This is a genomic window from Paenibacillus typhae (assembly GCF_900099765.1).
GTDB lineage: Bacteria > Bacillota > Bacilli > Paenibacillales > Paenibacillaceae > Paenibacillus_AQ > Paenibacillus_AQ typhae.
The window spans coordinates 115343-173013 of the sequence record NZ_FNDX01000007.1 but is presented as its reverse complement, the minus strand read 5'-3'; the positions used below and the strand labels follow the sequence as shown (position 1 = coordinate 173013).

General features: G+C 51.8%; 40 protein-coding genes (2 of these 40 running past the window's edge). 26 read left to right on the top strand and 14 right to left on the bottom strand.

The window, feature by feature from the left end; genetic code table 11:
- The 11 genes from BLR64_RS08935 to BLR64_RS08885 form a co-directional block, all read left to right on the top strand.
- Nucleotides 1-1183, top strand: the 3' portion of a protein-coding gene (locus tag BLR64_RS08935) for a S1C family serine protease (protein ID WP_090713784.1). It extends 455 nt beyond the left edge of the window; the window shows 1183 of its 1638 coding nt (coding positions 456-1638); its start codon lies beyond the left edge, outside the window; it ends in the stop codon at nucleotides 1181-1183.
- 122 nt (nucleotides 1184-1305) lie between these two features.
- Nucleotides 1306-1992 (top strand): response regulator transcription factor, encoded by a 687-nt coding sequence (locus BLR64_RS08930; protein WP_090713783.1) that lies wholly within the window; start codon nucleotides 1306-1308, stop codon nucleotides 1990-1992.
- A gap of 1 nt (nucleotide 1993) precedes the next feature.
- Complete coding sequence (locus BLR64_RS08925) at nucleotides 1994-3445, top strand: sensor histidine kinase (RefSeq protein WP_090713782.1); 1452 nt, start codon at nucleotides 1994-1996, stop codon at nucleotides 3443-3445.
- Between the two features lie 59 nt (nucleotides 3446-3504).
- Nucleotides 3505-4461 carry a 4-hydroxy-3-methylbut-2-enyl diphosphate reductase gene (locus BLR64_RS08920; RefSeq protein ID WP_068728952.1) on the top strand — a complete coding sequence of 319 codons (957 nt, stop codon included), beginning with the start codon at nucleotides 3505-3507 and terminating at the stop codon, nucleotides 4459-4461.
- A gap of 316 nt (nucleotides 4462-4777) precedes the next feature.
- Entirely contained in the window at nucleotides 4778-5824 is a 1047-nt protein-coding gene (aroF, locus tag BLR64_RS08915; protein ID WP_039871525.1) for a 3-deoxy-7-phosphoheptulonate synthase, read from the top strand.
- 278 nt (nucleotides 5825-6102) lie between these two features.
- Entirely contained in the window at nucleotides 6103-7527 is a 1425-nt protein-coding gene (gene glnA / locus BLR64_RS08910) for a type I glutamate--ammonia ligase (protein ID WP_090713781.1), read from the top strand.
- Between the two features lie 477 nt (nucleotides 7528-8004).
- Entirely contained in the window at nucleotides 8005-10743 is a 2739-nt protein-coding gene (locus BLR64_RS08905) for a GH36-type glycosyl hydrolase domain-containing protein (RefSeq protein WP_244157646.1), read from the top strand.
- 105 nt (nucleotides 10744-10848) lie between these two features.
- Nucleotides 10849-11733 (top strand): hypothetical protein, encoded by an 885-nt coding sequence (locus tag BLR64_RS08900; RefSeq protein ID WP_090713779.1) that lies wholly within the window; start codon nucleotides 10849-10851, stop codon nucleotides 11731-11733.
- 105 nt (nucleotides 11734-11838) lie between these two features.
- Nucleotides 11839-12930 (top strand): 3-phosphoserine/phosphohydroxythreonine transaminase, encoded by a 1092-nt coding sequence (gene serC / locus BLR64_RS08895; RefSeq protein ID WP_090713839.1) that lies wholly within the window; start codon nucleotides 11839-11841, stop codon nucleotides 12928-12930.
- 140 nt (nucleotides 12931-13070) lie between these two features.
- Complete coding sequence (gene trmL, locus BLR64_RS08890; RefSeq protein WP_090713778.1) at nucleotides 13071-13535, top strand: tRNA (uridine(34)/cytosine(34)/5-carboxymethylaminomethyluridine(34)-2'-O)-methyltransferase TrmL; 465 nt, start codon at nucleotides 13071-13073, stop codon at nucleotides 13533-13535.
- Between the two features lie 125 nt (nucleotides 13536-13660).
- The gene (locus BLR64_RS08885; RefSeq protein WP_090713777.1) at nucleotides 13661-13915 is read left to right on the top strand and encodes an AbrB/MazE/SpoVT family DNA-binding domain-containing protein; all 255 of its coding nucleotides are present in this window, start codon (nucleotides 13661-13663) and stop codon (nucleotides 13913-13915) included.
- Nucleotides 13916-14316: 401 nt separating this feature from the next.
- Here BLR64_RS08885 and BLR64_RS08880 read toward each other — a convergent pair whose 3' ends face one another.
- Both BLR64_RS08880 and BLR64_RS08875 read right to left on the bottom strand, forming a co-directional pair.
- Nucleotides 14317-15384 (bottom strand): phosphodiester glycosidase family protein, encoded by a 1068-nt coding sequence (locus tag BLR64_RS08880; protein WP_090713776.1) that lies wholly within the window; start codon nucleotides 15382-15384, stop codon nucleotides 14317-14319.
- On the bottom strand, nucleotides 15381-15788 hold the full coding sequence (locus BLR64_RS08875; protein WP_090713775.1) for a hypothetical protein: 408 nt from the start codon (nucleotides 15786-15788) through the stop codon (nucleotides 15381-15383). The genes BLR64_RS08880 and BLR64_RS08875 overlap by 4 nt, the downstream gene beginning before the upstream one ends.
- 288 nt (nucleotides 15789-16076) lie before the next feature.
- On the opposite strand from BLR64_RS08875, the gene BLR64_RS08870 reads away from it, so the two are divergent.
- Both BLR64_RS08870 and BLR64_RS08865 read left to right on the top strand, forming a co-directional pair.
- Nucleotides 16077-16733 (top strand): response regulator transcription factor, encoded by a 657-nt coding sequence (locus tag BLR64_RS08870; protein ID WP_090713774.1) that lies wholly within the window; start codon nucleotides 16077-16079, stop codon nucleotides 16731-16733.
- Nucleotides 16734-16799: 66 nt separating this feature from the next.
- Nucleotides 16800-18020, top strand: a complete 1221-nt coding sequence (locus tag BLR64_RS08865) for an aminotransferase-like domain-containing protein (RefSeq protein ID WP_090713773.1) — start codon at nucleotides 16800-16802, stop codon at nucleotides 18018-18020.
- Nucleotides 18021-19208: 1188 nt separating this feature from the next.
- Here the strand turns inward: BLR64_RS08865 and BLR64_RS08860 are convergent.
- Complete coding sequence (locus tag BLR64_RS08860) at nucleotides 19209-20033, bottom strand: DUF2161 family putative PD-(D/E)XK-type phosphodiesterase (protein ID WP_090713772.1); 825 nt, start codon at nucleotides 20031-20033, stop codon at nucleotides 19209-19211.
- A gap of 265 nt (nucleotides 20034-20298) precedes the next feature.
- Here BLR64_RS08860 and BLR64_RS08855 point away from each other — a divergent pair, with 265 nt between their 5' ends.
- The 3 genes from BLR64_RS08855 to BLR64_RS08840 all read left to right on the top strand — a co-directional run bounded on the left by BLR64_RS08855 (nucleotide 20299) and on the right by BLR64_RS08840 (nucleotide 25086).
- On the top strand, nucleotides 20299-22194 hold the full coding sequence (locus BLR64_RS08855) for a PrkA family serine protein kinase (RefSeq protein WP_090713771.1): 1896 nt from the start codon (nucleotides 20299-20301) through the stop codon (nucleotides 22192-22194).
- A 296-nt stretch (nucleotides 22195-22490) separates the two neighbouring features.
- Nucleotides 22491-23378 (top strand): AraC family transcriptional regulator, encoded by an 888-nt coding sequence (locus tag BLR64_RS08850; RefSeq protein ID WP_090713770.1) that lies wholly within the window; start codon nucleotides 22491-22493, stop codon nucleotides 23376-23378.
- Between the two features lie 748 nt (nucleotides 23379-24126).
- A complete protein-coding gene (locus BLR64_RS08840; protein ID WP_090713768.1) occupies nucleotides 24127-25086 on the top strand; it encodes an alpha/beta fold hydrolase in 960 nt (319 codons plus the stop codon).
- Between the two features lie 103 nt (nucleotides 25087-25189).
- On the opposite strand, the gene BLR64_RS08835 is transcribed toward BLR64_RS08840, so the two are convergent.
- Nucleotides 25190-26587: a SpoVR family protein gene (locus BLR64_RS08835; protein WP_090713767.1), complete on the bottom strand. Its 1398-nt coding sequence runs from the start codon at nucleotides 26585-26587 to the stop codon at nucleotides 25190-25192.
- Nucleotides 26588-27027: 440 nt separating this feature from the next.
- The gene (locus tag BLR64_RS08830) at nucleotides 27028-27324 is read right to left on the bottom strand and encodes a hypothetical protein (RefSeq protein ID WP_090713766.1); all 297 of its coding nucleotides are present in this window, start codon (nucleotides 27322-27324) and stop codon (nucleotides 27028-27030) included.
- A gap of 166 nt (nucleotides 27325-27490) precedes the next feature.
- Here BLR64_RS08830 and BLR64_RS08825 point away from each other — a divergent pair, with 166 nt between their 5' ends.
- The gene (locus BLR64_RS08825) at nucleotides 27491-28084 is read left to right on the top strand and encodes a hypothetical protein (RefSeq protein ID WP_090713765.1); all 594 of its coding nucleotides are present in this window, start codon (nucleotides 27491-27493) and stop codon (nucleotides 28082-28084) included.
- A gap of 58 nt (nucleotides 28085-28142) precedes the next feature.
- Nucleotides 28143-28490 carry a hypothetical protein gene (locus BLR64_RS08820; protein ID WP_090713764.1) on the top strand — a complete coding sequence of 116 codons (348 nt, stop codon included), beginning with the start codon at nucleotides 28143-28145 and terminating at the stop codon, nucleotides 28488-28490.
- A 72-nt stretch (nucleotides 28491-28562) separates the two neighbouring features.
- On the opposite strand, the gene BLR64_RS08815 is transcribed toward BLR64_RS08820, so the two are convergent.
- Together BLR64_RS08815 and BLR64_RS08810 are read right to left on the bottom strand one after the other, a co-directional pair.
- Entirely contained in the window at nucleotides 28563-29573 is a 1011-nt protein-coding gene (locus BLR64_RS08815; protein WP_090713763.1) for a bifunctional glycosyltransferase family 2/GtrA family protein, read from the bottom strand.
- 8 nt (nucleotides 29574-29581) lie between these two features.
- Complete coding sequence (locus BLR64_RS08810) at nucleotides 29582-30559, bottom strand: phosphodiester glycosidase family protein (protein ID WP_090713762.1); 978 nt, start codon at nucleotides 30557-30559, stop codon at nucleotides 29582-29584.
- Between the two features lie 204 nt (nucleotides 30560-30763).
- On the opposite strand from BLR64_RS08810, the gene BLR64_RS08805 reads away from it, so the two are divergent.
- The 6 genes from BLR64_RS08805 (at nucleotide 30764) to BLR64_RS08780 (ending at nucleotide 37117) form a co-directional block, all read left to right on the top strand.
- Nucleotides 30764-31666: a DUF4362 domain-containing protein gene (locus tag BLR64_RS08805; protein ID WP_090713761.1), complete on the top strand. Its 903-nt coding sequence runs from the start codon at nucleotides 30764-30766 to the stop codon at nucleotides 31664-31666.
- 82 nt (nucleotides 31667-31748) lie between these two features.
- The gene (locus tag BLR64_RS08800; RefSeq protein WP_090713760.1) at nucleotides 31749-32483 is read left to right on the top strand and encodes a response regulator transcription factor; all 735 of its coding nucleotides are present in this window, start codon (nucleotides 31749-31751) and stop codon (nucleotides 32481-32483) included.
- Nucleotides 32480-33415: a sensor histidine kinase gene (locus tag BLR64_RS08795; RefSeq protein ID WP_090713759.1), complete on the top strand. Its 936-nt coding sequence runs from the start codon at nucleotides 32480-32482 to the stop codon at nucleotides 33413-33415. Before BLR64_RS08800 ends, BLR64_RS08795 begins: the two co-directional genes overlap by 4 nt.
- Nucleotides 33416-33734: 319 nt before the next feature.
- On the top strand, nucleotides 33735-34652 hold the full coding sequence (locus BLR64_RS08790; RefSeq protein ID WP_090713758.1) for an ABC transporter ATP-binding protein: 918 nt from the start codon (nucleotides 33735-33737) through the stop codon (nucleotides 34650-34652).
- Complete coding sequence (locus tag BLR64_RS08785; protein WP_090713757.1) at nucleotides 34645-35334, top strand: ABC transporter permease; 690 nt, start codon at nucleotides 34645-34647, stop codon at nucleotides 35332-35334. The genes BLR64_RS08790 and BLR64_RS08785 overlap by 8 nt, the downstream gene beginning before the upstream one ends.
- A gap of 178 nt (nucleotides 35335-35512) precedes the next feature.
- A complete protein-coding gene (locus BLR64_RS08780) occupies nucleotides 35513-37117 on the top strand; it encodes a PAS domain-containing protein (protein ID WP_090713756.1) in 1605 nt (534 codons plus the stop codon).
- A 389-nt stretch (nucleotides 37118-37506) separates the two neighbouring features.
- On the opposite strand, the gene BLR64_RS08775 is transcribed toward BLR64_RS08780, so the two are convergent.
- The 6 genes from BLR64_RS08775 to BLR64_RS08750 form a co-directional block, all read right to left on the bottom strand.
- Entirely contained in the window at nucleotides 37507-38352 is an 846-nt protein-coding gene (locus tag BLR64_RS08775) for a DegV family protein (RefSeq protein WP_090713755.1), read from the bottom strand.
- Nucleotides 38353-38541: 189 nt separating this feature from the next.
- Nucleotides 38542-39402 (bottom strand): AraC family transcriptional regulator, encoded by an 861-nt coding sequence (locus tag BLR64_RS08770; RefSeq protein ID WP_208607155.1) that lies wholly within the window; start codon nucleotides 39400-39402, stop codon nucleotides 38542-38544.
- A 118-nt stretch (nucleotides 39403-39520) separates the two neighbouring features.
- A complete protein-coding gene (locus BLR64_RS08765; protein WP_090713753.1) occupies nucleotides 39521-41209 on the bottom strand; it encodes a glycoside hydrolase family 13 protein in 1689 nt (562 codons plus the stop codon).
- 82 nt (nucleotides 41210-41291) lie between these two features.
- On the bottom strand, nucleotides 41292-43610 hold the full coding sequence (locus BLR64_RS08760; RefSeq protein ID WP_090713752.1) for a glycoside hydrolase family 65 protein: 2319 nt from the start codon (nucleotides 43608-43610) through the stop codon (nucleotides 41292-41294).
- Between the two features lie 521 nt (nucleotides 43611-44131).
- Complete coding sequence (pgmB, locus tag BLR64_RS08755) at nucleotides 44132-44794, bottom strand: beta-phosphoglucomutase (protein WP_090713751.1); 663 nt, start codon at nucleotides 44792-44794, stop codon at nucleotides 44132-44134.
- A 365-nt stretch (nucleotides 44795-45159) separates the two neighbouring features.
- A complete protein-coding gene (locus tag BLR64_RS08750) occupies nucleotides 45160-46197 on the bottom strand; it encodes a LacI family DNA-binding transcriptional regulator (RefSeq protein WP_090713750.1) in 1038 nt (345 codons plus the stop codon).
- 680 nt (nucleotides 46198-46877) lie between these two features.
- Between BLR64_RS08750 and BLR64_RS08745 the strand changes: the two genes are divergently transcribed.
- Complete coding sequence (locus tag BLR64_RS08745; protein WP_090713749.1) at nucleotides 46878-54467, top strand: pullulanase; 7590 nt, start codon at nucleotides 46878-46880, stop codon at nucleotides 54465-54467.
- A gap of 522 nt (nucleotides 54468-54989) precedes the next feature.
- On the opposite strand, the gene BLR64_RS08740 is transcribed toward BLR64_RS08745, so the two are convergent.
- The gene (locus tag BLR64_RS08740; RefSeq protein WP_090713748.1) at nucleotides 54990-56735 is read right to left on the bottom strand and encodes an alpha-glycosidase; all 1746 of its coding nucleotides are present in this window, start codon (nucleotides 56733-56735) and stop codon (nucleotides 54990-54992) included.
- Nucleotides 56736-57542: 807 nt separating this feature from the next.
- Here BLR64_RS08740 and BLR64_RS08735 point away from each other — a divergent pair.
- A protein-coding gene (locus BLR64_RS08735; RefSeq protein WP_090713747.1) for a sugar ABC transporter substrate-binding protein crosses the window boundary here: on the top strand, nucleotides 57543-57671 show its start. Its footprint extends 1197 nt past the window's final position; 129 of the gene's 1326 nt are visible here — the first part of the coding sequence; its start codon is at nucleotides 57543-57545; its stop codon lies off the right edge, out of view.

Below are 57671 nucleotides of genomic sequence, written 5' to 3'. Positions count from 1 at the left end.
AACAACAGCATCGGTGGCAAGTACAACGGCTAAATCGGCTGTCGGCAGCGCGAGTGTGACACCATCCACTTCGACTACCTCGCTTCTTACCGGCACAACGGATGTATCCAATGTGGTTGATGCGGTCGGTCCCGCTGTCGTGAAGATTGAAACACTGGTGAAGAGCTCGAGCAGAGGCTCATCATCCAATCCGAATATGAGTGACCCGTTCTCGCAGTTTTTCTTCGGCGACCAGTTCGGGGGCTCCTCCGGATCAGACCGTAATTCGCAGTCGGAGTCAGGCAGCAATTCGGATTCACAGCTCACTCCTTATGGAATCGGAACAGGCTTCATTTATGAATCCTCCGGTTACATTCTGACTAACCAGCACGTTGTTGAAGGTGCAGACGTTATTCAGGTTACGGTTGACGGAACAACCAAGCCATATGAAGCGAAGCTGCTCGGTTCCAGCAAAGACCTGGATCTTGCCGTTCTGAAAATTGAAGGGGCGGACTTCCCTACTGTAGCGCTTGGTGATTCCGACAGCCTCAAGGTCGGCTCCGAGGTTGTAGCGATTGGTAACCCGCAGGGCTTTGATCATACCGTTACAGCCGGTGTACTGAGTGCGAAAGGACGCAGCATCGATATTAACGAAGAAGACGGCAGCGGCACACGTAATTACAAAAACCTGCTGCAGACCGATGCTTCGATCAATCCGGGGAACTCCGGCGGTCCGCTGCTTAATCTGAACGGTGAAGTGATCGGGATGAACGTGGCAGTCAGCACGGATTCACAGGGGATCGGCTTTGCGATCGCAGTGAACACCATTAAAGAGGTTGTAGACAAACTGGAGGCCAACCAGGAAATCCCTAAGGAGCCGGTTCCGTTCATCGGCGCATCGCTGATGACCATTACCGACCAGGTTGCACAGCAGATGGGTACTGACATTACCGAAGGTTCAGTAGTAGCAGAGATTGTATTCAAGTCGCCTGCTTACACTGCAGACCTGCGCCCTTATGATATCATTACAGGGGTGAACGGCACGAAGTATGCTACCAGCCAGGAGCTGATTACTTATATTCAATCCCTTAAGGTCGGGGACAAGGTTACATTGAATGTAGTCCGTGACGGCAAAACGCTGGAGCTTCCGGTTACGATCGGCAATAAAAATGATTTTGATACCACCCAAACCCAGGAGCAGTAATCAAGCCGGACGGTATTGACAGACGGAAGGGGCAACCCTTCCGTTTGTGCTGCTGCTGGACGTGAATCCGTACATTCATGCTACAATAGAGACAAAACGAACTGGACAATGGGGGCTGCCTGATGCGACCGAATATTTTAATTATTGATGATGATGAAAAGATTACTTCCATGCTGCGCCGAGGCCTTGCCTTTGAAGGCTATGATGTAAAGACGGCATCCAACGGAGCGGACGGGCTGCGTGCCATTCTGACCGGTGACCCCGATGTGGTTGTTCTGGATGTGATGATGCCGCAGGTGGACGGCTTCGAGGTCTGCCGGCGCATGCGTGAGGGAGGCAGCACCGTCCCGGTGCTGATGCTTACGGCTAAGGATGAGATAGAGCACCGTGTTAAAGGGCTTGATCTGGGAGCGGACGATTATCTGGTAAAGCCGTTTGCGCTGGAGGAGCTGCTGGCCCGGGTGCGTGCGCTGCTGCGCCGCAAGAGCGAGCAGGGCGGAGCACCCGATCAGACCGTAACTTATGAAGATATTACGCTGGATGTGGATTCACGCGAAGTGACCCGTGCAGGTAAACGCCTGGAGCTGACAGCCAAGGAGTTCGAGCTGCTGCATCTGTTCATGCAGAACCCGAAGCGTGTGCTCTCCCGTGACCTGATTATGGATAAAATATGGGGTTATGACTACAGCGGGGAATCCAATGTGCTTGAGGTATATATCGCCATGCTGCGCCAGAAGACGGAGGAGCATGGCGGCAAACGGTTAATTCAGACGATCCGGGGAGCCGGTTACATTCTAAGAGGTGACTAACATGTCTATTAAATTGCGGCTGACAGCCTGGTATTCAGGAATTTTGGCCGTTATGCTGCTGGCCTTATCAGCCGCAATTTACGGTTTTGTCTATTTTAATACGTATGGGGATCTGAAAGACCGGCTAGTCAAACAAGCGTCTCAGGTAGAACCCAAAGTCGGGCTAACCAATGATGGAACCCTTCAACAAATATTGGGAGGTCCGGCGGGACAGAGCCTGTTCGGCCAATTGTATATTTACGATCTGGACAAAATGATTCCCAGTCCCAATATGACCGAGATTCACCTTGAATTTAAAGTGCCGCCAAAGGACAGCATGGAGAATCAGCAGCAGGAATTCCTGCAGTCCTATTACAATGGTAACCCCTTTCTGATCTTTCAACAGGGAGTGAATGTTGCCACCAATAACGGCAATTTAGCCGGAGTGCTGCAAGTAGCAGTGTATACAGGGGAACAGGTCACCATGCTGAACCGGCTTAAAAACATTCTGCTTGTCGGCTCCTTTGCCACGCTGATTGCCGCGTTTACGTTCGGGCTTTTCCTGGCCCGCAAATCTATGAGCCCGATCGGCATGGTTATTGAGGCGGCCAACGGGATTCAGACCGGAAACGATCTCAGCTCGCGGATTGAATATAACGGACCTCCGGACGAGATCGGCCGGCTGATTGAGACGGTCAACAGCATGCTCGGGCGGATGGAGGGCTTCTACAGGGAGCTTGAGGATTCCTATGCCACCCAGCGCCGATTTGTGTCGGATGCTTCGCACGAGCTGCGGACACCGCTTACAACGATCCGGGGCAACATTGACCTGCTGCAGAAGATCTGGGAAATGGACCCTGACCAGAGCCGGATGAGCGAAGCGGAAATCCGCCAGCTGTCCATAGAGTCCGTGAAGGATATAGCCGATGAGTCGAAACGGATGAGCCGGCTGGTCGGCGACATGCTCTCCCTTGCGCGGGCAGATACCGGCCGGACCTTTGACAAGGAGCCGGTGGCGCTGGAGCCGCTGATGACAGAGGTGGCCCGCAGGGCATCGTTCCTGCCTCGCCAAGCCGACTGGTCCATTGGCGATCTGAGTCAGATGAACGGAAAATATATTGTCGGCAACAAGGATTACCTGCAGCAGATGCTGTTCATTTTCATTGACAATGCCTTTAAGTATACACCTTCCGGTGAGGTTACGATGGATGCTGTGTTCTATCAGAATCAGGTGGGCATCCGGATCAAGGACACCGGGATCGGCATGGACAAGGACCAGGTTCCGCATATCTTCGACCGCTTCTACCGGGCGGATGAATCAAGAGGAATGACCGAAGGAATCGGACTCGGGCTGTCTATCGCCAAATGGATTATCGATGAGCACGGAGGGTCAGTGGAGGTAGTTACCCGCCAGGGCGAGGGGACGACCTTTATTATCTGGCTGCCGCTTCTCTTTGCTCCGCCGCTGGAATAGGGTATAATAGACAGGTCCTATTATAGCCGTCATTGACAGCAGAAAGCTGGTGAACATACATGGAAGTCATCAAAATTTCTCCCCGGGGCTATTGCTATGGTGTCGTAGATGCCATGGTGATGGCACGGCAGGCCGCCCAGAACCTTGATCTGCCCCGGCCGATTTATATACTTGGCATGATTGTACATAACAGTCATGTTACGAATTCTTTTGAGGACGATGGAATTATTACCCTTGACGGGCATAACCGTCTGGATATTCTCGATAAGGTCGACAGCGGTACAGTTATTTTTACCGCACACGGTGTTTCGCCTGAAGTACGCAGGCTGGCCCGTGCCAAAGGGCTGACTACGGTGGATGCTACTTGTCCGGATGTAACGAAGACCCACGATCTCATCAAAGAGAAGGTGGAGGAAGGCTACGAGATTATTTATATCGGCAAAAAAGGCCATCCGGAGCCGGAGGGCGCCGTCGGCATTGCGCCGGAGCATGTGCATCTGATCGAGAAGGAAGAAGAGATTGCCGGCCTGAATGTGCCATCTTCACGAATCGTCATCACGAACCAGACCACGATGAGCCAGTGGGATATCAAGCATATTATGAAAAAACTGCTGGAAACCTACCCCGGCGCAGAAGTGCATAATGAGATCTGTATGGCTACACAGGTGCGCCAGGAGGCTGTGGCTGAACAGGCTGGGCAGTGCGACCTGGTAATCGTCGTCGGTGATCCGCGCAGCAACAATTCCAACCGGCTGGCACAGGTGTCTGAAGAGATTGCCGGTACGCCTGCCCACCGGATTGCAGATGTATCCGAGCTGAATACCGAATGGCTGCAGGGCGTTAACAAGGTAGGGGTTACCTCCGGCGCCTCCACGCCTACACCGATCACCAAGGAAGTTATCAGCTATCTGGAGCAGTATGATCCGGCGAAGCCTGAGACCTGGGAGATCAAGCGTACAGTGAACATGGCAAAGCTGCTGCCGCCGGTCAAGAACAAGACTACGAGCGCTACCTGATGTTATTTTGAACTTATTCGTTAACTGTTTTCACATGCTATTATCAGGCACCTGTTCCTCCGGTTGGAGAGAACGGGTGCTTTTTATGTTGTTAATTACTCCTTGTTTTTTCGTAGAAGTTTCCTTGGCGAATATCACTTATCTAGTAATTACTGGAATAAACGGCGGTTCCATCCGGAAAATAAGTTGACGGATACTGTATTATGCGGTAAAATCACTTTAGCGCTTAAAAGCACACACGCGTCGTAGCGTAATAGTATTTATTAATTATTTAAAATTATAAACAGGATTATCCTAACAAAGGGGAGCTAATAATATGATCGTTATTACGTCTAATCAGACACCGCAGGAGCAGGTAAATGACATTATTGCCGTTATCGAAAAGCAGGGGCTGCAGGTCCATCTGTCGCGCGGTGCAGACCATACGGTAATCGGACTCATCGGTGGTGTTACGCCAAGTCTTGCCGAGCATCTGCGCCAGATGAAGGGCGTGCAGAACGTTGTGAAGATCACCAAATCCTATAAGCTGGCCAGCCGTGACTTCCATCCGGAGGATACCATTATCGATATCCGCGGCGTGAAGATCGGCGGGGAGAATCTTGTGGTAATGGGCGGGCCGTGTGCAGTTGAATCGCCTGAGCAGATTGATGAAATCGCCCGTCTGGTCAAGGCTTCCGGCGGGCAGGTGCTGCGCGGCGGCGCGTTCAAGCCGCGTACCGGTCCATACAGCTTCCAGGGTGTCGGTGTGGAAGGCCTGACGATGATGGCGGAAGCCGGCAAGAAGCATGGCCTGCTGACCATTACCGAGGTTATGACACCGGAATATGTGGATATTTGTGCGGAGCATGCAGATATTCTGCAGGTAGGCACACGCAATATGCAGAATTTCGATCTGCTGCGCAAGCTCGGCACCTGCGGCCGTCCTGTGCTGCTTAAACGCGGCTTCAGCGCAACCTATGACGAACTCCTGAATGCGGCAGAGTACATCCTTGCGGGCGGCAACCGTGATGTTATGCTGTGCGAGCGCGGTATCCGTACATTCGAGACTTATACCCGCAATACCCTTGACCTGTCGGCGATTCCGGTGCTTCAGAGCCTGAGTCATCTGCCGGTTATTTCTGACCCGAGCCACGGCACCGGCCGACGCGAGCTGGTAGAGCCCATGGCTAAAGCCTCTGTTGCCGCCGGAGCTAATGGTCTGATTATTGAAATGCATACAGATCCTGACAATTCCATGACAGGTGACGGGGTTCAGTCCCTGTTCCCGGATCAGTTCGATAAGCTGCTTAGAGATCTGGAGAAGCTTGCACCGCTGGTCGGACGCAAATTCTCCGAATCGCTTGAAGCGGCGCCTATTGCCTGATCACCCGGAAGAACCTTGTCATACGTGGCCTTCTTTCCTGCAGCCAGGCGGGAAAGAGGGCTATTTATTATTTGGCCTGGCATTATGGAATACAATTTTAGGCAAGATACGGCTTATTCACGAAAGCGTCAGAATATCTTACATTGTGATCAAAAATACCTGACATAAGCATTGACGATGTTAGGTATGAGTTTTATAATGACGACAGTAAAAAAATAAAACAAGAACATTTGATACTGAGAGCGGGTTAATGTTCGGAACTTGGGGAGGAATTATTCATGTCGGTTGAAAAAGTGTTGCAGACGATCAAGGAAAACAATATCGAGTGGGTGGATTTTCGCTTTGTAGATTTGGGTGGACGTGCTCATCACATCTCATTGCCAGCATCTGCAGTTGAGGAAGAAACATTTGTAAATGGTGTAGCGTTTGATGGTTCTTCCATCAAAGGATTCCGCGGTATTGAAGAATCGGACATGGTAATGATGCCTGATCCAAGTACTGTATACATTGATCCTTTTACAGCTCACCCGACGCTGAATATCATGTGTGACATCTTCACTCCTGACGGCGAACGTTATGAGCGCGACCCGCGTGGTATCGCAGTAAAAGCCGAAGAATTCCTGCAGTCAAGCGGTGTAGGCACAGCGGCATTCTTCGCACCTGAGTCCGAGTTCTTCATCTTCGACGATGTCCGCTACGAGACTACAATGCACAGCTCTTCCTTCTCCGTAGATTCCGAAGAAGCAGTATGGAACACGAACCGCAAGGAAGAAGGCGGCAACCTGGGCTTCAAGGTAGGCGTTAAAGGCGGATATGTTCCGGTAGCGCCAGTGGATTCCCAACAGGATATCCGCAGTGAAATGTGCCGTCTGCTCGGCGAAGCAGGACTTGAAATCGAACGTCACCACCATGAAGTGGCGACTGCGGGACAAGCGGAAATCAACTTCCGTTTCGATACCCTGAAGAAAACAGCTGACAATCTCCTGACTTACAAATATATCGTGCAGAACACTGCACGCCAGTACGGCAAAGTTGCAACCTTCATGCCAAAACCGCTGTTCGGCGATAATGGTAGCGGTATGCACGTTCACCAGTCCATCTTCAACGGCAGCGAGCCTTTGTTCTACGAAAAAGGTGCTTATGCCAACCTGAGTGAAATGGCTCTGAACTACATCGGCGGTATCCTGTACCATGCACCGGCACTGATCGCGCTGACTAACCCAAGCACCAACTCGTTCAAACGTCTGGTTCCTGGTTACGAAGCACCGGTTAACCTGGTTTACTCCAAAGGTAACCGTTCCGCTGCTGTCCGTATCCCGGTAGCTGCTGTAACACCTAAGGGCTGTCGTATTGAATTCCGTACACCTGACTCCACTGCTAACCCTTACCTGGCATTCTCCGCAATGCTGATGGCTGGTCTGGACGGAATCAAGAAAAAAATCAACCCTGAAGAAATGGGCTACGGTCCGCTGGACAAAAACATCTATGAATTGTCCGATGCTGACAAAGAAAAAATCCGCAGTGTTCCAGGCAGCTTGAATGAAGCTCTTGACGCTCTGGAAGCTGACTACGAGTTCCTTACTGAAGGCGGCGTGTTCACCAAGGACTTTATTGATAACTACATCGCTCTGAAGCGTGGAGAAGCACAAGAGGTTGCCATTCGCGTTCATCCGCATGAATATGCCCTGTACTTCGACGTATAGGATCGGCATTATATAATTTTAGTTTAGCTCAGAAGCCTCCGGGAAGACCCGGAGGCTTCTTTGTGTTCTTTTTTTGGAGGGAAATGCTTTTTTAAATAATAAGTAGCAAAAATTTTCGTAAATATGTTCAAATAAAAAGAATAATTTATTATAAATAGAAAAGAATGCGTTTGCTAAAATGAGATTTAGTATGCTATGAATCTCTTTCTGGACAAAATTTTAATTAACTGAGCATCTTTAATAAATAATTTAGTCGCATTTTCGGAAATGTTTTCGGATTATACCTGGTTGCTACAGTGTGTCTATTGCAGACGAGGATGGGAATAACCCTTGATATTGCAGGATTTAAGTCGGAAAATTAATTATCTCTTAATGATATACAGCAGTTTATCCAAAAATCTCTTTACAACATTTGTTTACGGTGCAATAATAAAACCGAAAACGGTTTCGTAAAAATGATCTGGAAGGATGAATACTTTGGCACACAAAAAAATAGCAGGCTGGCAGTTCACCGGGCAGAATGGGGAGTTCAGCCTGGAGCAGCCTGACCGGAGCAGTTTCTTGTATTTTCCGCTGGTTAACGAAGGGGGCATGATGTCCTCGGTCACTCCGCAGCTTCATGGCCAGGTAACCTCGGGACATAATACCTTTCTGACACCGCCACTCTCTGTGGAGGATCTGCACAATTCGCGGGCTTCCCGCAATTTCTGGGTTTATATCGACGGAAAAGGCGCCTGGTCGGCAGCAGGGAATTCAGCCCGCCAGCATGCAGAGGCTTATTCGGAGACTGCAGACGATTCTCTGCTGGAAGCGGGGCTGCTGTGGCACAAGGTCACACGGGAGAACCGGCAGCTGGGCATCAAGGCGGAAGTGACCAGTCTCGTTCCAGTAGGGAGTGATAAGGTTGAGCTGATGAAGGTAGTGCTGACGAATATGGGAACAGGGGAAATATTGATTACGCCCACTGCGGCCATTCCGCTGTATGCACGTTCGGCAGATGATCTGCGGGATCACCGTCATGTCACTTCACTGCTGAACCGGATTTATACCTTGGACTATGGCGTTGAGGTTCAGCCGGCGTTGTCCTTTGATGAACGCGGACACCGGGTTAATCATACGTCCTATGGTGTTTTTGGTGCGGAAGAGGACGGTGCTCTGCCTGTTGGCTTCTTCCCTGTTCAAGAAGAGTTTATTGGTGAAGGCGGCAGTCTGGACTGGCCCGAAGCGGTAGTATGGAATGCAGAGCCCCAGTCCGGCCGGGACGGAGCTCTACATAGCGAGGGTTATGAAGCGCTGGGAGGCATAAGATTCGCTTCAGTTCCGCTCCTGCCGGGCCAGAGCCGTTCGTATGTAGTAGTAATGGTGATCGGCAATGACCGGATTGATGTAGAAGAACTGATGGGAAAATACGGCTCTGCTGCAGCTTTTGATGCCGAGCTTACGGCTAACAAGCAGTTCTGGGCAGACAAAGTGAACACTGTGTCCTTCCATACAGGGGATGACAGCGCTGACCAGTGGATGAAATGGGTTACCTTGCAGCCGGTGCTGCGCAGGCTGTACGGGAACTCATTTCTGCCCTATCATGATTACGGCCGCGGCGGCCGGGGCTGGCGTGATTTATGGCAGGATTGCCTGGCCCTCCTGATCATGGAACCGGAGGATGTGCGCAGCCTGCTGCTGAATAATTATGCGGGAGTGAGAATAGACGGCAGCAATGCAACCATCATCGGTCAGCACCCCGGAGAGTTCATTGCCGACCGGAATAACATTCCGCGCGTATGGATGGACCATGGGGCGTGGCCGTTCATGACAACCCTGCTGTATTTGAATCAGAGCGGTGATCTGGATTTCCTGCTGCAGGAGCAGACTTATTTCCGGGACTCCTTTATGAGCCGCTGCCGCGAACGTGACAGCTCCTGGGAGCCTGCTGCAGGCAGCAGCCTGCGCACCAGTGCAGGTGAGGTCTATACCGGCACGATTCTGGAGCATATTCTGCTGCAGAATCTGGTTCCGTTCTTCAATGTGGGTGAGCATAATAACATTCTGCTGGAGGGTGCAGACTGGAATGACGGGCTGGATATGGCGGCCCAGCGTGGAGAGAGTGTTACGTTTACCGCCTTCTATGGCGATAATCTTTATGAGCTGTCTGAGCTGCTGCGCACACTGAAAGACCGCACGGGAAGCGGCACGCTGGAGCTGGCGGAAGAAATGCTGCTGCTGCTGGACTCCCTGGGCGAGAGTGTCGATTATGCATCTGTATCCGCCAAGCAGGAACGGCTTAACCGCTATTATGCTGCTGCACCGAACCGTGTGAGCGGCATCCGCGCAGAGCTTAAGCTTGAGCAGGTGGCAGATGACCTGGCCCGCAAGGCAGAGTGGATCTTCAGCCACCTGCGCAGTAATGAATGGGTGGAAAGTGTTCACGGCGGCGGCTGGTTTAACGGCTATTACAATAATGACGGTGAACGGGTTGAAGGAGAGACGGCCGGAGGTGTCCGGATGACCCTTACCGGACAGGTGTTTCCGCTTCTCGGCCGCGCGGCAGCCCCTGAACAGATTCCGCATATGATCGCTTCCGTTGAAAGAAACCTGTTCGATGCCGTAATCGGCTACCGGCTGAATTCGGACTTCGGCGGCATCCAGCAAAACCTGGGCCGTGCCTTCGGATTTGCTTTTGGCCATAAAGAAAACGGGGCGATGTTCAGCCATATGACTGTAATGTACGGGAATGCGCTGTATAAACGCGGTTATGTCCGAGAAGGATACAAGGTGCTTGATTCACTGTACAGCCTTAGTGTGAATTTTGAGCTGAGCAGGATGTACCCGGGAATTCCGGAGTATATCAATGAAAAAGGCAGAGGAATGTATACGTATCTGACCGGCTCGGCCAGCTGGCTGCTGCTGACGATGGTGACAGAAGTATTCGGCGTTAAAGGACTTCTGGGTGATCTGCTGCTTGCACCGAAGCTGGTCAAGGAGCAGTTTGATGCACAGGGCAGGGCGTCGATTAAGACTCTGTTTGCCGGACGTGAGCTGGAGGTCGTCTATACGTCCACAGGAAGCGCTGAGTATGGAGAGTACCAAATACACGGTATTACCCTGAACGGCGCTGTGGTGACGCTTCAGCGCGTCTCAGAGGGTGTGTTGATTCCGCGTGCGGTGCTGCAGGCATTGCCGGAAGGACAGGTTCATGAATTGAAGGTTGAACTCGCCTGATCAATAAATAAATAATGAGAAGTGCCTGCGCTGCCTCTTAAGGTGCTGCAGGCTCTTTTTTGATAGACTCTGAAAAAGCGGTTGTATCGGAAAGGATGGATTAGAATGGCTCACCAGCTTTCAAATGGAATTCTGACTGTGGATATTGCAGAGCCAGGAGATTACAGCGGTACCAGGTTCGACTGGACCGGTTTTATTACCCAGGTCACACTGGAGGACGGAAAGCATACCTTTTGTGTTCCGGAGAGTCTGCATGCAGGAAAAGGCAGCGGGGGGATCGGGCTGTGTAACGAATTCGGCATCTCCCGGGCAATAGGCTACGCGGAAGCTGCCGCCGGGGAGTGGTTTCCGAAGCCTGGTGTCGGGCTGCTGCACAAGACGGATAATGCTGCCTATGATTTTATGGCTGCGTACCCGCTCATCCCCTCAGAGATAAAGACGGAAAGCAGCCGGCATGAAATAGTGTATAAGGTGAAGTCTGAGGAGTGCCGGGGGTACGGTATACTTTTGAGCAAACGGATCTCACTGCACGGGGACCGGCTCATCATTGATTATTCACTGGAAAATACCGGAATAAAGCCGCTGCATACGGAAGAGTATATTCATAACTTCGTTGGAATCAATGATGCTCCTGCCGGGAAAGACTATGAGCTGAAACTGCCTGGAAAAGCCGGTGTGCATGAACCGGAATCCTCGTATACCTCCGGGCTGCTGCATGTGTCGGGTAACGTTGTAAGCTGGACTGCCGTTCCTGACCGTCCGTTCTATTGCCGGCTGAGCGGCTGGGAGAAGGGGGATGCGGATTGGTACTGGGAGCTGGTCCACAAGCCGAGCGGAGCAGGAGTGCGTGAGAGCGGAAGCTTCCGACCGGAGCGGATGGCTCTCTGGGGTGAGCAGCATGTGATTTCTCCCGAGGTTTTTGCGGACATCAGTATTTTACCGCGTCACAGCAGGGATTGGAGCCGCAGCTATCAGTTTTTCACGTTATGAAGCCCGGGGATCTTACGCTACATGTGAATAATTATACTTGCTGGCGTGTTGGAATGCTGCTATCATAGCGATATCCATATTCGTAGGAGAGAAAGGATGGGGGCAATTTTGAGCAAGAGAGCATACAATTTCAATGCAGGACCGGCGGCGCTGCCGCTTGAAGTACTCGAACGCGCACAGGCGGAGTTTGTTGATTTCCGGGAAAGCGGAATGTCCATTATGGAGATGTCGCACCGCGGGGCAATATACGAATCCGTGCATAATGAAGCGCAGGAGCGTCTGCTTTCCCTGCTCGGCAATCCTGAAGGCTACAAAGTGTTATTTGTGCAGGGCGGAGCCAGCACGCAGTTCGCCATGATCCCGATGAACCTCATCTCCAGCGGACAAGTCGGCAGCTATGTAATGACAGGAAGCTGGGCAGACAAGGCACTCAAGGAAGCGAAGCTGGTAGGAGAAGCGCATGTTGCCGCATCCTCCGAGGACAAGAAGTTCCTGGCCATTCCGGAGCTTGGCAGCATCAAGCCGGCTGACAATGCGGCTTACCTGCACATTACCTCCAATGAGACCATTGAAGGGACGCAATATGCGGAATATCCGGATACAGGTTCTCTACCGCTGATTGCCGATATGTCCAGTGACATTCTGAGCCGTTCCTTTGATGTCAGCAAATTCGGGCTGATCTACGCCGGAGCGCAGAAGAATCTTGGACCTTCCGGGGTGACTGTAGTGATTGCCAAGGAAGAGCTGATTGCCAAATCACCTGCGAACATTCCGACAATCCTGCGTTATGATACACATTACAAGAACAACTCTCTGTATAATACGCCGCCATCCTTTTCTGTATATATGGTCAATGAAGTGTTAAAATGGATTGAGGAGCAGGGTGGTCTTGCCGGCATCGAATCCAAGAACCGCGATAAATCCGGCCTGCTGTACGATCATATCGACGGCAGTGACGGCTTCTACCGCGGAGTAGCAGAGGCAGGCAGCCGTTCCATTATGAACGTTACCTTCCGGATGCAGTCCGAGGAGCTGGAGAAGCAGTTCGTCAAGGCAGCTGAGCAGGAAGGCTTCATCGGCCTCAAGGGACACCGCAGCGTCGGAGGCTTGCGTGCTTCGATTTATAACGCTGTTCCTTATGAGAGCGTTAAGGCGCTTGCCGATTTCATGAAGCATTTCCGGCAAACTCAAGGCTAAGTGATTGAAATTTCCGGACCTTCCGCTGCTTAGGCGGAAGGTCTTCTGCTTGCCTTTGAACAGTCCGTCTGTCATCCTAGAGCTGTATGTTTACTTACAACACAGGGCTATTGAAGCCTACAGAGAGGAAGTTTACCCTAATGGCATTACACATTGTGCTGGTTGAACCGGAAATTCCGGCGAACACCGGCAATATTGCCCGTACCTGTGCTGCTACCGGCACCCATCTTCATCTTGTCCGGCCGCTGGGCTTCCGGACCGACGATGCGACGCTGAAGCGGGCGGGCCTGGATTACTGGCATGCCGTCACCATTGAATATCACGATTCGTTCGCGGAGGTACTGGAGAAATACAGCGAAGGACGTTTTTTCTACGCTACGACCAAGGCAGAGAAGAGGTATACAGACTTCGCCTTCCGGGATGGCGATTTTTTTGTCTTCGGCAAAGAGACCAAGGGGTTGTCGCCTGAAATCCTGGAAGCAGGGAAAGAAACAGCGATGCGCATGCCGATGGGGCAGGCGGTCAGATCGCTGAATTTATCCAATTCGGCAGCGATTATTGTCTATGAAGCACTGCGTCAGCTGGACTTTCCGGAACTTTTTTAAAAGTAGACATGATTTTTTGTTTTTTTCAGCAGGATTCGACAATATGAATAACGAAATAGAAGAATACTGCCGAAAAAAGTAGTAACTACTAATTAATAGTTGAATAGGAGAGGTGTACGTAAGATATGAAACCTGCTGGCGTAGTTCGTAAAGTAGATCAGCTGGGTAGAATTGTTCTGCCTAAGTCTCTGCGTAAAAGGTACCAAATGAATGAGGGGGACCCGGTAGAAATTCTTGTACAGGGAGACCACATCATTTTGGAGCGCTACCGTCCCAAATGTGTATTCTGCGGATCAATGGAAGGCGTAAGCGAGTATAAGGAACGTTATATCTGTGCAGATTGTTTGTCAGAGATGACGCAATTGCCGAGACACGCTTAGGTCCTGTCCTTTCTCCCGGAGAAGGCGGCAAGCAACATTCCTACATAGTCCTGGTACTGCGGATTCACAGCGGGCCAACACCGAAAAAACGCCGCACATTGTGCGGCGTTTTTTCGGGTTCAGAGCGGCGTGCGCCTTAAGGGTTACGTCCCTCAGCTACAAGCCCTTGGTCTTATCATCGTTGTAGGCGGCGGTTAGTATACCTGTCAGAAACAGCAGGAGTACGAGAGTGACAATCCAAAAGGTTAAGGAGAACGACATGCTGGACACCTCCGTAAAGGATTGTGTAAACGTTATCCTGATTATAACCTGCCGCAGCCATAAATTAAAAGCGGAAAAGTGAGAAAAGACATTGACAGGATACCGTATGGAACAAACGAAAGCATGCATTAGAAAAGATGCTACTTGAAAAACAGGAAATTGGTGGGCACCTGCCGGAGAACTCCGTCAGACGGCTTGTTGATGACTTTGCCCCGGAATATCAGTGAGGATGAGCCTCCGCCGTCCAGATTATAGGCATCGACTACACCCATACGCCACAGCTTGCTCTGTAATTCCATAAGAGTTGCCCCGGAATTGCCGCTCTCGTTATAACCATCGGCAACCAGCACAAGCAGCTGGTCATCTTTATACTTGCCTATTATGGTACGCGGGGCACGCTTGGGACTTATCTGCCATTTCAAAGGAATGGGCTGCAGCATGCCGTTTTTGATCAGTACAGGCACAAAGGTTGCGCCAAATGCCGGTTCAAGCTGATCAAGCTGTACCTTGCTGCTGAATTTGCCGCCGATCAGCTTGCCTGCTTTGCTGAGGCCGACGAAGCTGAGATCCTTATAGGTTGGTTCAAAGCCGTACAGATAGCTGCCGTTCGCAATGGTCGTGGACAATGGATACCGCTTGCCGTTCTGGTCGGCAAAGCCGCCGGCGTTGATGCCGGCAACCGCGCCATAACGGTTAACGGCCTGCATAGTTGTTTCTGCCTGGCCGGTGCCGTCGCCGGCCAGGCTCATTTTCATTGCTGCAGCATCCTTCAGTTTGATTTTTAAAGCATATGCTTTATAGTTTCCGGGGTTCAGCCGGTATAATTCAATGGTAATCCGGTCACTGCTGATGACATCCGCGGGGACGCCGAGCCTTGCCGTGATCCGTCTGTTATAGATCAGCTCCGGACGGGATACCTGGGCTGCAGCTGTGGTGACCAGCGAATTCATCGCATTCGTGGTCCGGTTGTACAGTGTGGCAGTGGCCCCTATCGCATCGATGGTGTAGGATGCGGCATTCTGGGCTTGCAGCAAATCCTGTTTCAGCTGGGCCGTCTGTTCAAGCGGTCCGGGAGCGGCAGCAAACTTGCTCGTATCCAGATCCAGTGTCAGCTTGGGCTGATATGCCCACAGGGCAATCAGGAGTCCGATAAAAGGAGCCGTCAGAAGCATGAAGAAACGGTTGACTCTTTTGACAGGGGTCATCATTTTAACAGATCCATCTCTTTCTTGAGCGCATCCAGCTGCTTCTTGACCTCGCTTAGCTGGGTGTAAAGCTTATTGCTGTTGTCGGTCTTATTGCTTGCGTTATCTTTGGTAAACGTCAGCAGTTCATTGAAGGTCTGCACCGTGCTCTGCAGCTCCTTCACTTCTTCGGAGAGGACGGCGATCCGCGCCTCGTAATCGTTTTGCAAAACGGTAAGCTGCTGCCGGCTCTGATTGCCGAGCTCAGCCAGCACCTGCTGCTTCAGATGGTTGGTGTAGCTGTAGACGGCATATGCACCTACTCCAATCATCACAATCCAGAACAGTAAAAACCATTTTACGGAAGGGCCTTTTCTCACTGCAGTGCGCCGCGAGTGTACAGGGGTCGATTCCGCTAGCGGTTGCATTTCATCATCACCTCAAGCACTTTTTTTCAAGTCCTCATTCTATCAGACTTTTACAAGTTTCGCAAAAGTGAAAGAGCCGGATTGCAAAGGAGAAAAAGTAATTGCATCCTATTAAAGTACTGCGATACAATTTCTATAGATTGGAATATCTGAGGGGCGTATTCAAGGAAAAAGAAGGAAGAACTATACATATATCATCAGCCATCCTTGCTTGCGTATCAGCAAAACACGCTTATAGCGCTTTCCACTCGGAGTAAATATATAGACAGCAGGAGGTTTGGGGGATTAATGATGAAGGTTTGGCGGGTGGTCATTGTGGGATGTCATCCCACAAGTATGCTGGGCACTAAACTGATTTTGGAGGAAGGAGGAGAGCTTGCTGTTCTGGCCATGCACAACAGCTGGAGCGAAGGCCTGTACAGTGTGAAGGAGCTTCAGCCGGATCTGGTGCTGGCGGATTATCAGATGCCGGAAGGCAATGTGGAGCATGTGCTGTCGGAGCTGAAGAGCAGCTGCGAGGATGCGCATTTTATTATTATGACCGAGGAAGAAGACAGCGAGCTGTTTCAGCCGCTGCTTGAGCTGGGAGCCAGCGGAGTGCTGTCCAAGGGGGCATCATCCCGGCAGCTGCTTTTGATGATTAACGGCTTGCGGGAAGGCTTTTTGTCAGTTCCGCTGACCTGGATACAAAAGGGATACCGGCCGGTAACCTCCTCACGCGGGCTGGACAGTGTAATGCAGCTGACAGCGACGGAAATGTTCATCATGGAGAGGATTGTGCAGGGAATCACTTATGATAAAATCGCCCTTGAAATCGAAGTGAGCCGACGTTCCATTGATAATTATCTGCGCAAGATTTATGTGAAGCTGGAGGTATCGACGAGAGCCCAGGCGATTGAAAAGTTCGCGCTTTTCTCAAGGCAGAACAAGCAAATCTATGCGTAAGCCGGCATTGGCGACATATTACCGGCCACGCTGGAATATTCTTGGTACCAGGGAAGGGGGAACAATATGAAGTATGAGTTTTCTGCCCGTGCGCATACGCTGGTTTCTTCACCGCAGCTCAGCATCCGAACCCAGACGCGGCGCGGTACATTAATCTCTCTGGCAGAAGAGCTGCCGGCAGAAGAATTGTTCCCGCTATCACTGCTTGCGGAAGCAGCTTCGACAGTAATCACGGCTGATGCGGGCGCACTGCAGTACGGTGATCCCGAGGGCTATGCGCCGCTGCGTGAGTGGCTGACTGGTGACTGGCTGAAGGGAAAAGGAGTGAACACTGCGGAAGGCGGAGTTCTTCTGACAACGGGAAGTCAACAAGCCATCGATTTGCTGTCCCGGGTCTATATTGATCCCGGCGACAGGGTGCTGGTTGAGAATCCGACTTCTCCGGGAATATTGCAGGCGCTCCGGATGCAGGGGGCGGTTATTATACCTGTCCAAGGAGACCGCAACGGGCTGCTCCCGGATCATTTGCGCGCCCAGATTCATCAGCACCGTCCCAAGATGCTGTTTGCAACGCCAAGCTATACCAATCCGAGCGGTATTCTATGGAGCCTGGAGCGGCGTAAGGAGGTGCTTGAGCTGTGCACCGCTCATAACCTGCTTATCGTCGAGGATGATTCCTATGGGGATTTGCATTTCAAGCGTGCCGGCGGCTCATCTGCGGTTGCTAATTACCCATCGCTTTATGCTCTGGAGAATGTCAGCAAAGGCGGGCACGTGCTCTACATAGGTTCGTTCAGCAAGACGGTCGCGCCTGCTCTGCGGACGGGCTGGGCTGCCGGCAGCCGGGAGCTGATCTCCATGATGGCTGCCGCGAAGCAGATGGCGGACTGGCAGTCCAGCTCGCTGAATCAGCGGCTGCTGCATTATCTGCTGGATGTAACGGCCTTTAATCTTCGGGAGCATATTGCTGTTCTGAACCGGGAATACAGTACCCGGCTGAAGCTGATGACTGAGCTGCTGAAGCGTCCGGCCTGGAAGAACAGTGAATATGACCTGCCGGAGGGCGGCATGTTTCTCTGGGTTTCGCTGCCGGAGGGGCTGGACGCGATGCTGCTGCTGAAGGCAGCCCTGGCCAAAGGGGTCGCTTTTCTTCCCGGCCAGCTCTGCAGCGTAAACGGCGGCGGCAACCGTATCCGCCTTAACTTCAGCCATCCCGGCAGGGATGAGCTGCTGCTCGGCATGAACCTGATGAGCGAGGCAGTGACAGATTTTACAGCCCGGAGCTGAGAGGGCTGGGATGTACGGTAAAGTGAGGAGCACGGTAATACATGATTCGAGAATCCTTCGAGTATAAATTGTGAATACGCAGCAGACAGGCAAGCTCCATCCAGGATGGGGCTTGCTTTTTTTATGTCCGGGAGAAGAGGGCTGGAAGAAAGGTCGGTATGGGTTTGAGGCACTGTGGCTACGGGAGTTACTGAAACTATGACCCGGTAACCAGCAAATGGGTATTTTCGGGGGGGAAACGCTGGTCTAACGGCCAGAAGCTGATGAAGCTGGGTGCAGGCTCAAACAGACAGGAAGGCAGGAAGCGGATGGCTGTGGAGAACATACAGGACTGAAGGAAACGGATGGCTGTGGAGGACATACTGTAATGCAGAGGCCTTAGCAAAGCTATGTCCGCAAAGCTGCGCTGAACGGGCTGGAGCTGAAGACTCAGCGGGGGGAGGATTGTCGTGCTGCTGGGCAGGAACGAAGCAGGGAAAACCTCCCTGATGAAGCTGATCATTTATGAGGAGACTTTGATGGTGGACGGGAAGAGACCCGGCGTGGAGGTGAAATAATCGTTTCTATCTGCCGGACCATGAATTTCTTTATCCATGGATGACGGTTGAGGAAAGTGTCTTTTTTTAGAGCAGATAAGTAATAAAGTTAATTAGTTGGGTGTACCCCGCCGGAGTCACTTGGACCGGGAATCATCAGGCTGCGGGTACACTTAAAACCAGTCTAATTGGCTTAGGGTCATCTTATAAGTGTATTTTAGCTAGGGCTAAGTGGAAATTTGCCATCTATTTCTGAGGAAACTATCGGAAAGGATGATCTAAGTGGAAAATCCCCACTTAATTATTCAATTTTTCCCTTCAACAAGGGTTATAGGCTTAAATAAATGGCGATTTTCCAACTAATCGTAACAAATGGAACAAATTGCTCGAATTAAGTGGCGAAAATCCAACTAGATGCTGAGGAGTCTTCTACTTTTTGTGGATTATCACATCTGTGGAAGCATGCGGTAGGCGCAGGCTGTAGAAGCGCATGAGGACTGTGCCGAAACGGGAAGCATGCAGCAAATAGACGGCGCTAAACGCCTTTGTAGCCGCATGAGCCCTGCGCCGCTGCGGAAGCAAGCGGCAAGTGGACGGCGCAAGTGTAACGCCTATGTAGCCGCAGCAAGGCCGCAGCTGCACTGCTGCGGCCCTACACCTTGCCCGCGCTGATCTCGGCGATCGCGGCGTATTCCACCAGCGCGGCCGTGCCGGCTGGCGTAAGCGTGTACCGCCCGCGGTTCACCCGGGTGAACCAGCGGTAGTAATTGCGCTGCAGAATCGCTGCAGCGCCAGGAACCCCGCTCCGCCTGCGCAACTCGGCGGGCGTGATCCCTTCCCGGCCGGACGCAGCGGCCGGGCTATCGGCAGGCGCATCGGCGCCTGCCCCGCGCGCGCGGCTCCGCCCGCCGCGCCCCGAAGCGAGGACGAGCGCAGCGTCGGCCTCAGCGGCCTGCAGCGCGAGTGCCACGCGCAGCGCCTTCTCACGGTAGGCCGTCACGAGCTTGACGCGCGTGCTGCCGCCGGTGTTGTAGTCCCCGCTGCGCTCGCGGAACTCGAGAAGCAGCTTCTCGCGCCGCCGTGCGCCGCTGCGCACCTGAGGCGGCGCGTCGCCCGGCTCCGCGAGCACCTCGACGAGCGGAGCCTTCGTCTTGTAGAAGACGACGGTGATCAGCCCGAGGCCGAGCCGGCGGCACAGCCCGGTGAGCTCGCCCCAGCGCTGGTTCACCGCGCCTTTTTTGTCTCTGGCGCGTTCCACGGCGAGGTAGACGTTGGGGCTGAGGCGCAGACGTTCAACCCCCTGCAGCAGCAGGGCGAGGTTGAACGTTTTTTTCATCTCCACAATCAGCGGCTGGTCCTCACCGTCCCGCAGGCCGACCAGATCGCAGGTGCGCACCTCCCCTTTGATCGAGTAGCCATACCGCTCAAAATAAGCCTTAAGAGGAGCGTACAGCTCCGTTTCATGCTTGATCGCCATCGTTGTCACTCCTGTGCACTATACAGATTTATTGATTGATTCATGTTTTGGACAGCCTCACAGCTCCCGGAGCTCTCTGCGTTCCCTTTTCCCTGGTTCCAATCACCAGGTAGTTGACGTTATATGTGAAGTTCTATGATTCATAATGATTCTCTATTATAGCACAGCAAAAAAGAGGTCAACTATTCCGGGCTCCCCGCATAGGTATGTAATACACTTTTAAAGCCAATCGAGCAAGTAGGAGCGCAAGAGGAGGCAGCGAGCAATGGACATTTTTGAGCGTATAGCTTCGTATCGGGCTGAGAATGACCGTTTGGCGTGGAGCGGCACCTTCAAGGACTATATAGGACTGCTGAGAAAAGACCCCTCTCCCGCTAAGACGGCTCACTCCAGAGTATACGACATGATCAAATCACACGGCGTAGAGGACATCAACGGACGCAAGCGGTATAAGTTTTTTGAGCAGGAGATCTTCGGGCTTGACCGTGCGGTGGAGAAGCTGGTGGAGGAATACTTTCATTCCGCTGCACGCCGGCTCGATGTCCGCAAACGGATTTTGCTGCTGATGGGGCCGGTCAGCGGCGGTAAATCGACTCTGGTTACACTGTTAAAACGGGGCCTGGAGCAGTATTCGCGTACCGATGCCGGCGCCGTATATGCGATTGAAGGCTGCCCGATGCACGAGGAGCCGCTGCACCTGATTCCGCTGGAGCTTCGTCCGGAGATCGAACGGGAGCTCGGGGTGCGCATCGAAGGCAATTTGTGCCCGTCCTGCCAGATGCGGCTGAGAAATGATTACCACGGCGATATTGAACAGGTCAAGGTCACCCGCGTTATTTTATCGGAAGAGGAACGTGTCGGCATCGGTACCTTCAGCCCCTCTGATCCCAAGTCCCAGGATATTGCCGACCTTACCGGCAGCATCGACTTCTCGACCATCACGGAATACGGCTCGGAATCCGATCCGCGCGCTTACCGGTTCGACGGGGAGCTGAACAAGGCCAACCGCGGCCTGATGGAGTTCCAGGAAATGCTGAAATGCGACGAGAAGTTCCTGTGGAACCTGCTGTCCCTGACTCAGGAAGGAAATTTCAAGGCCGGACGGTTCGCGCTGATCAGTGCGGATGAGCTCATTGTGGCCCACACCAACGAAACGGAGTACAAATCCTTTATCTCCAATAAAAAGAACGAGGCGCTGCAGTCCCGCATGATCGTCATGCCGGTTCCGTACAATCTGAGAGTATCGGAAGAGGAAAAAATCTACGCCAAGCTCATCGGCCAGAGCGATATGAAGCATGTGCATATTGCGCCGCATGCCCTGCGGGCCGCCGCGATTTTCTCCATCCTGACCCGGCTGAAGGAGAGCAAGAAGCAGGGCATGGACCTGATCAAAAAACTGCGGATGTACGACGGTGAAGAGGTCGAGGGCTACAAGGAAGCCGATCTGAAGGAAATGCAGTCTGAGTATCTGGATGAAGGCATGTCCGGCATCGATCCGCGTTACGTCATTAATCGGATTTCCAGCGCCTTGATCAAAGGCGACCTGCAGTGCATGAATGCGCTGGATGTGCTGCGGGCAATCAAGGACGGACTGGACTCCCACCCTTCGATCACCAAAGAGGAACGCGAGCGTTACCTGAACTTTATTTCCATTGCCCGCAAGGAATACGATGTTCTGGCCAAAAGCGAAGTGCAGAAGGCATTCGTCTACTCCTTTGAAGAGTCGGCCAAAACGCTGTTCGAGAACTACCTCGACAATATCGAGGCCTACTGCAACTGGACCAAAATCCGCGATCCGCTTACGGATGAGGAGATGGAGCCGGATGAGCGGCTGATGCGTTCGATTGAAGAGCAGATCGGCATCTCCGAAAATGCCAAAAAGGCCTTCCGTGAGGAGATTCTGATCCGCATCTCGGCCTATTCGCGCAAGGGCAAAAAGTTCGAATACAACAACCATGACCGGCTGCGCGAAGCGATCGAGAAGAAGCTGTTTGCCGATCTGAAGGATATCGTGAAGATCACCACCTCGTCCAAAACACCCGATGAAAGCCAGCTGAAGCGGATCAATGAGGTGTCCAGACGCCTGATCGAGGAGCATAACTACTGCCCGATCTGCGCCAACGAGCTGCTGAAATATGTCGGAAGCCTGCTGAATCGGTAAGACAAAGGCTGCGCTGCCGGTATGCCAGCCGGATGAACATAATAAAAGTGTGCCCGCCAATGAAGGCAGCCGGGCACACTTTTTTTCTTCCGGGAAGCGGTGCAGGAACGGGTGCTCATAGATTCAGTTGAGACTGTATGTACTGCTCCATTTGCTGCTTATGGTGCTTATCATGGGGCAGGAAGCCCCTCAGATGCCCGCGGTACCTGAATCTATAATCCAGCAAAACAGGAACAGTCCTCTGCGCAGCGGGTTGCTATAATGAAGGTACCGTACGGGAAAGGCTGGGCTGCTCAGTGAACTACAGTAAAGATATAGAGCGATGCATTGATTATATTGAGGCAAATATTAAGGAAAACCTGACAGCTGAGGAGATTGCCGCTGTGGCCGGCTATTCGCTGTACCATTTCTGCCGGGTATTCAGCCTGTGCAGGGAAGTGACGGTAATGGAATACGTGCGCAGCCGGAAGCTGTCTTTGGCGGCAGTGGAGCTGTTCAGCGGGCGGAGTGTGACGGATATTGCGCTGGATTACGGATTCGGGACCCCCGGCGGCTTCACCAAAGCGTTCCGCAAAACCTACGGCTACAGTCCCTCGCAGTACGCGGCGCGGATGGCCGGGTATCGTCAGGATGGTCCGGAATATGAGATCGGAGGGTATGTGATGAATCCGGTGTTTGTGACGAAGCCGGCTTTTAAGGCAGCAGGCTATGGTATAGCGACAAATGTGGCGGACAGCAGCTATACGAAGGATATTGCCTCGTTCTGGAGCCAGTATGAGGGTGAGAATCTGGAAGACAAAATGTATAACATGCTTAATCCGCCCAGGCACGGTGAAGTAGGACTGTGTGTACCGGCTAACGGCGACGGCAATGCTGTGTACCTGCTGGGCGTTATCGTTGACGATTTCTCCAGAGTGACACCGGATATGCTGACTGTGGAGGTACCGGCTGCGGAGTATGCGGTATTCACCACACCGCCGGTGGACGGGACAGAGAACGGCGACCCGGATGTATTCGTGCAGGTGATCAGGAGCACGTGGAGGTACATTTTTGAGGAGTGGTTTCCGGCCAGCGGTTATGCGTTCGACGAGGATAAGCTGGACTTTGAATTCTATGACGAACGCTGCCATTCGCGGGTGGATACGGTGATGGAGATTTACATTCCTGTGAGGGTGCAGGCGTGAAAATAGGACTTTAACGTTGTGCAGCTGCGGTGCTGCTGCTGCGGGGCAAATATTGTCCGGGTGAAGGGGCTGCACTACGGGAATGTTTGGGCTTCCGGCCGCTGTTAAGGTTGGATTTCCTGATTGAGGCCGCTGTGCAGCGGTCGAAATCCAACCTTAAAGGCGGACGCTACCGCTCCTGCAGCTCCAAAATTCCCTCCGTTACGCTCACCCGGCCAGTATTTGCCTGTTTATTTTCACGGCCGCTGTGCTGTGCTGCTTGCTTGTTGCATGGCAGCATAGCAGGCGCCCTGGCTTATCCGGTGCTGCGCTTACCGGATAACTCAATTGTTTCCGCTGATCGCGGTAAAAGGCCAAGAGCAAAGGACAACTCCAAAAGCCAAGACCAAAGGCCAAGAACGAAGGGCAAAACCCAAAACCCAAAACCCAAAACCCAAAGGCCAAGACCCAACCCCAACCCCAACCCCAACCCCAACCCCAACCCCAACCCCAACCCCAACCCCAACCCCAACCCCAACGTTCTTGCGCAAAATTGTAAGCGGGAGCGTACCTCCAGACTCTAATACGAAAGCTACAAGAGGATTAACTACAGGCGCAACCGCTCCGTAAAAACCAACCCCACCTCCGTAACACCATCCAGGCAGCTTTTGCAAACGTTTTTTTCGTAAGATCATCTAATACCAATCATTCCCGGCGGACTCTATAATGGGTTAGAATGTATACCTATTGCTGAAAGGGAGTTCCGCAAATGCCATTAGTAGATATGCCACTAGAACAGTTAAAACAATACCAGGGAAGAAACCCGCGACCGGCTGACTTCGATGCTTACTGGGAACGCGCTCTGGGGGAGCTTGCCATGGTAGACACGCAGCTTGAGCTGATTCCGAGTACTTTTCAGACACCGCAGGCCGAATGCTTTGACCTGTACTTTACGGGAGTGCGCGGTGCGCGCATCCATGCCAAATACCTCCGTTCGAGAGCAGTGAGTACGCCGCAGCCTGCGGTTCTGCAGTTCCATGGTTATACGGGTGACGCCGGTGAGTGGCAGGATAAGCTTGCTTATGTCTCGCTGGGCTTTTCGGTGCTGGCACTGGACTGCCGCGGACAGGGCGGATTGTCGGAGGATACAGGCGGTGTGAAGGGCAATACGCATAACGGACATATTATCCGCGGGCTGGATGATCATCCGGATAACCTGCTGTTCCGCCACATCTATCTCGACACCGTCCGTCTGGCACAAATTGCGCTTGAGCTGCCGGGAGTTGATCCGGAACGTGTATATGCTATGGGCGGTTCACAGGGCGGAGCCCTTACTATTGCCTGTGCCGCACTCGAGCCGCGGGTGAAAAAAGCCGCTACTACTTACCCGTTCCTGTGTGACTACAAACGCGTATGGGAAATGGATCTGGCCAAGGATGCCTACCATGAGCTGAGCATCTATTTCCGGAAGTTCGATCCGCTGCATGAGCGGGAGGACGAGGTTTTTGAAAAGCTGGGTTATATCGACCTGCAGTATCTGGCTTCCCGTATTCAGGGTGAGGTGCTGTTCATAACCGGTCTGATGGATACCATCTGCCCCCCGTCCACCCAGTTCGCAGCCTATAACAAAATCACCGCGCCCAAGCAGCTGGTCGTTTACCCGGACTTCGGGCATGAATATCTGCCGGGCGGCGGGGACCGTACGATGCAGTTTTTCCTTGGGGAATAGCAGCCTGCATTGGAATTGTAAAATAAAAGGCGCTATCATTGGCACATCCCTAAGGGACAGCCAGCTGATAGTGCCTTTTTTATATTCGATGATATGAAGCTGGCTACATAAACTTCCGCTGCACCTTTTTCCCGTCATAGGTGAACAGGGCTTTTTTGTCCTCCACGACAGTCTGCAGATGAACGGTGCGGCCCCAGAGGGCGTAGATGTGCGGGAGGGTACGCTCCAGATATTTCAGGTCAAGCTCGATGCTCTCGTAGCGGTGGACGATCAGCAGCTCGCCGTTACGCTCATAGTCGGCATCCTGGATGACGAGGTAAGGGGAGCCGCCGTTGACCCGGGCGAGTACGAGCTGGTCGCGGACATTTTCCCAGGCTTTGTCGGTGATTTTCCACTCAGGCCCTTTTTTCTCGAACACATAAAGGTCAAGGTCGTTGACCAGCTGCTTCGACAGGTAGCTGCGGATGAAGGAAATGTCGGAGTCGAGCTCGCGCACCTCGAATATTTTGTCGCGGTCCCAGCGGCGCTCGATGTCCTCAAAGATTTTCAGGCCCAAATAGTACGGATTCAGGCTCTGCCGCGACGGCTGCACAACGGACGAATTGAGCTTGGAGTACTCAATCGTCTCCTCCGGCGTCAGGTCCAGCTCGCGCATGATCCGCTGATGCCAGTACGAAGCCCAGCCTTCGTTCATGATCTTCGTCTCCATCTGCGGCCAGAAATAGAGCATCTCGTCGCGCAGCATGGTCATAATATCGCGCTGCCAGTCCTCCAGAGTGGTCGAATACTGCTGGATGAACCAGACGATATCCTTTTCCGGCTCAGGCGGGAAGGCCCGTTTGACGGCGGCATCCGGCTCCTGCGGACCGGCATTGGCCCGATCAAGCTTCCACAGCTCGCTGTAGGCATTGTCCTCGGCGGGCTTGCCGGCCTGTGCGTCCTTGTTAGCTCTCATCTTGGCTTCCAGCAGATCGGTTTTGCCGAGCTTGCGCGGCTGGATCAGGCTGGGGTCGATGTGCTCCTGAATCGCCAGCACCGAGTCGATGAACCGCTCCACCCGGTCAATGCCGTAGGTCACCGAATAACCGGCGATCCGGTCGGCTGTGGCGGACATGCTCTCGACCATATCGCGGTTGGACATGGAGAAGCGCATATTATTTTTGAAAAAATCGCAGTGGGCAAGCACGTGGGCAACGATCAGCTTGTTCTGGATCAGGGAATTGCCGTCCAGCAGAAAGGCATAGCAGGGATTGGAGTTAATCACGAGCTCGTAAATTTTGCTGAGTCCGAAGTCGTATTGGGATTTCATTTTATGGAACGTTTTTCCGAAGCTCCAGTGCCCGAACCGGGTAGGCATCCCGTAGGCCCCAAAGGTATAAATAATATCGGCAGGACATATTTCATACCGCATCGGGTAAAAATCCAGCCCGAACCCGGTAGCAATCTCCGTAATCTCGGCAATCGACCGCTCCAGCGCCTTGATTTCGTCTTCACTTGGCATGATTCTACTCTCCCTCCGGCTTGCTGTTCTTTTTAAGTATATGGGCGGGAGGGGGAGAGTATGATGGTGGGGCTCATGGTCAATCAAGTACTACTTCAGATTGAAGCGTTTAAAGCGGAAAATACAGCAGTGGATATAGATATTGTTGAGATAGAAGAATTATAGAAAAAATAATAGCCTAACCTATGCGTGATTACGTCCGCGGGTTAGGCTATTCTTCATCTGGATCAATTCCCCAAAATACATAATGAGACAGTCCAGTATTAGCAAAGTAACAAGCATCCACATACACGTCGCGAGGATATGCCATCAGCTTTGTATTTCGGCTCATCGGCTAAGACAGATTTAGAACGTCGAATACGTTCAAGGGATCGACCTTATATTCCTTCATTCGGGCAAGAGCTACCCTAGCGTAAGTGGTCCAGAGCACCTTGTAACGGTCAGTCATTCTTAACCTCTTTCAGTAATTGTGCAAACTCCTCTTCGCTGTCACTATATGTGGAAATCCCATTCTCACGGTCATGCTTGGCCTGATGAAGCTGGTACAGAACATCTTCATCTTTGAAAATGACGGATGTCATTCTTTTCTTTTGCTCTTCCGTAAATGCGGGTTCATCTTTCCTCTGAAGCGTAACGTTGAATCCGAAATTTTCCTCGATCAATTGCACCAGATCTTTAAGCTCAACATAAGCTTTGCCCCGAAAGCTTTGCTCCAATTGCTCCTTGGAAATGGACATTTCATACACCGCCTTTTGCTCATTATAACATAAACCAATAGCAATCTAACTGTGTTAAGATTACATTAATTAACAAAATAGAAAGGTTGGGAATGCCATTAGAAAATATCCTGAACGTGTAACGGCTTCAATGATCCGGGTATTGCATGAGAAAGAGGTATTATTAATGAGGCATTCTACAGAAATACTTTTTGGAGATTCTAATGAATTTATAGGTATGGTCGTTATGACAAATCCAGGCAGATTTGAATTTAAGAATACATTGGGCTGGGAGGATTTTAAATCTGGTAAAGGTTCTGCATACACTTTTGAAGCCAGTGATTATCCAGACTTATCTATGCAGAATGTAATTGAAGTGGTCAGACGTGCTTATGAATTATCAGGAAAAGGCAAACCGGATGGAACCTTGCGAGTATATAATCTTTCTAATGTTCGTCATGCAGCGGGTCATGAAGCTGAGATATATCACAATAAGGCTAAAATAGCTCTTACATCTGCCAATATTTCGTTGCTGGAAGATCCAATAACTCATAATAGAGAAGAGTTTTTAAATGAATGCAACAAAGCAGGCTTTGTCATTATGGGTTTTGTAAATGGTGCATTTAATCAGAAGATGCGTCAAATACTTTCATGGTCTGAGCAAGTATCAAGCTTGGTATATGCCATGGACAAAAATGGGCATTACTCTCATCCGCGCAGATGGAGAACAGACCTATCTTTAAAGAATCAAGTCATTTCATCGTTGCAGTCTGTTTTATAAAAAATACCTCACTCTACCGCTATAACGACTTAATCATATCTAAGCAGGTGATCCGCCAATGAAACATCAGCGATCTAAGAATAAACCACTCCTTTGGGCGATAGTATTCATCATCTTTCTAGGGGGTGCTGGTCTGGGTTATTTTGTGAAAAATATACTCTTCCCTTCATATGAACCTTTTACAGTCATTCACCAAAAGGAGCTTTCAAGCCCCAAGTATGGAACCTATGTCTACCGCGGCGGGGCGGATCAAATTGAATACAGTGCAAAAACCAAACGAAAGCCTATTGGAGAAACTCAGACAGGTGACCGGATTCTTGAGCTTAAGGATGACCCCAATCACCAGTATTTTGTACTGATTTTCAATACGGAAATGCCGTGGTGGGATCTGTACGAGAAAAAATAAGAGCAGCACACCTCCCGTTACACAGGAGATACGCTGCTCTTTGCTTTTGACGGGTCCGCTCCGCCCCAAACCTCAATACACAAACCGCCGCTGCGCCCAGTAGCTGAACAAGAAGATCGACACCTCGGTCAGTATCTTCGCAACTGCCAGCGGGATGATCAGCTGCTCGCTGTAGAAGTAGAGCAGGCCGTAGTTGAACAGCAGCACAAGAACGACGAGTGAGAAATATTTCGGGAGCGACTGGAGGCGCGAGCGCTTGCCGCCGCTAAAGACATATCTCCGGTTCACGGAGTAATTGAAGATCGAGCTGCACAGTCTTGCGGCGACTACGGACAGGAACAGATTATGAGTCAGGTTCTGGAACAGAAACAGCAGCACGAAGTCGATCAGCGCCGACAGCAGCGATGAGGTGCTGAACATCAGGATCGGCAGATAGATCCTGATGGAATCGGCGAGCGGGCGGAAGTGCGACGATTTGTTGTGATCCAGATATACGGTATCAATGAATTCCTCGGTGATATCGTAGCCCTCCTTGCGGGCGGTCAGCAGCATGTTCATCTCGTACTCGAACCGGTCGCCGGGAATCCGGCCCAGCCAGTCCAGCATGGACGGCGGGAAGCCGCGCAGGCCGGTCTGGGTATCGCAGACTTTGCTGCCGGTAGTAAGGGCGAATACTCCGCGGGTCACGGAGTTGCCGAAGCGGCTGCGCAGCGGGACCTTACCGCTGAAGCGGCGGCTGCCCAGCACGATTCCGGGTTTGCTCTGGCGGTGCAGCAGCTCCACAACCCGCTTGATGTCATGGGGCAGATGCTGCCCGTCGCTGTCTGCGCAGACTACATAGCCCGGCAGTCCTTGTTCCTGGATGTAGCGGAATCCGGTTTTGAGCGCCCGGCCTTTGCCGTAATTGACGGGATGCGTCAGTACCGTGCAGCCGAACGCTTCAGCCGTCTGGAACAGTCCCCGGTAAGCCTGGCCGCTGCCGTCGTCCACAATCAGAATCGGGCCAAGCCCGTAATCCTGCAGCTTAATAATCAGGTCAAGCAGCCGGTCATCAGGTTCATATGCGGGAATTAGTATAGTCATAATCGTGGTCACTCCTTAATGTAAAGTATGTCACTGACGCCGCGCTCCTGGTTTTTACCCTGCGGATTATTGACCACCCGGCCCATGAAGTACATGGTCGAGGAGCCGCCGCCGTCGAGATTGTAGGCTTCGGTTGCCCCGAGATCCTGCATCAGGTCCGCAAGCTCGGTCAGGGTCATACCGCGGCTGTAGCCTTCTTTACGCCCGTCGACGACAACGAAGACATAATGGTTCGGGGCTATCATGCCGATGGCCGTCCGCGGATTGGCGTTCTGGATCGAGCGGTTGCCGAAGTTGGTGTCGATTTTGACACTGCTGAAATCACTGGTGATTTGCCCGTCCTGAATCAAAATCGGTCCGAATGACAGCGTATTGGTTACCCCCTGCGCCAGCAGCTCGTCAGAGGAAACCTCCTCCTCGTTATACGTCTGCATCGTACCGTCCCCGAACAGCGCCATCGCATCACGCACGGGATCATCGCGGTACACCGTACCGTTACGGATAATCACCCCGTCGTCGCGGAAGCCGTAATAATCACCGTTAATCGCAAAAATCGCATCATTACTGGAAGCAATCTCCGAAGTCACCTGGGTAATATTCGTACCAAAGCTGTTATCGGCAAAAGCGGACTTCAAGCTGCTTGCATCCTTCAGTACCACATCCGCCACATAATAAGTGATTTTGTCTAAGCCGGACCCGGTCTCAACCTGGTCGATCTGGATTTGAATATCATCGCTGCTGTAGCTCCAGTCGTCGGATGCAGCATTAACCTCGGCTGAAGAAGATGCAGTCTCGGCACTTCCGGTTGTATTATTGCTGTCTGCCGTTCCGGCGGCTTCATCGGCCACAACGACCTCCACATGTTCAATCAGGTAACGGTCAGCCAGCTTATACACCACTCCGCCGATTACCAGAATTACGACCAGAATCACGATGCCTAGCTTTTGCTTGAAGCTTAAGGGTTTCTTCTTGTCAATCTGTATCATTACAGCATCACCTCTACGTGTAAGTTCTTAAGCAGGATGATACGCGCCTTACCTTTAGTGAACCTGAAATGAAAGGAAGGGATGGAGTAGGAAGATTCTGCTTGTCTGCAAGTTTCGGTAATGGGGTAGTAAGAGCCGCAGTGGCTTGGTATACTCAAACAATAGACAAACTTTTCCAGAGCAGATAAGGAGGCAGCTGTAAAAATGCGGTTATCACCCGAAAACAGACGGATGCATTTGCCGGAATCCATGAAGAAGCGGGGGGTTCGCCAAGGGGTATTGACGTTAATCGTACTGCTGGCTGTGACGCTTTTGCAGGGCTGCTTCCTTACTGTCAAAGAGGCTGTAAACGGCGGGCTTAGCCATGAGATCAATGAACGGGAGGATGTGGTTTATTCCTTTGGAACGGGGCCGCTGAATCTGGACAGGCTGGATGATTTCATGGAGCGGAAAAATGGAAGCCAGCGGATTATTCTGTACACGATTGAGGGTGACCCGATCTTCACGGAGGTGCGGTATAGAGATAATAAGCTGGTTGTTGCTTATGACAGCACGGAAGACGCTTTTGGCCCCAAGGAGACAGGAACGTATACCTGCCGGGCACTGGAAAAGAGTAAAGGGAGCACAGCGCTTAAATATACACTTACAGGCTGTGGAGGGGAATATCCGGAAGCCGCACTTCTCTGGATTGATTACAAGCTGTCAGAGCAGGATGACTTCGGCTTTGTGCTGAAGTACGGGGTCAACCGCAAGAACGAGATCAATACGCTTGAAGGGAAGCTGGTTAAGGACCTCCAGGATGGCACTACAGCAGAAGCAGCGGAGTTCCGGCCGCCGCAGGCGAAGCTGCAGAGCATTTACCGAGAACTGGTGCTGTCCGGCTATGAACAGGACAAGACCTTGACCGAAGCCTGCAATATCAAGCCTGCTGTCAGCTATGAGCTGCTGGTACACATGAACGGCAGCGAACGGAGGTTTGCCTGGAGTGAATGCGACCAAAGCGCAGACGGAAAGGGAATGACTGCACTGGCACAGCACATCATCAGCGAGGTGCAGGAGGGCGAATATTATCAGGCGCTGCCGGAGACAAAGGGGTATTATGAATAAGAGCTGGCCACGGCCAAGCCCGAAAAAAGCAAATCTTGTATGTAAGCATTAATAACGATTGAAAGTCATGGAGGTCCTGGTTATGCAACAGCGTGTACTGCTGATTGAAGACGATGAAGATATCAGCACAATGGTAAGCTCTTATTTAGTAAAAGAGGGCTACGAGGTCGAGCAGGTATTTGACGGGGCAGCCGCGGAGCGCAAGGCCCGCAGCGGAGAAGTTTATGATCTGGTGCTGCTGGATCTCATGCTGCCGGGGCGCAGCGGGATGGATGTGCTGCAGAGCATCCGTGCAGCCAGCCTGGTGCCGGTGCTGATTATGTCCGCCAAGGACAGTGATGTGGATAAAGCGCTCGGACTCGGCTTCGGCGCAGATGATTACATTACGAAGCCGTTCTCGATGATCGAGCTTGCGGCCAGAGTGAAGGCGGCGATCCGCCGGGCGGGCTATGCGGCTGCCGGTGCTGCCAGGGCTGAGGAATCTCCGGCAGCCGAAGCGCAGCAAGCCAAGGTCATCCCTCTGCGCGGGCTGATTGTTAATCTGGATACTTTTTCGGCAGAGAAGCACGGAGAAGAAGTCAAGCTGACCGCCAAGGAATTCCAGATCCTGCGGCTGTTCGCAGCCAATCCGGGCAGAGTATACACGAAGGCGCAGATTTACAGCCTGGTCTGGGAGGATGATTATTACGGCGACGAGAATGTCATCAATGTCCATATGAGAAGACTGCGCGAGAAGATCGAGGATGATCCTTCCCATCCCGAATACATAAAAACACTATGGGGCATCGGCTATAAGTTGGGGGATGTACTGCCATGATACCTTTTCTCGGCGGAATGATCGCATTGCTGCTGCTGTTCATCCTGTGGCAAGCGCTGCGGCTGAGAGAGCACGGGCGCCAGCTTCAGTACATCCGGACCAAGCTTACCGGCATAATGGAGAGCGGTTCGCAGGAACGGCTGCTGCTGTTCAACAGCGATCCGGCGCTGCAGCAGCTGCTGGGCACCCTCAATGACCTGCTTAATGTCAATCACAAGGGTGCGGTGGAGCGGGTCCGGCTGGAGCAATCCATGCGTCATATGCTGGCTAACATTTCCCATGACCTGAAGACACCGCTGACCGTTGTACTCGGATATATTGAGACCTTGCTTCAGGACCATGATCTGCCTGCCGGGGAGCGGGAGGCAATGCTGCGGACCATTCATGCCAAGGCGCAGGAGGTTATTGCGCTGATGAACCGGTTCTTTGACCTGGCCAAGCTGGAGTCAGGGGATAAAGAAATCCCGCTTACCCGGGTGGAGCTGGGTGAGCTGTGCCGCCGCAACATTCTGTCCTTTTATGAGCTGCTCAGCGCCGGGGGAAGCGATGTGCAGATCGAGATTCCGGATGAGCCGCTGTATATTATGGGAAATGAGGAGGCGCTGGACCGGGTGCTCGGCAATCTGCTGTCCAATGCAATCACCTATGGCGGCGACGGGGGTGTACTGGGGCTCAAGCTCTTTCAGAAGGATGACAAAGTATACGTTGAGGTGTGGGATAAAGGCAAAGGAATAGCCGAAGGCCATCAGGATAAAATCTTTGAGCGTCTCTACACCCTGGAGGATTCGCGCAACCGTGATTATCAGGGCAGCGGCCTGGGCCTGACCATTACCAAAAGACTGACCGAGCAGATGAACGGCAGCATTACTTTGATCAGCAAGCCTTATGTCAGAACCGCATTTACGCTGTCGTTTCGCAGGCTGGAGTTTTAAGAATTAAGGTTTTAGAGGTTGAAATTGAAAATAAATGTTGGATGAGTGGTGGAGGGGAATTTTGGAGCTGGAGGAGCGGAGCGTCCGCCTTTAAGGTTGGATTTCGACCGCTGCACAGCGGCCTAATCAGGAAATTCAACCTTAACAGCGGCCGGAAGCCCAAATATTCTCTGGAGCCACGGCGAAGCCCAAATTTAAGTCTCAGGTGTAATTTATATGCGAGCTTAAGATTTTCGTAAGAAACAGGTAATAAAAAAGAAAATTCCCCCCTGTATTATATAAATCAAGGAAGACAACGAAGCCAAAGGGGATAACGGAAATGACAACGATACTTCGGACGTGGAATTTAACCAAGGTCTATCAGGGCAAAGAAGCCGTGAACAACGTGAATATGAATATCAAGCAGGGTGAAATTTACGGTTTTCTGGGGCCGAACGGGGCCGGTAAGACAACGGTCATGAAAATGATCACCAATCTGGTGAAGCCTACTGCGGGAGAGATTGAATTTTTCGGCGAAAAGATGACATCCCGCTCCTACGAGATGCTCAAGCGCATGGGCTGTATCATCGAGTATCCGGTGTTCTATGACAAGCTGACCGCCCGGGAGAATCTCGAGCTGCACGGGGAATACATGGGCTACTATGACCCGAAGGCGCTGAAGGAGGCCCTGGAGCTGGTGAAGCTTACCGGGACAGACAAGAAACCGGTCAAGCAGTTTTCGATGGGCATGAAGCAGCGGCTGGGCATTGCCAGAGCGGTAATGACCAAGCCGGAGCTGCTGATTCTGGATGAGCCGATCAACGGGCTGGACCCGCTGGGTATCAAGGAACTGCGCGAGGTGTTCCGCATGCTGAGCCGTGAATACGGGATGACGCTGCTGATTTCGAGCCATATCCTGGGCGAAGTGGAGCAGATAGCTGATACTATCGGTGTAATCCGGGACGGCGTACTGCTGGAGGAGGTTGCCATGGAGGAAATCCGCAGCCGTGACACGGACTATATCGAGCTGATTACGGATAACAGCAGTAAAGCGGTATACACGCTGGCGAATACGCTTGGACTTAGCAACTTTAAGGTAATTGGTGCGCGGACCATCCGGATTTATGAGAAAATCTCACAGCTGGAGCTGAGCAAAGCGCTGGCGGCGGCCGATGTGGAGCTGGAAAGCCTGAACCGGAAGCAGCATTCGCTCGAAGATTATTTTGTCGGACTGATGGGGGGGGAAGTCGTTGCTTAAGCTGATCAGACTTGAATTGCGCAAGAACAAAATCAGTTTGTTTAAAGGGTCTCTGATAGCAGTCTTGGCTATTATATTGTTTATGCTGCTGGTCGTATTTACAGAAATAGATGATGCGGGTGACTTCGCTACCTATGCCGATGTTTTTGACGGTGTGCATATCTTCGTAAAAGTAGTATTTATGGTCTTCGGGTCCGTCCTGATCAGCAAGCTGGTCATTGATGAATATAAAAATAACACCATTGACCTGCTCTTCATGTACCCGATCCCCCGGAAAAAGCTGATGGCAGCCAAGCTGCTGATTGTCTCCTTGTTTATGCTGGTTACGATTTTTGTATCCAATGTGGTGGTTGGTGCGGCGATGGCCTTATTTAATCATTACTTTGTTGAAGCCATTTCAGGCGAGCTGACAACTGGGCTGATCGGCGAGCAGCTTACGATGTCCGCTTCGGATGCAGTATACTCGGCAGGGATCGGGCTGATACCGCTGTTCTTCGGAATGCGCAAAAAATCTGTCCCCGTTACGATCGTATCCGGCGTGCTGATCGCAGGTGTTCTGTCATCCAACTTCGGCAGCTTCCGGCTGGGCAATCAGGTAGGCGTATCCTTGTTCCTTGGGCTTGCAGGTGTTGCCGTTGCCTATCTCTCAATCCGCAAGATTGAGACTCAGGACGTAGGATAACCGGATGCTTGGACTATAAAAAAAGGTGAATAAACCGCTTGATGCCGCTGTTTTTCTGGCGACCGCAAGCGGTTTTTTTGCTATAATAAAGCTTAATTCAGGAATTTCTACATAGATAGATAATTTCCGCATTTGCGGATGCATAATAGCAGGTTCTGAGCAGTGGAGGAGGTGGGCAATGCTTAAAGACTGGGCTGCCATTCTGGGCAGGGTGCTTTCTGAGGAGAGTGCTTTTAAATCCTTATATGATCATCATCCCGACCTGATCATCATACTGGACAGGCAGGGGAAATTCGTGGACAGCAACCGGGCTTTTGGCTCTGCCGTTCCGTGCGCTCCAGCGCACACATTTAGTGGTACTAAGGAGGCGCTGACTCCCGGTGAAGCACATTTTACTGCGGCCCTGGAAGGGGTAACCTCCAGCTTTGAGCTTGCAGAGAATAAGGAAGACGGCAGCGCATCCCTCTCTCCCACTATAACCTATGCTCCGGTTAAGGCAGAAGAGGGGATAGCCGGCGTGTTTGCCATTATCCATTATGATGTCAATGCGCTGCTCCCTGCAGCACTGTTAGAATGGTTCAGCCGGCTCGCGGCAGCCGGGACGGAAGAAGAGGAACAGGAGCAGGAGGAAGAGAAGCTGCCGGCGCTGATGCGCGAGATGGCTGAGGATAAGCGGCTAAGCCTGATTTTGAATTCGGTATCGGCGGGAATCTTTGGTCTGGATACCGAAGGCCGGACCATCTTTATCAACCGGGAAGGCGCGGATATGCTGGGCTATCATCCCTCTGAGCTATACGGCGTCCATTTGATGGATCTGATTAATCAGACCCATAGCACAACCGGTTCCTATGCCTCACTGGAGTGTCCGATCCGCCGCACTCTGGACGACGGTGTTATCCGCAGCAGCTCAGACGAAATATTCTGGCGCAAGGACGGCACAAGCTTTTTTGTAACCTACCGCATTGCTCCGCTGCTTGACAAGGGCATGATCTGTGGGGTGGTTCTCTCCTTCGCCGATATTACAAATGAACGTGAAATCCGGCGTGCCAAGGAATCGGCTGAGCAGGCAGCCCAGGCCAAGTCCGATTTCCTGGCCATGATGAGCCATGAAATCCGTACCCCGATGAACGGAATGATCGGCATGGCCGATCTGCTGCTGGAGACGGAGCTTGAGGAAGAGCAGCGCAGCTATGCGGAGATTCTGCGGAGCAGCAGCTACAGTCTGCTGCAGATTCTGAATGACATCCTCGATTTCAGCAAGATGGAAGCCGGGAAGATGCAGCTGCAGTCTGAGACCTTCGTTCTGCGGGAGATGATCGAGAGTGTGATTGACCTGTTCACGCCTAAGGCGGAGGAGAAGAAGCTTGCCCTGCGGTGGTGGGCCGATACCAGCGTTCCGGAGGCTGTGACCACCGATCCCAGCCGTCTGCGGCAGATTCTCGTGAATCTGGTCGGCAATGCGCTGAAATTCACCGAACGGGGAAGCGTGACCCTGTCGGTGAAGAATATACCGCTGCCGGGCTCGGAGGAATATCTGCTGGAATTCTCGGTGCGTGATACCGGCGTCGGAATTGCCGACAGCAAGCTGAACCTGCTGTTCCAGTCCTTCTCCCAGCTGCATCCGTTCATTAACCGCAAATACGGCGGCACCGGCCTCGGGCTTGCGATCTGCAAGCAGCTCGTGGAGCTGATGGGCGGAACCATTTTTGTGGAGAGCGAAGAAGGCCGCGGCTCCATCTTCCGGTTCATGCTGCCGTTCGTACAGGAAACGGTGGAAGCATAACAGGACAGGCATTATTTATTATTAATACAAAAGCCAGCCCGCCCCCGGATTTGGGGTCAGGCTGGCTTATTCATTCTGTCTGGTTACAGTACAATTGGGCGCTTATCAGACTAAGTGGAATTATGACACCTATTTTCCGCCAGAACAGCGGCTTCAGAACTTTAGTTGGAAAAATGCTACTTAATTGCAATGATTTCATCGCTGGAAGGCTATTGAACCTATAATAGGGGGTGTTTTTCCAACTAATCATTGTAAAAGTTAAAATTAGACTGAATTAAGTGGCGAAAATCCAACTAAATCTTAATAGGCTCTCCTTGGGCAGGTTTTAGCATTAACTACGATAACCCGTCAGGCCCTAACCCGTAAGTAGATAGGTTACCCCACCACTCTTAGCGCATATACATCAGGCCGACAGTAGCCGGTCCGCAGTGGCTGCCGATCACACAGCCGGCATGGATAACGGCGATTTCCTTAACGCTGGTCTGCTCGCGCAGCGCCTTCTCCAGGAACTTCGCGTCTTCTTCGGCCAGCGTATGGGCGACAATCAGCAGCTCCTGATCCATCTCGCTGACGTTAGCAAGCGCATTTTGCAGCATTTGCTCCACGGCCTTTTCCTTCTTGCCGCGGACTTTGCTGACGGGCACGATGGCGCCGTCAATCAGCCGCAGAACGGGCCGGATCTTCAGCAGGCTGCCGATAAAGTTCTGCATCCCTGAGCAGCGGCCGCCCATATATAAGTAATCAAGGGTATCAACGACAAATTCAGTCTCCACCCTTCTGCGGCACTGCTCCAGCATGGCGGTAATTTCTTTACTGCTATGGCCTTTGGCGGCTGCGCGGGCAGCCTTCATCACGAGCAGCGCAATCCCGCCGCACAGGGTCTCGGAATCAACAACCCGTACTCGTCCTTCCGGGAATTCGCCTGCAGCCAGCAGGGCATTCTGGTATGTAGAGGATAAGGCAGAAGACAGGCTGATATAGACTACATCTCCGCCGCTTGCGATAACCGGCTCAAAAGCCGCGATAAAGTCAGCCGGCGACGGGGCAGCCGTCTTCGGCAAAGCTCCGTTAGCCGCTACTCTGCGGTAAACTTCCTCAGGTGTAATGTCTACACCGTCTTTGTATGTACCGTCCTGAAATACTACGTACAGCGGAACGATGCCGATATCATACGTTTGCTTCCAGCCTTGCGGCAAATCGGAAGTGCTGTCTGAAAAAATCTTTACATTAGACATGAAATTCTCCTTCACCGAATCTGAACTTCGGATCACAGTTATAAGTTACAGAAATACCATATAATCTGTCTATTATACCAAGCCTATGCCGAATCTCAAAATAAAAATAACAGCCTGATAGAAAAAAAGACCATCCTAAGGAGGACAGTCTTCACTCTTTCACGATCACGCGGTATGGAGGGGCAATGCTTATTTTTTGACAACCGGAATCCAAACCTCACAGACATAGTCTTCCGCTGTTGTATCTCCGGGAGGGTACAGCTCAATCTCCGGCCCGCCGGCATGCTGGTAGCCAGTTCCCGGAAACCACTCCTGATAGATCCGCTGCCAGACAGCCTGGAGGGTATCCGGCAATGGGCCTTTGGAGGTAAATACCGCCCAGCTGGCAGCCGGAACGGTGCCTTTCTCATAGCCGTGGGGATCTGCAGCTTCATCCGCCTTGACTCCGACCCAATAGGACAGCAGATCCTTTTCCATGTCCATGCTCATACAGATACCGAGCCATGCTTCCTCTGAAGCCAGTCCAATCAGCTCATCCGAAGTACCGTCCTCGTTGCATTCGTTCCAGAACTCGGGAATTCTGCGGAAATTCTCTCCGTCCTTGCAGGTAACCTGGATAGATTTGCCGATTACGTTAAAAGCCGGCTTATCCACGATTTTGTACTCCATTTCCTGATCTCCCTTCAATGATAGGTGGAAAGAGAGGCGGGGGAACGCTTTGAGCTGTACCCCGGGTTCACGCGCCGCCGAGGGAGTAAGCCCATGGGCCTTGCGAAACGCCTTGGCAAAGGATTCCGGTGAGTCATAGCCGTATTTCAGCGCTACATCCAGCACCCTGATCCTGGAGCTCGCGAGCTCCTGGGCGGCCAGTGTCAGCCTGCGCTTGCGGATATAGTCTGCCACCGTAAAGCCGGTCAGCATACTGAACATCCGCTGAAAATGAAACGGAGATACGTGTGCGATCCCTGCCACATCCTCGATTCGCAGCGGTTCAGTCATCTTGCTCTCCATATAATCCATAGCTTCCTTCATCCGGATCAGCCATTCCAAGACGCTGTCATCTCCCTTTGAGTTCATCCTATCATGGTCAGAGAAAACAGTCCTGTTATTCTCTGCTCATTAATGACAGGTTTGCTTTCAAAAGTATAACGTATTACAGGCACCGTTGTCAGTTGCTGAGGCGGTACACTCTGGCCTCATATGGACGCAGCGTGTCACGCTCCACGGCAGCGGGCTCATCGCGATAATTACTGATGATGGTTTCCCGTACAGAGGCGAGCTCATCCGGAAGCTGAACGGTCTGCCGGGCATCGCTGAAGTTCAGCAGCACCAGCCACTTTTCATTATCCAGCGCCCGGGTGTAGGCATAAATATATTCGTGATCCGGCAGGAGCAGCTCATATTTGCCGTAAGACATTATGAGATGTTCCTTGCGGAGAGCGATCAGCTTCTGATAGTAATAAAAGACGGAATCGGGGTCGGCCAATGCCTGCTCTACATTAATATCCTTGTAATTCGGATTTACCTTGAGCCATGGGGTGCCTTCTGTAAACCCGGCGTTGGCCGAGTCGTCCCACTGCATCGGCGTACGGGCATTATCCCGGCCTTTGGCATGGATCGCTTTCAGAATAGTGTCATGATCCCCGCCGCCTTCCGTAACCTTTTCCCGGTACATGTTGAGAATCTCGATATCCTTATAGTCTTCCAGCACAGGGAATTTGACATTGGTCATGCCGATTTCTTCTCCCTGATAAATGTACGGAGTCCCTTTTAGCGTATGCAGCAGGGTAGCCAGCATTTTGGCCGACTGTACGCGGTATTCACCGTCATGCCCAAAACGTGAGACCATCCGCGGCTGGTCATGATTGTTCAGGTACAGGCTGTTCCAGCCCTGCTCTGCAAGTCCAACCTGCCATTTATGCAAAATAGAGCGCAGTCCCTTCAGACTCCACGGTGTAACCTCCCATTTACCGCCGGGACCTGCATCAATGTCCATATGCTCGAACTGGAACACCATCTGCAGCTCCTTGCGGTCCTCGGCTGTATAGAGAATCGCGTCCCCGACACTGGCTCCCGGGGTTTCCCCGACCGTCATTACCTCATATTTGGACAGCACCTCACGGTTCATCTCCTGCAGATATTCATGAACCCGCGGGCCGTTCATATAATATTCCCCGCCGCCGGCCAGTCTGCCGGGTTCCAGGTCGTCCCGCTTGACTGATGGCAGGCCATCCACCTTGGAGATCATGTTAATGACATCCATCCGCAGGCCGTCCACACCCTTGTCCAGCCAGAAGGTCATCATCTTGTAGAGTGCCTCCCGCAGCTTGGGGTTCTCCCAGTTGAGGTCCGGCTGCTTGCGCGAGAACAGGTGCAGGTAATATTCACCTGTTGCTTCATCCAGCTCCCAGGCCGGACCGCTGAAGATGGAGCTCCAGTTGTTGGGCAGCTCGCCATCCGGACCGCCCGGACGCCAGATATAATAATCACGGTAAGGATTGTCTTTGGAGGAGCGGGACTCCACGAACCAGGCATGCTCATCCGAGGAATGGTTGATGACAAGGTCCATCATCAGCTTGATGCCGCGTTCATGCAGCCCGGCGAGCAGCTCTTCCCAATCCTGCAGCGTGCCGAATTCATCCATAATATCCTCATAATCGCTGATGTCGTACCCGTTGTCATCGTTCGGCGACTTATAGACCGGTGACAGCCAGACGACATCGACGCCGAGCTTCTTCAGGTAGTCCAGCCTGGATATGATCCCGCGCAGATCGCCGATGCCGTCTCCGTTGCTGTCCTGATAGCTTCGCGGGTAGATCTGGTAGACTACCGCTTCTTTCCAAAAGGCTCTGTTCATTTTAACGACTCCTTCTATATGCTTATTTGTGTACCCGCATAAAAAGCCCCGGGGGACAGGAGTCCCCCGGGGCCGACAAAAACTATGCCGTTACCGAGGAACCTTCAGCCGTAACGCTGCCGAGCCCGTTCACAGTATACTCTTTGCCATGAATCGTGAGTGCCGCCGGTACATCAGTCTCATTGGTTACTGTAACCTGTGCATCGGTAACGTTAACCTTGAGCCGTGAGCCGCGGAACATGATTTTGAACGAATACGAGGTCCAGTGACCCGGGTTGGACGGGTTCAGGATCAGCCGGTCTGCCTGAACTCGCAGTCCGCCGAAGCCGTGGACAACGGACATCCAGGTGCCCGCCATACTTGTAGTGTGGCAGCCGTCTTCCGTATCGTTGTTGTAGTTGTCGAGATCCAGCCGGGATGTACGCAGGTACATTTCATAGGCTTTTTCCTTGTAGCCCAGCTCGCAGGCCAGAATGGCATGGATGCAAGGGGACAGGGAGGACTCATGAACGGTGATCGGCTCGTAGAAGTCGAAGTTCCGTTTTTTCGTATCCAGATCATAACGGTCACCCAGGAAGTACAGCCCTTGCAGGACATCGGCCTGCTTGATGTAGCAGGACCGCAGAATGCGGTCCCAGGACCATTTCTGGTTGAGCGGCAGATTCTCAGGAGCCACTTCCTTCACCGGAATGATTTCCTTGTCGAGGAAGCCGTCCTGCTGCAGGAAGATGCCGAGCTCCTCATCGGATGGATAGTACATTTTGCTGATGATTTCATTCCACTTGGAAGTCTCACTGTCCTGAAGCTCCAGCTTATCAGCCAGCTCTGCGTAACGGGCAGCTTCGTTCTCCTGCAGGTATTTCAGCGCTTCCAAAGTGTATTCCATTGTCCAGGAGGCGATGCGGTTGGTGTACCAGTTGTTGTTGACATTGTTCTCGTATTCGTTCGGGCCGGTAACGCCCAGCATGACATACTGATCCTTGCGCGGCACATAATGCACGCGTTCCTCCCAGAAGCGGGAGATTTCCACCAGCACCTCAAGCCCATATTGGCCGAGATAAGCTTTGTCGCCGGTGTAGTTCACATAGTTGTAGATGGCGTGGGCGATTGCGCCGTTGCGGTGGATCTCTTCAAACGTAATTTCCCACTCGTTATGGCATTCCTCACCGTTCATCGTTACCATCGGGTAGAGTGCACCTTTTTTGAAGCCGAGCTTGCGCGCGTTTTCCTTAGCCTTCTCCAGATGCTTATAGCGGTAGATCAGCAGGTTGCGCGAAATGCTGGAATCCGCAGTACTCAGATAGAACGGTACGCAATAAGCCTCGGTATCCCAGTAGGTGCTGCCGCCGTATTTTTCACCCGTAAAGCCCTTAGGCCCGATGTTCAGACGGTCGTCTTCACCGGTGTAAGTCTGATTCAGCTGGAAAATATTGAAGCGGATCGCCTGCTGCGCGGACACGTCGCCTTCAATAATAATGTCACTTTCCTTCCATTTGTCGCCCCAGGCGGCAGCCTGCTCGTTCAGCAGGGTAACAAAGCCGGCTTCGCGGGCACCATTCAATGCGCTGTGGGCGGCTTCAACAAGCTGGCCAAGGCCGTAATTGCGGGAGGTTACATTGGCGGCATATTTATAAATAACCACCTGGTCGCCCTGCTGCACAGAAAGAGCCACTTTGCTGCCCACATATTTCTCCTGCTCAAGCGCTTCAGCTTCTGCAGTAACCTTTTCACCGTTAACCACAATGTCAAAAGCGAAGGCCGAAGTCACATGGAAATCGAGTTTTTTCGTTTTGAGCGTCAGATAGCCGCCCTCTGTACCGCTTTTCTTCTCTACTTCATTCCAGAATTTCTCATCATAGTTGGAATCCTTGTTCTTAATATCTCCGTCGAGGTAAGGAGTAACAGTCAGCGTTCCGGCAAAATTCAGCGGAGTAACGGCATAACGGATCGCGCCGATCTCATGACGGGCCATGCTGACGATGCGGATGCTCTCCACCTGTACCTGCTTGCCGCCCTCCAGCTCTGCAGTAAAGCTGCGGAACAGTGTGCCTTCCTTCATATTAAGTACACGGCGGAACTGGGTCACGGTGCATGCTGCCAGATCAAGCGGTGTGCCGTCGATATCAATGTTGATGCCGATCCAGTTGGTGCTGTTCAGTACCTTGGCAAAATACTCCGGATAGCCGTTTTTCCACCAGCCGACCCGGGTTTTATCCGGATAGTAGACGCCTGCCATGTAGCTGCCCTGCAGGCTCTGGCCGCTGTACTGCTCTTCAAAGTTGGCTCTGCCGCCCATGTAGCCGTTTCCGATGCTGAAAATGCTCTCGGAAATCTCCTGGGTGTGCGGATCAAAGGATTCTTCAATGATGGACCATTCATCAATTTTCAGATATTGTTTCATTGTTTTGGGCTCCTTTTAATTGAGGGATGAAGATATAAGAATGAATCAAAAAAATTGTATTAGCTTTACGGTGATGGTGGCGCTGCCGGACGCATCTTTACAGATTTCTACCGATTTGTAGATTAAACTATTGATTTTCAATATTGGATTTGTCGTAACTCCAGAGAATGTTTGGACTTCCGGCCGCTGTTGTCTTCAGATTTCAGGATTAATTCCGCTATTTGTGGTAGAAATCTGAAGACAAGCTTATGCTTCCGTAGCGAGCTTTTCTGCGAAAAGCTTTCAGGCGGACGCTAACGCTCCTACAGCTCCAAACTTCCCCTCCGCCCCTTTTCCTTTATTGGTTATTTTCCAGTTTAATTGCAGCGGTTAAAATCTTAAACATAGCGGATGCTAACGCTCATACATTTCCAAACTTCTGCTCCGCAGCTCCGTCACCGTAATACTAATAACGTATTTTTAATTCATTTTATAAAAGAGTAGGGCAGTAAACGCATTTCACAATTACCGGTTAATATTCATCAAACCGCTGCAAACCATTCTCCCAGCTTGGAGACACTTACCTGGGCAAGGGAAGGGACGACGAAATCCGCTTCGGACAGGGTTTCTGGTGATCCGATGCCGATACTGCGCATACCGGCGCGGGTTGCGGCCAGGATTCCGGCTTCGGCATCCTCGAATACGACGCAATGCTCAGGGGCAATCCCTACCGCTTGTGCGCCCAGCAGGAAGACCTCGGGATCAGGCTTGGCAGCGCTGGTATGCGTCCCGTCGATGATGGCATCGAAGTAAGGGGTCAGGCCGGTGTTGTTCAGGATGGCCATCGCATTTTTGCTGGCAGACCCCAGGGCTACCTTGATCCCGGCTTCCCGGCATTCTTGCAGGAAGGAGAGGGCGCCCGGCAGAATCTCGGAGCTGTCCATCTTGGAGATGTATTCGACATAGCGGTTGTTCTTCTGCTCGGCAAAGCGCATTTTGTCTTCTTCACTGAATGTGAGTCCGCCGATCTCCAGCAGAATATCCAGTGATGCAGCCCGGCTGACACCTTTGAGCCGCTCGTTATCCTGTTCTGTGAATACGAAGCCGAGCTGCTCTGCAAGCTCTCTCCAGGCAATAAAGTGATATTTGGCGGTGTCGACGAGAACGCCGTCCAAATCGAACAGGCAGGCTTTGATTTGTGACATGTTGAACCTCCTAAAAGTTTTGTGAGCATTGCTTCCTGAAATCCTTCGTACAAAACTCACTTCGGAAGCATGAACTAAGTTTTGTGAGCATTGCTTCCTGAAATCCTTCGTACAAAACTCACTTCGGAAGCATGAACTAAGTTTTGTGAGCTGCGCTTCCTGAAGTGGTTTTATATAAAACTCCCCCGGAAGCATGGGTTGATTATTGTTAGCGCTTGCTTCCTGTCGTTTCTGTGTATAAGACTAGATTCGGTAAGATGGTTCCGGTTTTGTATAGCTGTCACCGAAATTTAGCGCAAACGTTTGTACAATATTCGAAAAAATAAATGAAGCATCGGACTGCTTCATTTATTTTTGAATCCGGGTCATTTCTTGCCTGGAGCATACATGGATGACTCTCTCACGATCAGACGGTGAGGAATGACGAAACGGTTCGTATATCCGGGATCATTGTCAGGCTTCTGGATGGTCTGGATGAGCACCTGGGAAGCCGTATATCCGAGATGATAAATACCGATGTCGATACTGCTGATCGGCGGGCTGGACAATTCCGAGAGCGGAATGTTGTTAAAGCTGACAATCGCCAGATCCTCGGGAACCTTGTATTTCAGCTCATTCAGTCCGCGCAGTACGCCGAAAGAGACCATATCATCGACCGCGACCAGTGCTGTCGGCCGGTTCGGGAGATTCATGAAAAATGACATCGCCCGGTAGCCGCTGTCCTGCAGAAACTCGCCCTCCACAATCCATTCAGGCCGCATTTCCAGACCGCTGTTCTGCATAGCCTTGCGGTATCCTTCAAGACGGTCGCGCGAAACGATCAGATTGGGTGGTCCGCTGACAAAGCCGATACGCTCATGACCCATAGAAATCAGATGATTCGTGGCATCAAAGGCTGCCATGACATTGTCGTTATCCACGGATAATATATCCTCATAGCGGTCGCTTCGTCCAACAAGGACGAACGGATATCCGCTGGATTCGAGAAAATCAATAACCGCATCATCCTTGCGTGAGTACAGCAGAATAACGCCGTCAACACGGCGTCCCTTGAGCAGGCGGGAAACAGCTTCAAGCTCTTCCTTCTCGTTGGCTCCGGAACTGATCAGCACATCATAGCCGGAACGGCTTGACTGGGTGACAATCCCTCGGATCAATTCCATAAAGAACAGATTGGAGAAAAGCTCCTCGGCCGGCTTCGGCAGGATGATGCAAATGCTGTTGGTTGTTTTCGAAACCAGGCTCTTTGCCATCATGTTCGGAGTATAGCCCATTTCCTCCATAATCGTTTTCACTTTACGGGAAGTTTCTAGGCTGATTCTGGGATGGCCTGACAACACCCGGGATACCGTGGAGGGAGAAACTCCCGCTTTCTTAGCCACATCCTTGATGGTAACTGTCATAGAAACCTCCTTCATGGAACCGTTTGCTTTACACAGTAATATTAATCGAAGTGCTGATAAATGTAAATAGAGAAAGTCCTGCAACAGGCCATTTTGCCGCCTTTTTGGAATAATATCCACGATTCGCGGCCCGATTTTGCATGTTTTTACAGCGTGATCAGACAAACTCGGGCAGGCTGAGGCTTTCTGCAGTGTAAAGGGCTATCCTGGCGTCAAATGCAGGATATAGAAGTGTGCAAACGGTTTTCATTAGAAAAACCGGTTTCCTTAATGGTTTGTTGACGGGAGGTTTGTGCAATTATGTGCAACTGGCTGAAAATATTTTCAGTGAGCTTCCTGCATTATTGTTCCTGAAAAATAATGAATTACAGTTGACAACGCTTTAAAACGAGGATTAATATGGTAAACAGAACTTAAAGCGCTTACAAGTGGGTTTTTCATGCAGAAGTAACCCGAAAGTCTGTTGTTTGATGGCTGCAGCTTCCTTTGCTTTCTTTTGCAAACGTTTGCGCTAGTGTTCGTGGATTTGGAAGAAGCACTACATTCAACATTCATTATGAGAAGGAGGGAACAGGCTTGAAGACGGTCTAAGCAGCCACGGCGGAAAGTGAACCCATTCACGGCATGATGCAATCCCGCAGAACGCGGAGCAAATCTCACATTTAGGGGGGCTTTTTGGAATGAAACTGGCTTCATGGAGCAAAAAAATGTTCGCTATCAGTATGATTGTCGTTCTGGTGTGCTCCTATTTTAGTTTTCCGTCATCTACGGTACAGGCGGCGGCAACCAGGGCAGTTCTGGTCGGCAGCCTTCAGTCGGAGCTGTCTACGGAAACCAATCAGACCGGAGACTGGAATCCGGATACGACAGTTACTGAAATGACGTATATGAACAACGGCACTTATATGTTCACAGGAACACTGCCGGCGGGCACTTATGAATATAAGGTTGCGCTAAACGGCACATGGGATGAAAGCTACGGATACAGCAGCTATACCAATCCCCAGGGCGTAAACAAAGACGGCAATATTGTGCTTACGCTCGCAGCCGAGACGGCAGTGACCTTTTATTACAACGATATTACCAAGAAAATTGCCGACTCCACGTATTACACACCGCTTGCCCAGGATAAACTGCCAAGACTTACAGGCTCACTGCAGACTGAGCTGGGTGATGCGAAAGACCATTCCGCGGCAGATGCCCGCACCTTACTGACAGACACTAATTTTGACAGCGTTTACGAGCATACGGCAAATCTGCCTAAGGGCGATTATACCTATCAGATTTTTGTGCCGGAGGCCTCTGCAGAGGGGGATAAATATTATCCTGCAGCTGAGCAGAGCCTTGATCTGCCGGCCGATCTGCCGGTTACGTTCCGTTATAATGCTCAGACACATGATGTGAGCGCCAAGTTTACAGCTCCGGCCAATCCGGGCACTGTCACTCCTGTTCCGGAAGGAAGCATGCGGATTCACTACAACCGTCCGGCTGGCGATTATGCCGATCAGGGCCTGTGGCTGTGGGATGACGTAGCTGCCGCCTCGTCCGGCTGGCCATCCGGGGCAACTGCTTTTCCTGAAGGACAGCAGGACTCCTACGGGGCTTATGTGGATATTCCGCTTAAAGCAGGCGCCAAAAAAATCTCCTTCCTCGTCGTTAACCGCACCAATGAGACTAAGGACAGCGGGGATAAAACCTTCCTGATCAACACTCCGCAAACCAATGAAATCTGGATCAAGCAGGGCAGCAATGAAGTGACGCCTTATGAACCGGTGACACTGCCAGCGAATACGGTCCGGATTCATTACAGTAGAGCGGATCACAAGCAAAGCGATTTCGGTTTATGGACCTGGGAGGACGTAGCACAGGCTCCATCCAAGTGGCCGACGGATGCCGTTATGTTCCCGGCTGAAAATACAGACCGTTTCGGTGCTTATGTGGATATTCCGCTGAAAGAGAATGCCAGAAAGCTGGGCTTCCTTGTCGTTAACCCGTCAAATGAAGCAAAGGACGGCGGAGATAAGGCGTTCAGCCTGCTTGACCGCTACAATCAGCTGTGGATCAAAGAGGGCGACAATACGGTGTATGTCTCCCCGTTCGGCGAGCAGCCTATAGGGCTTGTATCGGCTGAAGTGCTTTCCACCAGCAAACTGCTGCTCGGTTTTACCCTTACCGACGGACTTGATGCAGCAGCGCTGAAAAGCTCAATCACTGTAAAAGACAAGGATGGCGCAGCCATTGCTGTGTCAGCAGTGAGAATTACCGGTACATCTTCAATCGAAGTGGATACGGCTGCTTTTGACCTGGAAAAAACACCGCTGAGTGTTACTTATTCCGGTAAAACGGTATCTGCGTCCAGCGGCTGGAGAATGCTTGATGAAATGTACAATTACACTGGCGATGACCTGGGTGCAACCTATCACGCCGCAGACAAATCAGCAACACTGAAGCTGTGGGCCCCTGTGGCCAGCTCGGTTACAGTCAATGTATACAGCAAAACGGATGCTTCCAAGCAAGTCGGACATGTAAGCCTGACCAGAGGCGAACAGGGCGTATGGTCCACTGAACTTACACCGGCGGATATCACCGGAGTGAGCGGGGAAAAGGATGTCCGCGGCTACTACTATCAGTATGAAGTGACCAACCACGGTGTTACGAAGCCGGTGCTTGATCCTTACGCCAAATCAATGGCTGTATTTACGGTGGATTCTACCGGTGCTGCCGGTCCGGACGGGGATACTGTCGGCAAAGCGGCAATCGTGGATTTGAGCAAAACCAATCCTGCGGAGGTTCATCCGGCAGATATCGAGGGCTACGAAAAACGCGAGGATGCCGTCATCTACGAGGTCCATATCCGCGATTTCACCTCGGATGTCTCGATCGAGAGCAGTCTGAACGGCGAACGCTGGGGTTCCTATGATGCTTTTGCAACGAAACTGGATTATATCAAATCAATGGGTGTAACCCACATTCAGCTTCTCCCGGTAATGGCCTGGTATTACGGGGATGAAACGAAAATGGGCGAAAGAGAAACAGGCTATTCCGCACAAAATAACGAGTACAACTGGGGTTATGATCCGCACAGCTACTTCTCCCCGGACGGTGCCTATTCAGAAAATCCTGCTGATCCCGAAGCACGGATCAAAGAGCTGAAGGGCCTGATTGATGCGGTGCATGAGGCTGGAATGGGTGTCATTCTGGACGTTGTATACACTCACATGGCCAAAAAAGATTTCCTGGATGACATTGTGCCGAATTACTATGCGTTCCAGGATGCGGGCGGCAACTTTATCGGCGGCTTTGGCAATAATCTGGCCACCAATCACAAAATGGCCGAGAAGCTGATGATTGATTCCGTCAAATACTGGTTCAGCGAGTACAAGATCGACGGTATGCGCTGGGATATGATGGGCGATGCCACGCAGGATGCGGTACAGGCGGCCTATGATGCAGCCCGGGCGATCAATCCGCAGGCACTGTTCATCGGTGAAGGCTGGGTTACGTTCGGCGGCGCGGCTTCAGATCCTTCACTTGCCGGCCAGGGTGCTGACCAGCAGTGGATGGACAAAACAGACAGCGTCGGCGTCTTCTCCGATGAGTTCCGCAATGAGCTGAAATCAGGCTACGGGTCGGAAGGTGAGCCGAGATTTATTACAGGCGGAGCGCGCTCCATTGCGACTATTCTGAATAATATCAAGGCCCAGCCGTCCAATATTCCGGCGGATGATCCGGGTGATGTGGTGCCTTATATCGAGGCGCATGACAATCTGACTCTGCATGATGTCATTGCCCAGTCCATCAAGAAGGACCCGGCGGTTCCGGCCAATGAGCTGGAAATTCAGCAGCGGATCAGGCTGGGAAATACACTGGAGCTTACTTCACAGGGAACGGCCTTTATGCAGGCCGGCCAGGAATACGGGCGTACCAAGCAGTGGCTGGGTACAGGCGTGCCTGAACAAAAGTATACCGAGATGAAGGATGCGAACGGCCAGTCCTTCGGCTATTTTATCCATGACTCTTATGATTCCTCGGATGCAGTCAACATGTTTGACTGGTCCAAAGCGACTGATGCCGTGAAATATCCGGTACAGAACACGACCAAGGATTACACTGCGGGTCTTATTCAGCTCAGAAAGTCCTCGGATGCCTTCCGTCTGGGCGACAAGAGCCTGGTGGATTCCAATGTTACGCTGATCCAGGCGCCGGAAATGAAGGCAACCGATCTTGTAATCGGCTACAAAAATAAAGCAACAGACGGCACAGGCATCTATTATGTGTTCGTTAATGCTGATGATGAAGCCAGAACCCTTAGCTTGCCCGAGGATCTGACCAAAGGCAAGGTGCTTGCCGATGATGATCAGGCAGGAGTAACAGCCATTCCGGCCGGAGAGCAGAGCGGGTTCACGCTTACAGGCACATCGATTCAGCTCCAGCCGCTTACTGCAGTAATCATCCGTATGGATGCAGCGGCAGCGGTCTTTACTTCAGTAGAGACAGACAGTGCAGCATATTCTCTGCAGGTGGGCACCAGCCATCAGACAGCTGCCTATGCCAAATATGACGACGGAAGCAAACGTAATATTACCCAAACTGCCGTCTATACTTCTGACAAACCTGAAGTAGCGAGCGTGTCGGCACAGGGTGTGGTAACCGGGGTTAAAGCCGGAACGGCACATATTACGGTAACTTACGGCGGGAAGTCCTCTGTTATAACGGTTAAGGTAGTGACAGAGGCTGTAGATACCAAACGTTATGTAGAGTTTACCTATGTGCGCGCAGACAAGGATTATACCGACTGGAATATCTGGGTCTGGAATACAGGCGCGAAGAATGACCAGATTGACTTCACCACCTTCAAGGACGGCAAGGCCAGCGTGCTGATTGAGGTTGCCCCGAATGCGACCAGTGTAGGCTTTGTCCTGCGCAAGGGCACTGACTGGAATACCGGCAAGCAGGATTATCCGGATGACCGGGTCATTCCGCTGACGGCTGGTGAGAGCTACACCAAGGTCATTGTCACCAGCATGGTGAAGGAGCTGGATATCAAGCCGTTTATCAGCGGTCCGGTGATGAAGGATGGAACAATCACCTTCATGTACCGTGATGATGCGCTGTTCCGCAGCGGCAATCAGCAGGATATTGAGGCCGTAGCTGTAAAAGTGAATGGTTCCGAATATCCGATGACCTACGACGCGGTGAATGAATGGTTCAGCTATGAGCTGACAGGTGCCGAGGCAGGCACATACAAATACACCTTCCTGGTCACCAAGGACGGAGTAACCGAGGAGCTGGCTGATCCGAAAAATACGGTCGGCGGGGAATCCTCAGTAATCTACCACAAGCCGGAGGTTAAAATTACTGCAGCAGCAGCGCCGCAAGCGGTGAGCCCGAACGAAAATGCGGTCATTACCATTACCGCGGCTTCAGCAGAGGAAGTCTCTTATAAAGACGGTTACATGGATCTGACCGCGCTTGGCGGACCGGCCAAGGTTCAGATTGACACCAGCCTGATGAAGCAGACGGTTGCGGTAAAAGATACCGTGGCAGCAGGAATCAAAACCATTCCGCTTACACTGGTTGACGAGTACGGCAATACGCATAAAGGCTCGGCAACGCTGGAAGTCAAAGCCAGAACCTACAGCGGCGATAAGCTTGATTTTGACTGGGATGAGGCGCGGATTTATTTTGCGCTGACTGACCGGTTTGCAGACGGCGACCCGACGAATAACGAGAATGTGGATAAAAGCCATCTGGAGGCTTATCACGGCGGGGATTTCCGGGGGATGATCGACCATCTCGATTATCTTAAGGAGCTTGGCATCAATACGCTGTGGATTACGCCGGTTGTCGATAACATCGACTTTAACAAAGGTGTCGGCTTCGGCGGCATCCAGTACGGTTACCACGGCTACTGGGCCAAGGATTTTACCCAGCTCGATGAGCATCTGGGTGATATGGACACTTTCAAGGAACTGATTGAGAAGGCGCATGACAGAGGCATCAAAATTATGGTCGACGTTGTCCTTAACCATGCAGGCTATGGCCTGAAGGCGAGTGACAATGAAGAAGGAGTAACGGCAGAAGATAAAGCGCGCTTCGACGGCATGCTCCGCACGGACGGCGTATCTTCGGATACCGACCCTGTTAAGGGTGAGCTGGCCGGACTGCCGGACTTCAAAACAGAAGATCCTGCAGTACGCCAGCAGATTATAGACTGGCAGACCGGCTGGCTTGACAATGCCCGGACTGACCGTGGAGATACAATCGATTATTTCCGTGTGGACACAGTCAAGCATGTAGAGAGCACCACCTGGAAGGCATTTAAAAATGCTCTGACTGCGATTGATCCTGAATTCAAGCTGGTCGGTGAATATTTCGGCGGAACGATTGACAGCGACGGCGGGAATCTGCAGTCCGGCCAGATGGACAGTCTGCTTGATTTCGGATTTAAGGGAGCAGCCAAAAATTTCACGGACGGCAAAATCAGCGAAGTGGATGCTTATCTGCAGGACCGTGAGGCCAAGCTGGACAATACGAAGACTATGGCTCAGTTCCTGAGCAGCCATGACGAAAACGGCTTCCTTTCGGATTATGTGGGCGGCGATAAAAGCAAGCTGATGATCGCAGCAGCGCTGCAGATTACGGCAAAAGGCCAGCCGGTAATCTACTACGGCGAAGAGCTTGGCCGTTCCGGCAGCAATGCCGGCGATATGTCACAAGGACAGTTCAGTGAGAACCGCAGCGATATGCCGTGGGATCAGCTGACTGCGGAGCAGGAGCTGCACGACCATTACCAGAAGCTGCTGAATATCCGTGCCAAGTATTCCAAGGTGTACTCCAAGGGGACCCGCACAACGCTGGCCGGCTCGGATGAGCTGGGGTACCTGGCGTTTAACAAGCAGTATGGCAATGAAAATGTTGTAACAGTAATCAATACCAAAGCTGAGGCTGCAGCTGTGAGCATTCCTGTGCCGTTTGCCGCAGGAGCAAAGGTAACAGATGAATACAGCGGCAAGACGTATACAGTAACTTCTGACCGGAAGGTAGCGTTTGAGCTTCCGGGCAGAGCTGACGGAGGAACCGTTATTCTGGCAGCGGCGCTCCAATCCGTGCCGGGCTCAGATCCGTCTGCAGGTACACCGGTAATTCCGGCTCCGACTGCACAGAATACCCATACCATCAGTGCAGACAGTCTGAAGAATGCCAAGGACGGCAAAGTAACCCTGGAAATTCCTTCAGCTGCAACATCTGTCCTGCTGCCTGTTCAGGCTGCAGCAGCCTTGGGCACGAACGCTCTTGAGCTGCAGATGGGCGGATTAAGTGTAACCCTGCCTAACCCGGTATTGCTCCGGCTTCAGAAATCACTCAGCGGAGCAGATGCGGAGGGTGCGCAGATTCAGTTTAGTGTAAGTCCGCTGCAGGATAGCGCAGCTAGCGCTCTGGTGAACGGGCTGAGCGACGCCTATACCCAAGTAAGCGCAGCTTCAAAGATCTTTGATTTCTCACTGTCGGTAGTAAAAAAGGACGGCACAAGCACGCAGGCAGGTCCTTTCGCAGCACCGGTTGAATTAACCTTTACCACCAGCGGCAGTGCGGATAAGGATCTTACAGGCGTGTTCTATGTAGGTGAGAACAACAGTCTGGAGTATGTCCGCAGCGCGTTTAACGGTGACCGGATTACAGCACAGGTAACGCATTTCAGCAAATATGCGGCACTGGAGCTGAACAAGTCGTTTACAGATGTACCCGCTTCGCACTGGGCTTCACAGGCCGTGAAGTCACTGAGCGCGAAGCAGATTGTAACAGGTGTGTCTGCTTCAGCATTCAACCCCGGGGCGAATGTTACACGTGCAGAATTTACTGCACTGCTGATCCGTGCACTGGGAATCGAAACAGCAGGCCAGACCACATTCAGTGATGTACAGGCGGATGCCTGGTACGCCCCTTATGTGGCCGCTGCAGTCAGCCAGGGCATTGTTTCCGGACGCAGCTCCGCGCTCTTTGCGCCGAATGCGGCGATCAGCCGTGAAGAAATGGCGGCTATGGTCATCCGTGCGCTTGAAGTGAAGCAGGGGCAGAAGGTAAGCCAGAGCTCTTCTTCCGCAGGCTTTGCAGATGCAGCCAGCATCAGTCCATGGGCAGTTGTCTATGTAAATACAGCTGCAGGTCTAGGCCTGGTGCAGGGCAGAGAAGCCAGCCAGTTTGCGCCTAAGGCCAATATGACCCGGGCAGAAAGCGCCCAGGTTATCTACAAATTGCTGGCTAAGTAGCATTTATAGCCAAGTTACAATAAGCAGCGATCCCCATGTACCGGGGACCGCTGCTTTGCGTTGTATGGATTAGTTTGGATGAGAAAGGACTTGATTAGAGGGATCTGATAATAGTAGCTGTTTATGAGGGGCTGCAGAAGCTGTGGATAAATACCAAACGCTGATAGGCTTATCCCGGCCAACGGGAAACAGCACTCTTCAATTGTTGAAGAGTGCTGTTTGACTTGTATATGATTCGGGAAGTTAGCGTGATCAGGAACCATGCAGGGAGAATGCTGCCTGCATGGGAGGTGCTGACCAAACTAAGTGGATTTTCGCAGCTTAATTCTTAAACATTTGCCTTGTTAGAGATTTTAGGTGGAAAAACGCCACTTAATTTTGCAGAATTAGCTCCCGAAGGCGGTTTTCTCGTGGATTAGATGGCGTTTTTCCACTTAGGTATCAGAAATTTTGGAAAATGATAGAATTAAGTGACTAAAATCCAACTAGTTTACCGGCCAGCCCCCAGAAACGATGCGCTGGCTACAAAACTGCCTTAATCGCCGTATACCCGTATGCCGGAAGCTTAACAGACAGCGTGCCGCGTTCAGCGCACAGGGAGTCACCGGTGAACAGGTTCTCCCAGCTGCGCTCCTCGACGCTCAGCCGGAAGGTCTGGGCAGTTTCTTCCGTATTCATCAGAACGATGATGATTTCATCGCCCAGGCTGCGTTCGAAGGCAATCTTGCTTCCGCTGCGGCCGGCTTCAAGGAATTTGAAGGACCCGCTGCGCAGGGCCGGATGGCTGGTGCGGATTGAGATCAGCTGCTTATAAAAGCTGAACAGGTCATGATCCTGCTTGGCAGGGTCCCATTCCATGCATTTGCGGCAGCCCGGATCGTTGTCGCCATCAAGGCCGACCTCATCGCCGTAATAGATGCAAGGCGTACCCATGAAGGTGAACTGGAACAGCGCAGCCAGCTTGAACTTTTTCTTGTCGCCGCCGGCCAGGGTCAGGAGGCGTGCGGTATCATGGCTGTCCAGCAGATTGAAGGCAACCTCGCTGGCCTGCAGCGGGTAACGCGACAGCTGCTTGCCGATCGCATTGGCAAAGGCTTCAGCGTCAAGTGTGCCGTTGATGAAGAAGTCGAGCACAGCATCCGTGAACGGATAGTTCATGACGGCATCAAATTTGTCCCCCTCCAGCCAAGGAGCGGATTCATGCCAGATTTCACCGAGAATGTAGGCTTCCGGGTTAGCGGCTTTGACAACCTTGCGGAATTCACGCCAGAAGCCGTGATCTACTTCATTCGCCACATCCAGACGCCAGCCGTCGATGCCGACCTCTTTGATCCAATACTCTGCCACTTTAAGCAGATATTCCTTGACCTCAGGATTCTCCGTATTGAGCTTAGGCATGTGCGGTTCGAACGAGAAGGCATCATAGTTCGGAATATTGTCCACGACCTGAAGCGGGAATTCGCGGACATGGAACCAGTCCTTATAACGAGAGTTCTCTCCGTGCTCCAGCACGTCTACGAACGGGGCGAAGGTTCTGCCCGAATGGTTGAATACGGCGTCCAGCAGCACGCGGATTCCGCGTTCGTGGCAGGCGCTGACCAGCTTTTTGAGCGTTTCGACATCGCCGAAATGCGGATCGACCTTCATATAGTCTTCGGTATCGTATTTGTGGTTGGTCGTTCCGGCAAATATTGGTGTGAAATAAATACCCGTAATCCCCAGCTCTGTCAGATGATCGAGATGATCGATAACCCCTTGCAGGTCTCCGCCGAAGAAATTTTCGGGGGTAGGCGTTCCGCCCCACGGCTGCACATTCTCCGGATTCAGGGCGGGGTCGCCGTTGGCAAAGCGTTCAGGGAATATCTGGTAAAATATAGCGTCTTTAACCCATGCTGGCGGGGTGAAAACATCTCCGCGGTTTATGTAGGGAAATTCGAACAGCCGGTTGGGATTGGCCGGACGCTCCGTCTGAAAATCGCTTTCTGTCATCCAGATGCGTTCATGTCCCTTTTGCAGCAGAAATCCGTATTTCAGGCGGCGGTACAGGGGAACGGATTCACATTCCCAGTAATCAAACATGGCATCACTGGTGAACAGCTTCATTGGAATCAGTTCTTTCGTAGTGTCCCATGCATATTTATCCCCGGCCCAGGCGAATACTTCAGTAAGGTCACCTTTTTTGGCACGCAGACGGAGATGGATGGTTTCAAAGTCATAGGCGTATGACCAGTTTAACCGCGGGCGGTGATATACAGCTTCAAGTAACATGATAATTCCTCCTAAAAGTTTTGTGAGCTGTGCTTCCAGAGATCCTTCGTACAAAACTGGCTTCGAAAGCATGGGCTTAGTTTTGTGAGCTGCGCTTCAGAGAGATCCTTCAGACTAAAACCGGATAAATAGGTGAAGAAACAGGCGTTATGCCTGTATGGCACCGTCATTTGCGCCACAGTTGCACACATTAGTTGCGAATTTGCCCATAGCAAAAAGGCACAACTCCAGCCTAAGCTTGTCCGAGGTTGTCCCTGATAAGTAACATTGCCTTTTGGTTGTTGTAAGAACAAGGGCGCATGCTTCTTCTGCCGCCGGCAGGGCTGGCTGCTCATAATGGTTTGGATTATAGCATGGAATAAATGACCGTACAATACTATTGTTCAAACCATTGCACTATTTTTCACGAGCGGCACAAGGTTTCTGTACTCAAAATAAGAAAAAGTATACCTTTATCTCAGTGTTTTATTGCAGGAGTGACTGATTTTGGTCAAACTCAACGTTATGAAAGGTGTATTTGGGAGTAAATAAGAGGAATCCTGTGAACTGCGAAGATAATTGTTCGTTGACACGTGTTAAATGGGTTATATGGTCAAATATACACTGTGCAAACGTTTTAACAATTAACATTACTGTTGTATTATGAATTTATGAATGAAGCGCTTTCTAGAACTTGTTGAAGCGTATTCAGAAGGATGGTTGACAGACACACACATTTTTTTTGAATCTTCTGAAATCGTTTGCGCATGTTCTGCAGCATCATCTCAAGCACAAAAGGCGATATACAAATCGGGAGGGGTTAAAGTAATGAAGTTGAAAAAACTCATGGTTATCACCGCAGCAGTCTCAATGGCAGCGTCCATTACAGCATGCGGCTCCGGCAACAACAATAACGGGGGAAACGCAGCAGCAACGAATGCGCCGGCAGATACCACG

What these genes read in the sequence shown, in the direction of transcription:
- BLR64_RS08930 (WP_090713783.1), top strand. Translation starts at nt 1,306, where the DNA reads ATGCGACCGAATATTTTAATTATTGATGATGATGAAAAGATTACTTCC.
- BLR64_RS08925 (WP_090713782.1), top strand. Translation starts at nt 1,994, where the DNA reads ATGTCTATTAAATTGCGGCTGACAGCCTGGTATTCAGGAATTTTGGCC.
- BLR64_RS08920 (WP_068728952.1), top strand. Translation starts at nt 3,505, where the DNA reads ATGGAAGTCATCAAAATTTCTCCCCGGGGCTATTGCTATGGTGTCGTA.
- aroF (WP_039871525.1), top strand. Translation starts at nt 4,778, where the DNA reads ATGATCGTTATTACGTCTAATCAGACACCGCAGGAGCAGGTAAATGAC.
- glnA (WP_090713781.1), top strand. Translation starts at nt 6,103, where the DNA reads ATGTCGGTTGAAAAAGTGTTGCAGACGATCAAGGAAAACAATATCGAG.
- BLR64_RS08900 (WP_090713779.1), top strand. Translation starts at nt 10,849, where the DNA reads ATGGCTCACCAGCTTTCAAATGGAATTCTGACTGTGGATATTGCAGAG.
- trmL (WP_090713778.1), top strand. Translation starts at nt 13,071, where the DNA reads ATGGCATTACACATTGTGCTGGTTGAACCGGAAATTCCGGCGAACACC.
- BLR64_RS08885 (WP_090713777.1), top strand. Translation starts at nt 13,661, where the DNA reads ATGAAACCTGCTGGCGTAGTTCGTAAAGTAGATCAGCTGGGTAGAATT.
- BLR64_RS08880 (WP_090713776.1), bottom strand. Translation starts at nt 15,384, where the DNA reads ATGATGACCCCTGTCAAAAGAGTCAACCGTTTCTTCATGCTTCTGACG.
- BLR64_RS08875 (WP_090713775.1), bottom strand. Translation starts at nt 15,788, where the DNA reads ATGCAACCGCTAGCGGAATCGACCCCTGTACACTCGCGGCGCACTGCA.
- BLR64_RS08870 (WP_090713774.1), top strand. Translation starts at nt 16,077, where the DNA reads ATGATGAAGGTTTGGCGGGTGGTCATTGTGGGATGTCATCCCACAAGT.
- BLR64_RS08865 (WP_090713773.1), top strand. Translation starts at nt 16,800, where the DNA reads ATGAAGTATGAGTTTTCTGCCCGTGCGCATACGCTGGTTTCTTCACCG.
- BLR64_RS08860 (WP_090713772.1), bottom strand. Translation starts at nt 20,033, where the DNA reads ATGGCGATCAAGCATGAAACGGAGCTGTACGCTCCTCTTAAGGCTTAT.
- BLR64_RS08855 (WP_090713771.1), top strand. Translation starts at nt 20,299, where the DNA reads ATGGACATTTTTGAGCGTATAGCTTCGTATCGGGCTGAGAATGACCGT.
- BLR64_RS08840 (WP_090713768.1), top strand. Translation starts at nt 24,127, where the DNA reads ATGCCATTAGTAGATATGCCACTAGAACAGTTAAAACAATACCAGGGA.
- BLR64_RS08835 (WP_090713767.1), bottom strand. Translation starts at nt 26,587, where the DNA reads ATGCCAAGTGAAGACGAAATCAAGGCGCTGGAGCGGTCGATTGCCGAG.
- BLR64_RS08830 (WP_090713766.1), bottom strand. Translation starts at nt 27,324, where the DNA reads ATGTCCATTTCCAAGGAGCAATTGGAGCAAAGCTTTCGGGGCAAAGCT.
- BLR64_RS08825 (WP_090713765.1), top strand. Translation starts at nt 27,491, where the DNA reads ATGAGGCATTCTACAGAAATACTTTTTGGAGATTCTAATGAATTTATA.
- BLR64_RS08820 (WP_090713764.1), top strand. Translation starts at nt 28,143, where the DNA reads ATGAAACATCAGCGATCTAAGAATAAACCACTCCTTTGGGCGATAGTA.
- BLR64_RS08815 (WP_090713763.1), bottom strand. Translation starts at nt 29,573, where the DNA reads ATGACTATACTAATTCCCGCATATGAACCTGATGACCGGCTGCTTGAC.
- BLR64_RS08810 (WP_090713762.1), bottom strand. Translation starts at nt 30,559, where the DNA reads ATGATACAGATTGACAAGAAGAAACCCTTAAGCTTCAAGCAAAAGCTA.
- BLR64_RS08805 (WP_090713761.1), top strand. Translation starts at nt 30,764, where the DNA reads ATGCGGTTATCACCCGAAAACAGACGGATGCATTTGCCGGAATCCATG.
- BLR64_RS08800 (WP_090713760.1), top strand. Translation starts at nt 31,749, where the DNA reads ATGCAACAGCGTGTACTGCTGATTGAAGACGATGAAGATATCAGCACA.
- BLR64_RS08795 (WP_090713759.1), top strand. Translation starts at nt 32,480, where the DNA reads ATGATACCTTTTCTCGGCGGAATGATCGCATTGCTGCTGCTGTTCATC.
- BLR64_RS08790 (WP_090713758.1), top strand. Translation starts at nt 33,735, where the DNA reads ATGACAACGATACTTCGGACGTGGAATTTAACCAAGGTCTATCAGGGC.
- BLR64_RS08780 (WP_090713756.1), top strand. Translation starts at nt 35,513, where the DNA reads ATGCTTAAAGACTGGGCTGCCATTCTGGGCAGGGTGCTTTCTGAGGAG.
- BLR64_RS08775 (WP_090713755.1), bottom strand. Translation starts at nt 38,352, where the DNA reads ATGTCTAATGTAAAGATTTTTTCAGACAGCACTTCCGATTTGCCGCAA.
- BLR64_RS08765 (WP_090713753.1), bottom strand. Translation starts at nt 41,209, where the DNA reads ATGAACAGAGCCTTTTGGAAAGAAGCGGTAGTCTACCAGATCTACCCG.
- BLR64_RS08760 (WP_090713752.1), bottom strand. Translation starts at nt 43,610, where the DNA reads ATGAAACAATATCTGAAAATTGATGAATGGTCCATCATTGAAGAATCC.
- pgmB (WP_090713751.1), bottom strand. Translation starts at nt 44,794, where the DNA reads ATGTCACAAATCAAAGCCTGCCTGTTCGATTTGGACGGCGTTCTCGTC.
- BLR64_RS08750 (WP_090713750.1), bottom strand. Translation starts at nt 46,197, where the DNA reads ATGACAGTTACCATCAAGGATGTGGCTAAGAAAGCGGGAGTTTCTCCC.
- BLR64_RS08745 (WP_090713749.1), top strand. Translation starts at nt 46,878, where the DNA reads ATGAAACTGGCTTCATGGAGCAAAAAAATGTTCGCTATCAGTATGATT.
- BLR64_RS08740 (WP_090713748.1), bottom strand. Translation starts at nt 56,735, where the DNA reads ATGTTACTTGAAGCTGTATATCACCGCCCGCGGTTAAACTGGTCATAC.